General features: G+C 71.6%; 50 protein-coding genes (1 of these 50 running past the window's edge). 31 read left to right on the top strand and 19 right to left on the bottom strand.

Features of this window, described 5'->3' with window-relative positions; translation table 11 throughout:
* On the top strand, positions 1–2,971 hold the 3' portion of the coding sequence (locus tag ACFQS1_RS31645) for an adenylate/guanylate cyclase domain-containing protein (RefSeq protein WP_378975497.1). 698 nt of this gene lie to the left of the window's left edge; 2,971 of the gene's 3,669 nt are visible here — the last part of the coding sequence; the start codon falls outside the window, past its left edge; its stop codon occupies positions 2,969–2,971.
* A 31-nt stretch (positions 2,972–3,002) separates the two neighbouring features.
* The gene (locus tag ACFQS1_RS31640) at positions 3,003–3,953 is read left to right on the top strand and encodes a serine/threonine-protein kinase (RefSeq protein WP_378975495.1); all 951 of its coding nucleotides are present in this window, start codon (positions 3,003–3,005) and stop codon (positions 3,951–3,953) included.
* Here ACFQS1_RS31640 and ACFQS1_RS31635 read toward each other — a convergent pair.
* The 3 genes from ACFQS1_RS31635 to ACFQS1_RS31625 all read right to left on the bottom strand — a co-directional run bounded on the left by ACFQS1_RS31635 (position 3,930) and on the right by ACFQS1_RS31625 (position 8,270).
* Positions 3,930–5,933: an ATP-binding protein gene (locus tag ACFQS1_RS31635; RefSeq protein WP_378975493.1), complete on the bottom strand. Its 2,004-nt coding sequence runs from the start codon at positions 5,931–5,933 to the stop codon at positions 3,930–3,932. The two genes, ACFQS1_RS31640 and ACFQS1_RS31635, sit on opposite strands and share 24 nt — an antisense overlap.
* Positions 5,930–7,186 (bottom strand): carboxyl transferase domain-containing protein, encoded by a 1,257-nt coding sequence (locus tag ACFQS1_RS31630; RefSeq protein WP_378975491.1) that lies wholly within the window; start codon positions 7,184–7,186, stop codon positions 5,930–5,932. The genes ACFQS1_RS31635 and ACFQS1_RS31630 overlap by 4 nt, the downstream gene beginning before the upstream one ends.
* Positions 7,187–7,592: 406 nt before the next feature.
* Positions 7,593–8,270 carry a Crp/Fnr family transcriptional regulator gene (locus ACFQS1_RS31625; RefSeq protein ID WP_203078383.1) on the bottom strand — a complete coding sequence of 226 codons (678 nt, stop codon included), beginning with the start codon at positions 8,268–8,270 and terminating at the stop codon, positions 7,593–7,595.
* A 205-nt stretch (positions 8,271–8,475) separates the two neighbouring features.
* On the opposite strand from ACFQS1_RS31625, the gene ACFQS1_RS31620 reads away from it, so the two are divergent.
* The 5 genes from ACFQS1_RS31620 (at position 8,476) to ACFQS1_RS31600 (ending at position 13,045) form a co-directional block, all read left to right on the top strand.
* Positions 8,476–9,672 carry a CapA family protein gene (locus tag ACFQS1_RS31620; RefSeq protein WP_378975489.1) on the top strand — a complete coding sequence of 399 codons (1,197 nt, stop codon included), beginning with the start codon at positions 8,476–8,478 and terminating at the stop codon, positions 9,670–9,672.
* A gap of 44 nt (positions 9,673–9,716) precedes the next feature.
* On the top strand, positions 9,717–10,511 hold the full coding sequence (nth, locus tag ACFQS1_RS31615; RefSeq protein WP_378975563.1) for an endonuclease III: 795 nt from the start codon (positions 9,717–9,719) through the stop codon (positions 10,509–10,511).
* Between the two features lie 77 nt (positions 10,512–10,588).
* Positions 10,589–11,125, top strand: coding sequence for a TlpA family protein disulfide reductase (locus ACFQS1_RS31610; RefSeq protein WP_378975487.1), 537 nt, complete (start codon positions 10,589–10,591; stop codon positions 11,123–11,125).
* The gene (locus ACFQS1_RS31605; protein WP_378975485.1) at positions 11,122–11,832 is read left to right on the top strand and encodes an NUDIX hydrolase; all 711 of its coding nucleotides are present in this window, start codon (positions 11,122–11,124) and stop codon (positions 11,830–11,832) included. The genes ACFQS1_RS31610 and ACFQS1_RS31605 overlap by 4 nt, the downstream gene beginning before the upstream one ends.
* 34 nt (positions 11,833–11,866) lie before the next feature.
* A complete protein-coding gene (locus ACFQS1_RS31600; RefSeq protein ID WP_378975483.1) occupies positions 11,867–13,045 on the top strand; it encodes a MarP family serine protease in 1,179 nt (392 codons plus the stop codon).
* A 522-nt stretch (positions 13,046–13,567) separates the two neighbouring features.
* On the opposite strand, the gene mycP is transcribed toward ACFQS1_RS31600, so the two are convergent.
* Together mycP and eccCa are read right to left on the bottom strand one after the other, a co-directional pair.
* Positions 13,568–14,908, bottom strand: coding sequence for a type VII secretion-associated serine protease mycosin (mycP, locus tag ACFQS1_RS31595; RefSeq protein ID WP_378975481.1), 1,341 nt, complete (start codon positions 14,906–14,908; stop codon positions 13,568–13,570).
* 350 nt (positions 14,909–15,258) lie between these two features.
* A complete protein-coding gene (gene eccCa, locus ACFQS1_RS31590; protein ID WP_378975479.1) occupies positions 15,259–19,230 on the bottom strand; it encodes a type VII secretion protein EccCa in 3,972 nt (1,323 codons plus the stop codon).
* A gap of 143 nt (positions 19,231–19,373) precedes the next feature.
* Here eccCa and eccD point away from each other — a divergent pair, with 143 nt between their 5' ends.
* Positions 19,374–20,807, top strand: coding sequence for a type VII secretion integral membrane protein EccD (gene eccD, locus ACFQS1_RS31585; protein ID WP_378975477.1), 1,434 nt, complete (start codon positions 19,374–19,376; stop codon positions 20,805–20,807).
* A 36-nt stretch (positions 20,808–20,843) separates the two neighbouring features.
* On the opposite strand, the gene ACFQS1_RS31580 is transcribed toward eccD, so the two are convergent.
* Positions 20,844–21,341 (bottom strand): inorganic diphosphatase, encoded by a 498-nt coding sequence (locus ACFQS1_RS31580; protein ID WP_378975475.1) that lies wholly within the window; start codon positions 21,339–21,341, stop codon positions 20,844–20,846.
* A gap of 527 nt (positions 21,342–21,868) precedes the next feature.
* Here ACFQS1_RS31580 and dacB point away from each other — a divergent pair.
* The 7 genes from dacB to ACFQS1_RS31545 all read left to right on the top strand — a co-directional run bounded on the left by dacB (position 21,869) and on the right by ACFQS1_RS31545 (position 29,433).
* Positions 21,869–23,263 carry a D-alanyl-D-alanine carboxypeptidase/D-alanyl-D-alanine endopeptidase gene (gene dacB / locus ACFQS1_RS31575; protein ID WP_378975473.1) on the top strand — a complete coding sequence of 465 codons (1,395 nt, stop codon included), beginning with the start codon at positions 21,869–21,871 and terminating at the stop codon, positions 23,261–23,263.
* Positions 23,264–23,324: 61 nt separating this feature from the next.
* On the top strand, positions 23,325–24,386 hold the full coding sequence (locus ACFQS1_RS31570; RefSeq protein WP_378975471.1) for a zinc-dependent metalloprotease: 1,062 nt from the start codon (positions 23,325–23,327) through the stop codon (positions 24,384–24,386).
* Positions 24,387–25,340 (top strand): tRNA lysidine(34) synthetase TilS, encoded by a 954-nt coding sequence (gene tilS / locus ACFQS1_RS31565; protein WP_378975469.1) that lies wholly within the window; start codon positions 24,387–24,389, stop codon positions 25,338–25,340. It abuts the gene before it with no gap.
* A 139-nt stretch (positions 25,341–25,479) separates the two neighbouring features.
* Positions 25,480–26,055: a hypoxanthine phosphoribosyltransferase gene (gene hpt / locus ACFQS1_RS31560; RefSeq protein ID WP_378975467.1), complete on the top strand. Its 576-nt coding sequence runs from the start codon at positions 25,480–25,482 to the stop codon at positions 26,053–26,055.
* Positions 26,056–26,313: 258 nt separating this feature from the next.
* A complete protein-coding gene (ftsH, locus tag ACFQS1_RS31555; RefSeq protein WP_378975465.1) occupies positions 26,314–28,329 on the top strand; it encodes an ATP-dependent zinc metalloprotease FtsH in 2,016 nt (671 codons plus the stop codon).
* Entirely contained in the window at positions 28,326–28,973 is a 648-nt protein-coding gene (gene folE / locus ACFQS1_RS31550) for a GTP cyclohydrolase I FolE (RefSeq protein WP_378975561.1), read from the top strand. Before ftsH ends, folE begins: the two co-directional genes overlap by 4 nt.
* A 61-nt stretch (positions 28,974–29,034) precedes the next feature.
* The gene (locus ACFQS1_RS31545; protein ID WP_378975463.1) at positions 29,035–29,433 is read left to right on the top strand and encodes a RidA family protein; all 399 of its coding nucleotides are present in this window, start codon (positions 29,035–29,037) and stop codon (positions 29,431–29,433) included.
* A 40-nt stretch (positions 29,434–29,473) separates the two neighbouring features.
* Here the strand turns inward: ACFQS1_RS31545 and ACFQS1_RS31540 are convergent, their stop codons facing one another.
* The 3 genes from ACFQS1_RS31540 to ACFQS1_RS31530 form a co-directional block, all read right to left on the bottom strand.
* Positions 29,474–29,734: a hypothetical protein gene (locus ACFQS1_RS31540; protein WP_378975461.1), complete on the bottom strand. Its 261-nt coding sequence runs from the start codon at positions 29,732–29,734 to the stop codon at positions 29,474–29,476.
* Positions 29,735–29,823: 89 nt separating this feature from the next.
* Complete coding sequence (locus tag ACFQS1_RS31535; RefSeq protein ID WP_378975459.1) at positions 29,824–30,507, bottom strand: hypothetical protein; 684 nt, start codon at positions 30,505–30,507, stop codon at positions 29,824–29,826.
* Positions 30,504–33,101, bottom strand: coding sequence for an FtsK/SpoIIIE domain-containing protein (locus tag ACFQS1_RS31530; RefSeq protein WP_378975457.1), 2,598 nt, complete (start codon positions 33,099–33,101; stop codon positions 30,504–30,506). The genes ACFQS1_RS31535 and ACFQS1_RS31530 overlap by 4 nt, the downstream gene beginning before the upstream one ends.
* A 148-nt stretch (positions 33,102–33,249) precedes the next feature.
* On the opposite strand from ACFQS1_RS31530, the gene ACFQS1_RS31525 reads away from it, so the two are divergent.
* Entirely contained in the window at positions 33,250–33,771 is a 522-nt protein-coding gene (locus ACFQS1_RS31525) for a hypothetical protein (protein WP_378975455.1), read from the top strand.
* 1 nt (position 33,772) lies between these two features.
* On the opposite strand, the gene ACFQS1_RS31520 is transcribed toward ACFQS1_RS31525, so the two are convergent.
* From ACFQS1_RS31520 to ACFQS1_RS31500, 5 genes are read right to left on the bottom strand one after another with little or no spacing between them, the layout of a single operon-like run.
* A complete protein-coding gene (locus ACFQS1_RS31520) occupies positions 33,773–34,375 on the bottom strand; it encodes a hypothetical protein (protein WP_378975453.1) in 603 nt (200 codons plus the stop codon).
* Positions 34,372–35,487 (bottom strand): M23 family metallopeptidase, encoded by a 1,116-nt coding sequence (locus tag ACFQS1_RS31515; RefSeq protein ID WP_378975451.1) that lies wholly within the window; start codon positions 35,485–35,487, stop codon positions 34,372–34,374. Before ACFQS1_RS31515 ends, ACFQS1_RS31520 begins: the two co-directional genes overlap by 4 nt.
* Complete coding sequence (locus tag ACFQS1_RS31510) at positions 35,484–35,981, bottom strand: hypothetical protein (RefSeq protein WP_378975449.1); 498 nt, start codon at positions 35,979–35,981, stop codon at positions 35,484–35,486. Before ACFQS1_RS31510 ends, ACFQS1_RS31515 begins: the two co-directional genes overlap by 4 nt.
* Positions 35,982–36,033: 52 nt before the next feature.
* On the bottom strand, positions 36,034–38,019 hold the full coding sequence (locus ACFQS1_RS31505) for an MFS transporter (RefSeq protein WP_378975447.1): 1,986 nt from the start codon (positions 38,017–38,019) through the stop codon (positions 36,034–36,036).
* Positions 38,020–38,021: 2 nt separating this feature from the next.
* Positions 38,022–40,979 carry an ATP-binding protein gene (locus ACFQS1_RS31500; protein ID WP_417629338.1) on the bottom strand — a complete coding sequence of 986 codons (2,958 nt, stop codon included), beginning with the start codon at positions 40,977–40,979 and terminating at the stop codon, positions 38,022–38,024.
* 68 nt (positions 40,980–41,047) lie between these two features.
* On the opposite strand from ACFQS1_RS31500, the gene ACFQS1_RS40635 reads away from it, so the two are divergent.
* Positions 41,048–41,371, top strand: a complete 324-nt coding sequence (locus ACFQS1_RS40635) for a hypothetical protein (protein ID WP_417629337.1) — start codon at positions 41,048–41,050, stop codon at positions 41,369–41,371.
* Between the two features lie 305 nt (positions 41,372–41,676).
* Here the strand turns inward: ACFQS1_RS40635 and ACFQS1_RS31495 are convergent, their stop codons facing one another.
* Positions 41,677–42,039, bottom strand: coding sequence for a hypothetical protein (locus ACFQS1_RS31495; protein WP_378975443.1), 363 nt, complete (start codon positions 42,037–42,039; stop codon positions 41,677–41,679).
* A gap of 1 nt (position 42,040) precedes the next feature.
* Positions 42,041–42,334, bottom strand: coding sequence for a hypothetical protein (locus tag ACFQS1_RS31490; protein ID WP_378975441.1), 294 nt, complete (start codon positions 42,332–42,334; stop codon positions 42,041–42,043).
* A gap of 362 nt (positions 42,335–42,696) precedes the next feature.
* On the opposite strand from ACFQS1_RS31490, the gene folP reads away from it, so the two are divergent.
* The 7 genes from folP to ACFQS1_RS31455 all read left to right on the top strand — a co-directional run bounded on the left by folP (position 42,697) and on the right by ACFQS1_RS31455 (position 47,199).
* The gene (folP, locus tag ACFQS1_RS31485; RefSeq protein ID WP_378975559.1) at positions 42,697–43,512 is read left to right on the top strand and encodes a dihydropteroate synthase; all 816 of its coding nucleotides are present in this window, start codon (positions 42,697–42,699) and stop codon (positions 43,510–43,512) included.
* A gap of 29 nt (positions 43,513–43,541) precedes the next feature.
* A complete protein-coding gene (gene folB, locus ACFQS1_RS31480) occupies positions 43,542–43,904 on the top strand; it encodes a dihydroneopterin aldolase (protein ID WP_378975439.1) in 363 nt (120 codons plus the stop codon).
* On the top strand, positions 43,901–44,428 hold the full coding sequence (folK, locus tag ACFQS1_RS31475; RefSeq protein WP_378975437.1) for a 2-amino-4-hydroxy-6-hydroxymethyldihydropteridine diphosphokinase: 528 nt from the start codon (positions 43,901–43,903) through the stop codon (positions 44,426–44,428). The genes folB and folK overlap by 4 nt, the downstream gene beginning before the upstream one ends.
* A 35-nt stretch (positions 44,429–44,463) precedes the next feature.
* Positions 44,464–44,943: a DUF3180 domain-containing protein gene (locus ACFQS1_RS31470; protein WP_378975557.1), complete on the top strand. Its 480-nt coding sequence runs from the start codon at positions 44,464–44,466 to the stop codon at positions 44,941–44,943.
* A gap of 145 nt (positions 44,944–45,088) precedes the next feature.
* Positions 45,089–46,321, top strand: a complete 1,233-nt coding sequence (locus ACFQS1_RS31465) for an ABC transporter permease (RefSeq protein ID WP_378975435.1) — start codon at positions 45,089–45,091, stop codon at positions 46,319–46,321.
* Positions 46,322–46,356: 35 nt separating this feature from the next.
* Positions 46,357–46,662, top strand: a complete 306-nt coding sequence (locus ACFQS1_RS31460; RefSeq protein WP_378975433.1) for a hypothetical protein — start codon at positions 46,357–46,359, stop codon at positions 46,660–46,662.
* 45 nt (positions 46,663–46,707) lie between these two features.
* Positions 46,708–47,199, top strand: coding sequence for a hypothetical protein (locus tag ACFQS1_RS31455; protein ID WP_378975431.1), 492 nt, complete (start codon positions 46,708–46,710; stop codon positions 47,197–47,199).
* 9 nt (positions 47,200–47,208) lie between these two features.
* Here ACFQS1_RS31455 and ACFQS1_RS31450 read toward each other — a convergent pair whose 3' ends face one another.
* Positions 47,209–48,216, bottom strand: a complete 1,008-nt coding sequence (locus ACFQS1_RS31450; protein WP_378975429.1) for an ABC transporter ATP-binding protein — start codon at positions 48,214–48,216, stop codon at positions 47,209–47,211.
* Positions 48,217–48,218: 2 nt separating this feature from the next.
* On the opposite strand from ACFQS1_RS31450, the gene ACFQS1_RS31445 reads away from it, so the two are divergent.
* The 4 genes from ACFQS1_RS31445 to ACFQS1_RS31430 all read left to right on the top strand — a co-directional run bounded on the left by ACFQS1_RS31445 (position 48,219) and on the right by ACFQS1_RS31430 (position 52,361).
* Positions 48,219–48,938, top strand: a complete 720-nt coding sequence (locus tag ACFQS1_RS31445; protein WP_378975427.1) for an ABC transporter permease — start codon at positions 48,219–48,221, stop codon at positions 48,936–48,938.
* On the top strand, positions 48,935–49,648 hold the full coding sequence (locus ACFQS1_RS31440; protein WP_378975425.1) for an ABC transporter permease: 714 nt from the start codon (positions 48,935–48,937) through the stop codon (positions 49,646–49,648). The genes ACFQS1_RS31445 and ACFQS1_RS31440 overlap by 4 nt, the downstream gene beginning before the upstream one ends.
* A gap of 140 nt (positions 49,649–49,788) precedes the next feature.
* Positions 49,789–50,781: a glycine betaine ABC transporter substrate-binding protein gene (locus tag ACFQS1_RS31435; RefSeq protein ID WP_378975423.1), complete on the top strand. Its 993-nt coding sequence runs from the start codon at positions 49,789–49,791 to the stop codon at positions 50,779–50,781.
* Positions 50,782–50,888: 107 nt separating this feature from the next.
* Positions 50,889–52,361 carry a hypothetical protein gene (locus ACFQS1_RS31430; protein ID WP_378975421.1) on the top strand — a complete coding sequence of 491 codons (1,473 nt, stop codon included), beginning with the start codon at positions 50,889–50,891 and terminating at the stop codon, positions 52,359–52,361.
* 1 nt (position 52,362) lies between these two features.
* Here the strand turns inward: ACFQS1_RS31430 and ACFQS1_RS31425 are convergent, their stop codons facing one another.
* Positions 52,363–53,496, bottom strand: a complete 1,134-nt coding sequence (locus ACFQS1_RS31425) for an NADH-quinone oxidoreductase subunit D (RefSeq protein WP_378975419.1) — start codon at positions 53,494–53,496, stop codon at positions 52,363–52,365.
* Between the two features lie 52 nt (positions 53,497–53,548).
* Positions 53,549–54,505: an SAM-dependent methyltransferase gene (locus ACFQS1_RS31420; RefSeq protein ID WP_378975555.1), complete on the bottom strand. Its 957-nt coding sequence runs from the start codon at positions 54,503–54,505 to the stop codon at positions 53,549–53,551.
* 129 nt (positions 54,506–54,634) lie between these two features.
* On the opposite strand from ACFQS1_RS31420, the gene ACFQS1_RS31415 reads away from it, so the two are divergent.
* From ACFQS1_RS31415 to panD, 3 genes are read left to right on the top strand one after another with little or no spacing between them, the layout of a single operon-like run.
* On the top strand, positions 54,635–55,552 hold the full coding sequence (locus tag ACFQS1_RS31415; protein ID WP_378975417.1) for a Rossmann-like and DUF2520 domain-containing protein: 918 nt from the start codon (positions 54,635–54,637) through the stop codon (positions 55,550–55,552).
* Entirely contained in the window at positions 55,549–56,394 is an 846-nt protein-coding gene (gene panC, locus ACFQS1_RS31410; protein WP_378975415.1) for a pantoate--beta-alanine ligase, read from the top strand. The genes ACFQS1_RS31415 and panC overlap by 4 nt, the downstream gene beginning before the upstream one ends.
* Positions 56,394–56,819, top strand: coding sequence for an aspartate 1-decarboxylase (gene panD, locus ACFQS1_RS31405; RefSeq protein WP_378975413.1), 426 nt, complete (start codon positions 56,394–56,396; stop codon positions 56,817–56,819). Before panC ends, panD begins: the two co-directional genes overlap by 1 nt.
* Positions 56,820–57,257: the final 438 nt, after the last annotated feature.

The following is a 57,257-nucleotide window of genomic DNA, read 5'->3' as shown; positions in this document are numbered from 1 at the left end:
CGAGACCGAGCTGGGCCGGGTCGCCGGCCGGCTCGCCGAGGCGATCGACTCGGACACGCCGCGGGTCATGGTGATGACCGCCGAGGCCGGCATCGGCAAGTCGCGCTTCGCCGGCGAGGTCAAACGGCTCGCGGCCGGCTACGACGTGGGCGCGGGCGGCCGGTATTCGGCCGCCGCCGGGGCCCGGGTGCTGCGCGTGCGCTGCCGCGCGTTCGGCGAGCGCCGCCGCTTCGCGCCCTTGGCCGACCTGGTCCGCAAGTCGGTCGGCCTGCCGAAGGACGTGGTGGCCACGGTCGGCCGCACGGTGGTCGAGGAACGGCTGCGCAAGCTGGCCCACCGGCTGAGCCGGGAAAGCGAGGCCGCCGCCCGGATCGACATCGACCGGCTGCTGGCCCTGCTCGGGTACGGCGAGGCGCCGGCCAACCCGGTCGGCCCGGCCACCGGCGCCGACTGGCAGCCGGCCACCACCCGCCAGGACGCCGACGCGGTGTCGGCGGCCGTGGCTGAGCTGCTCTCGGCGCTCGCCGCCGAGGCGCCGCTGGTGGTCATCGTGGACGACCTGCACGACGCCACCGCGTCGACGGTGGACGCGCTGGGCAGCACCCTGTCGCAGCTCGAGGGCCCGGTCGTGGTGCTGCTGCTGGGCCGGCCCGAGCTGGTGCGCACGGCCGGCGCGCTGACCCGGCTCGCCGACGCCGAGGTCTACACGCTTCCCCCGCTGCGCGGCGCCGACGCGTCCCGGCTGCTGACGTCGTACCTCAACGGCGGCAAGCTGCCCCAGCCCGACACCGACCGCCTGCTCGCCACCGCCCAGGGCAACCCGTTCTACCTGGCCGAGATGGTGACGCTGCTGATGGAGCGCGGCGCGCTGACCCCGGCGGTCGGCGCGAACGCGGTCGGCCGATGGCAGCTCGCCGACGGCTCGCTCGGCAGCTCGCTGGGCAACCAGACCACCGGCAGCCAGCTGCTCTCCCGCGACCTCGCCGCGGTGCTCGCCGCGCGCATCGACGCGCTGCCGCCCGAGCCGCGCGCGGTGCTGCGGGACGCGGCCGTGGTCGGCGACACCGTGCCGACCGGGGTGATCGAGGCGCTGCGGGAGAGGCGGGCCGGCACCGACGCGCGGCCCGGCGCGGTGGCCGCGGTCGAGCTCGAGCGCTCGATCGACGAGCTGCTCCAGCGCCGCATGCTGCACCGGGTGCGCGGCGGGTACGCGTTCACCACCCCGCTGATGCGCGAGGGGGCGTACGCCGGCATCGGCAAGGCCGACCTCGCCGACCGGCATGCCTACCTGGCCACCTGGGCCGCGCCCGAGACGATCGACCGGCTCGGCTACGACGGCGCCTCGCGGCTGAGCCTCACCGAGAACGAGCGGGACGCCTTCGTCGCCACCCACGCCGAGTGCTCGGTCGAGCTGGCCGACCAGGTGCGGCTGCGGCCGGAGGCCGCGGTGCGCGACGTGGCCCCGCTCGGCGTCGCGGCGCTCGGCCGGCTGGCCCGCCGCGCGCTGGCGAACATCGAGCCGGCCGCCTCCATCGAGTACGCCGAGCGCGCCTCGGCGCTGGTCAAGGAGCCGCTGCCGCTGCCCGACCAGCTGGTGCACGCCCGCGCGCTGCTGCGCCTGGGCCGGGCCGAGGAGGCGCTGGCCCACGGCGAGAAGATCGCCAAGAGTGCCGGCGACGAGCCGGTCTCGCGGGCCGAGGCGCTGCTGGTGGTGGGCCGGGCGCACGAGGCACTGGGCGACGTCGGCCGGGCCGTGGCGGCCTGGCAGGAGGCGCTCGACGTCGCGACCGAGGCCGAGCTGCTGCCCGAGCGGGCCAACGCGATGCGCCGCCTCGGCATGGCCGACTTCCTGGCCGGCCGGCTGAGCCAGGCGAGCAGCCGGTTCGCCGCGGCCTATCAGGTGACCTTGGCCGCGGGCGACCGGCACGGTCAGGCCTGGGCCCTGCAAAACCTGGCCTGGGTGACCACCACCCGGGGCGACTTCGCCGGCACCGACGCCGTGCTCGGCCGGGCCGCGCGCCTGTTCGCCGAGCTCGGTGACCCGGTCGGCCGCTCCTGGCTGCGGGGCACCACGGCGTTCGCGCGGCTGCTGGCCGGCCGGTTGCAGGAGTCGCGCCGGCTGGCCCGGATCTTCCTGCCGTTCGGCGACCGGGTCGGCGAGGCGTGGGCGGTCGGCACGCTGCGGGCGGTCGAGGCGTACGCGGCCAGCGAGCTGGGCGAGCTGGGCGAGGCCGACGGCGAGGCGCGCCGGGCGTACCGGGACTTCAACGCGGTCGGCGACGACTGGGGACGGGGCCTGGCGCTGGTCGTCCGGGCCGCGATCGCCCGCGGCCTCGGCGAGCTGGATCACTCCTTCGACCTGCTCGGCGATGCCCTCGGGTACGCGGGCCGCACCGGCCACCCGCTGCTGCTGGGCATGGCCGGCACGATGCGCGGCTTCGTCGCCCTGCAGCGTGGCGACCTGGAGCTGGCCGAGGCCGACGCGCGCCGGGTGATGGCGGCGGTCGAGCCGCACAACCCGCTGGCGCCGGCCCAGGTCGGGCCGCGGGTGCTGCTGGCCGAGGCGCGGATCCGGGTGGGCGACGCGGCGACGGCGATCGGCCTGCTCGCCCCGATCGCCAGCGACACCGGCTCGCCGTCGCTGCTGTTCTCGCGGCGGCACGCGCTGGCGTCGTACTCGTCGGCGCTGCTCGCCGACGGCCGGGTGACCGAGGCGCTGACCTGGATCGAGCGGGCCCGCGAGGCGAAGTCGGAGGACGTGCGCAGCGGGGTGCTGGCCGAGATGACGTACGCCCGGGTGCTGGCCGCGGCCGACCGGTGCGAGCAGGCGCGGCAGGCCGCCGAGCAGGCCGTTCTGCTGTCCTACGCGACCGAGCAGGCGAGCGAGCGCGCGGCGGCCGAGGAGCTGCGGGCCACCCTCGCCGCGGGCCCGCTGGAAACTGTCGCGTACGCGTCCGACGTGCCGGGATGACCTCGCGGGGTGCTGGCGTAAGTTCTGTGGCATGACGGAGACGCCGCCGGGACCCCTGCCCGTGCCGTACGTGCCGGGGATGTCCGGCTTGTCCGTCATGGCGCGCGGCGGCTACGCGACGGTCTACCGCGCCATGCAGGACTCGGTGGGTCGCGAGGTCGCCATCAAGGTGGAGAATCGCCGCCTGGAGAGCAACCGTGACCAGGCCCGATTCCTGCGCGAGGCGCGGGCGGCGGGCCGGATGTCCTCGCATCCGCACGTGGTCGACCTGTTCGACGTGGGCGTGACGGTCGACCAGCACCCGTACCTGATCATGGAGCTCTGCGACGGCTCCTACCTGGACCGCATGCGGGTCACGCCGCTGAGCGCCGCCGAGGCGCGCGACCTCGGCATCAAGATCGCCGATGCGCTGGTGCATTCGCACGCCAACGGCGTGCTGCACCGCGACGTGAAACCGGCCAACATCCTGTACTCGCAGTTCAACTCGGCCGTGCTCGCCGATTTCGGCCTGGCCGTGCTGGGCGAGATGCGCGACTCGTCGGTCACCCTCGAGGTGCTCACCCCGGCGTACGCGCCGCCCGAGATGTTCCGGCACGACAACCCGTCCGGCGCCGTCGACGTCTACGCGCTGTGCGCGACCCTGTACGCGGTGATGCGCGGCCGCCCGCCGCGCTGGGACGGCGATCGCAACCCCAGCCTGATCACCCTGATGGACCTGTTCCATCAGCCCATCCCCGACCTGCCCGGGGTGCCCGGCGAGCTGACCCGGCTGCTGCGCTACGGCATGGCCAACGACCCGGCCTCCCGGCCCACCGCCGGGCAGCTGCGCGATCTGCTGACCAAGATGGATCTCGAGGGCCCGGGCCACTCCCGGGTGCCGCCGCCGCGCCTGATGAACGGCGACGAGACCCCGACCGTCCGCCACGCGAAGGCACCCAGGAAGAAGTGGCTGTTCGGCCTACTCGGGATCCAGGACCGCTAACAGCTCCCCGGTGTCCACCTCGGCGCCCGGGTGCACCGGCAGCGAGGCCACCACGCCCGCGCTCGGCGCGTGCACCGGGTGCTCGAGCTTCATCGCCTCCAGCGTGAGCAGCAGCTCGCCGGCGCGTACCCGCTGGCCGGGCACGACCAGCACGCGCCGGACCGCGCCGGGCAGCGGGGCGATCAGCGAGCCCTCGGCGGCCTCCGGCGCGGGCAGCGGGAATCGGGACAGCTCGCGTAGCGCCACCGAACCCTCCGGGCTGTCCACGTAGGAGACCTCGCCGACCCGGTGCACGTTGAAGGTCAGCCGGATGCCGTTGACGTCCAGCACCACCCGCTCGTCGCCGGCCGCCACCACCACCGTCTCCGGATGGTCGTCGACCACGGGCGCCTGGCCCAGCCCGGCCAGGTCGAGCTCCTCCGGGTCGACCGCGCGCACCCACCAGCCGGCCAGCTCGCCGTGCCGGTTCATCCGGTAGCCCACCTCGACCGGGCCGGCCGGGCCGTCGTACACCGCGGTCTGCGACCCCGACGGGACATTGCGCCAGCCCGAGGGCAGCGAGCCGAGCACCGTCGCGGTCGCGCGCCGTGCGGCCGCGCCGGCCAGGGCCGCGGCCAGACAACTGATGCGTACGGCGTCGACCGCCGACAACAGCGGGGCGAAGACCTCGGGGCGCCGATCGAGGAAGCCGGTGTCCACGTCCCCGGTGCGGAACGAGTGATGCCGCAGGACCCGGACCAGCAGATCGCGGTTGGTGGCCACCCCGTGCAGCTGGGTGCGGGTCAGCGCGGAGGCCAGCATGCGCGCCGCCTCCTGCCGGGTCGGCGCCCAGGCGATCAGCTTCGCCAGCGTCGGGTCGGGGTGCACGCCGATCACCGAGCCGTCCTCCACCCCGGCGTCCAGGCGCAGGCCGGGCTGCGGCAACGGGCGGAAGGCGCCGGCCACGTCGGGCACGGCGAAGCGGTGCAGGGTGCCGGAGGCGGGCAGCCACGCGTACGCCGGATCCTCGGCGCAGACGCGCACCTCGATGGCGTGTCCCCGGATCGGCGGCGGGCCCGGCATCGGCAGCACGCCGCCCTCGGCCACCAGCAGCTGCAGCCGCACCAGGTCGTAACCGGAGACGCACTCGGTGACCGCGTGCTCGGCCTGCAGCGTCGGGGTCAGCTCGAGGAACCAGAAGTCGCCCTCGGCGTCGAGCAGGAACTCCACGGCGCCGGCGCCCACGTACCCGATGGCCCGGACCGCGATGATCGCGGCCCGGCACAGTTCCTCGCGCAGCGCCGGGTCGACCGCCGGCGACGGCGTCTCCTCGATGATCTGCTGGTAACGGCGCTGCACCGAGCATTCGCGCTCGCCGAACGGCACGACCGAGCCGTGCTCGTCGGCCAGGATCGGGATCTCGATGTGCCGGACCTCGTCGAGGTACGGCTCGCAGAACACGTCGCAGCCGGCCTCGCGCCGGGTCGAGGCGATCGCCTCGGCGAGCGTGGCCGCGTCGCGCACCACCCGCATGCCGGCGCCGCCCGAGCCGGTGTCCGGCTTGATCAGCACCGGGTAGCCGGAGACCTTGCCCGGTTCGGTGAACGTCGGCAGCACCGGCACCCGGGCCTCGGCCACCAGCTCCTTGGTCTCCCGCTTGCTGCGCAGCACGCCCAGGGTCTTGGCGGGCGCGCCCACCCAGATCATCCCGGCGTCGGCGACCGCGGCCGCGAAGTCGGCGTCCTCGGCGAGCAGACCGTTGCCCGGGTGGATGGCGTTGGCGCCGGTGCGCTGGGCGGCCGTGATGATCAGATCACCACGCAGATAGACCGCCGCTGTCCCGCCGTCCAGGTGTACGGCGTAGTCGGCCTCGGCCACGTGCGGCGCGTCGGAATCGGCGTCGGAATAGACGGCGACCGTCTCGATGCCGACCAGGCGGCAGGTGGCGAACACCCGGCGGGCGGTCTCCCCACGGTCTGCCACCAAGAGACGTCGGATCACTGGTCTACCTTTCCGGGTCGGAACACGCCGACGTGCCCGGCGCCCTCGACGACCGCGCTGTGCGCGGCGGAAAGGCAGAGGCCGAGGACGGTACGGGTGTCGCGGGGGTCGATGACACCGTCGTCGTCACCGCCGGACGGCTCGTCGGCCGGCCAGCTGAACACGAAGCGGGGGTCGCCGGCGCGGCCGGTGTCCAGCGCCAGGTGCGGCACCGAGGACAGGGTCAGCGCCTCGATCTCGGCCGAGCCGAACCGCGTGGCCAGGAACAGCAGCGCGGTGTCGGTGGCGTTGGCGAGCTGGATGAAGTGGATGGCCTTCTGCGCCTCGGCCGGGCCGTGCGGCGCCCCGGTGCCGGCCAGCACGCCGACCGGGTAGCCGTGCAGCTCGCCCCAGCCGGCCACCAGCGCCGGGCCGTGCGCCGGCTTGAACTCGTCGAAGTCGCTGCCGTCCAGGACCCGGGCGAGGATCTCGCGCGGATCGTCGTCCTTGGTCAGCGAGAGCAGATCCTCGGCGTCGTACTTGGGCGGCTCGGGCGGGAACGTGCGCGGCCCCGGGCCGCGCTTGCGCCAGTTGAGCCGGCGCAGGCTTTGGCGGGCCAGGCGCAGTCCGTCACGTTCGTCCTCGGCCAGTTGGTCGGCCGGGCCGGTGCCGCCGGCGTGGCCGCGCACCAGGATGGTGTAGTCGGAGAGCTGCGGCAGGTAGGCGTCGTCGCCGCTGACCGGGCCGAACACGACGCAGACCGTGGGGATCCGTTCGGCGGCCAGCCGGCTCAGGTCGCGCGCCAGGCCGCCGGACCGGCGCCGGCCGCCCTTGGCCTCGCCGGGCGACTCCACCAGGTTGACCAGCGGCAGGCGGTTGGCCGCGGCGATCCGCGCGGCGCGACGGATCTTCTCGAGCGGGTACGGGTCGACCGCGTTGCGCTGGACGGTCGGGTCGACCGCGATGATCACGCACTCGACGCCCTCGACCACGCCCACGCCGGTGACCACGCCCGCGCCGATCGGGAACTCGGTGCCCCACGCCGCCTCCGCCGACAGCTCGAGGAACGGGCTGTCCTGGTCGAGGAGCATCTCGACGCGTTCCCGCGGCAGCAGCTTGCCCCGGGCGTGGTGCCGGGTCACCGCCTTCTCGCCGCCGCCGGCCCGCGCCTCGTCCAGCGCCGCCTCGAGCCGGGCGAGCCGCGCTATGGCGACCCCGCGGCACTCCAGGTAGGCGGGGGTCCGCGGGTCGATGGCCGTGTCGAGCACGGTCACGTCGGGACCCCGATGCGGTGTACGCCCCCCACCATGTTCAAAGCCGCGCCCTCTCGTGTTCGCCGGTGCCTCTCGACCACCTCCGTAACGAGCGGCCAAGCGGGTGCGACACGGATCCGGATGCGACCGTTATGTCGCCTTTTCAGGCGTATTTAGGGCGTTTGTGGGGGCGACGAGCGCTCGCCGCTTTGGGGGAACGGCCTGCGGGCGGCCGATTCTGTGGAACGGTGTTGGCGTGGCCGCTTTGTGGACAGCGTGGGCGGGGCGGGACGTGCGCTCGTGCGGACGGCGTGCGCGCAGCCAAACCTGCGGCCTGCTCGCGGTCGCGGCTGGGGTTGCCGCGACGAACCAGGCTCCGGGGATCGTGCCGGCCCCCGGGCCCTGGGTCGCGGAGAACGGGCTTTCGCTAGACGCGCGCGCGCCGGGCCAGGCGTTCCGGGTCGAGGATGATGACGCTCTTGCCGTCCAGGCGCAGCCAGGCTCGCGAGGCGAAATCGGCCAGCGCCTTGTTGACCGTCTCGCGCGAGGCGCCGACCAGCTGGGCCAGCTCTTCCTGGGTGAGGTCGTGCGTGACGCGCAACACACCGCCGTCGCGGGTGCCGAACCGGCCGGCCATCTGCAGCAGGTTTTTCGCCACCCGGCCGGGCACGTCGGTGAAGATCAGGTCGGCGAGCGCGTCGTTCGTGCGGCGCAGGCGGCGAGCCAGCACGCGAAGCAGCTGCTCGGCGATCTCGGGCCGATTGTTCAGCCACGGGCGGAGCGACGTCTTCTTGAGCCTGGCCATGCGGGCGTCGGTCACCGCGGTCGCGGTCGCCGTGCGGGGACCCGGGTCGAACAGGGACAGCTCGCCCACCATGTCGGACGGGCCCATGATCGAGACCAGGTTCTGCCGGCCGTCGGCCGCGCGCCGTCCCAGCTTGATCTTGCCGGACAGCACGATATACAGGCTGTCACCGGCCTCGCCCTCGTTGAACAGGACGTCGCCCTTGCGGACCTCGACCGTGTCCATCTCCTTGGCGAGCGCCTCGGCGGCCTCCGGGTCGACCCCCTGGAAGATCCCGCTCCGCGCCAGCACCTCATCCATGCCGCACCTCCGAACACGCGCAACGCCTGCGCTCGATCAGTCTAGGCGCACGCGGGCGGGAATCGGGCAGGCACCCCTTGATCCAGATACTGCAGGGTAACCACCCCGACCGTGACGGGCCGTGTTTGTTGTCGCTCACGCAGGCGCGACAACGAGCCATTCGACGGAACGTCCGCGGTGCATCCCGAAGGTATCGTCGCGGTCGATGAATTCCCACCCCTCCTCCCGCAGCCCGGGCCTTTTTGGGCGCCCTGTCCTTACTATCACGATTGTCCTGGCGGTTCTCGCCGGTGTCGGCGCCGGCGGCGTCGCCTTCGCCAATCGTGGAGCGGGTCCGGCGCCGCAATGGCAGGAGCCCGCGGCAGCCCGTTCGACGGCCTCGTCGCCGGCCGCCGCGCCGGTGGAGTCCGCCGCGACCGAGGCGTCGTCGCCCGAGACGATCACCGTCTCGGCGACCGGCGACATCATGATGAGCAACGCGCCGAACAAGATGCCGCCCAACGACGGCGACGGCTTCTTCGACTCGGTGAAGGAAGGCCTCCGGTCGGATCTCGTGATGGGCAACCTCGAACAGCCGCTCACCACCGACACCGGCACCTCCAAGTGCGGCTCGCCCCCCGGGCCGAACTGCTTCGCCTTCCGGTCGCCGCCCGGCTATGCCAAGCACCTCAAGGACGCCGGGTTCCAGCTGGTGAACCTGGCGAACAACCACACCAAGGACTTCGGGTCGCAGGGCGCGGTGAACACCCGCGCCGCGCTCGACGACGCCGGCATCAAATACACCGGCAACAAGGACGAGATCACCGTGGTGGAGGTCAAGGGGATCAAGGTCGCGGTGGTGGGCTTTTCCGGGTACGCCGGAGCGAACAACCTCAACGACCTGGAGCACTCGAAGGACGTCATCCGGGCGGCCAAGGAGCAGGCCGACCTGGTCATCGTGCAGGTGCACATGGGCGCCGAGGGCGCGACCATGCAGCACGTCAAGCCCGGCAACGAGATCTTCTACGGCGAGAACCGGGGCGACCCGATCAAGTTCAGCCACACGGTCATCGACGCGGGCGCCGACCTGGTCGTCGGGCACAGCCCGCACGTGCTGCGGGGCATGGAGTTCTACCAGGGCAAGCTGATCGCGTACAGCCTCGGCAACTTCGCCGGCGGCGGCAAGACGTTGTCCAGCCAGGGCGTGCTCAAGTACGGCGGGATCCTGCGCGTCACGCTGGGCAAGGACGGCTCGTACGCGGGCGGGAAGTTCCTGTCGACATACATGAGCTCTGTCGGCCTCCCGACCCGGGACGCCTCGAAGGAGACGGGCCGGAAGCTGGTCGCCCAGCTCAGCGAGGAGGACTTCGGGGACACCGCGGCGGTGCTCGGCAAGGACGGATCGATCAAGCCACCGGCGTGACGATTCCTGTCGTACCCGCGACGTACTCTTTAGCGGTGACTCTGGTGGTGCGGTCGGTCAAGAGATTCGCGAGCGAGACGCCGATCGGGCGCAAGCGGCGCGCCCGCAAGATGGCCAAGGTCCTCGCCGAGACCCATCCTGACGCGCATTGCGAGCTCGACTTCACCACCCCGCTGGAGCTGGCGGTCGCCACCATCCTGTCGGCCCAGACCACCGACGTCCGGGTCAACCAGGTGACGCCCACCCTCTTCAAGCGATACGTGACGGCCGCCGACTACGCCGGGGCCGACCGCGGACAGCTCGAGGAGCTGCTGCGCCCGACCGGCTTCTTCCGGGCCAAGACCGACTCGCTGATGAAGCTGGGTCAGGTCCTGGTGGAGAAGTACGACGGCGTCCTGCCCGCCAAGCTCGACGAGCTGGTCAAGCTCCCCGGCATCGGGCGCAAGACGGCCAACGTGATCCTCGGCAACGCGTTCGGCGTGCCCGGCATCACGGTCGACACCCACTTCCGCCGGCTGACCAACCGCTTCGGCTGGGTCGACGAGGACGACCCGGTAAAGATCGAGTTCCAGGTCGCCGAGCTGATCGAGAAACGCGACTGGACCATGCTGTCGCATCGGGTGATCTTCCACGGCCGGCGGGTCTGCCACGCCCGCAAGCCGGCCTGCGGCGCCTGCACGCTGGCCACCATGTGCCCGTCCTACGGCACCGGCCCGACCGAGGCGGCCGCCGCGGCCAAACTGCTCAAGGGGCCACGCGCCCGCGAGCTCGCCATCGCCGCCGGTGTCGACCCCGATCTGGTCCCGGCCGCGGCCGTCACCGCACCGGATGCGCCGTGAGGCCCTTGCGCCGCTCCGCCGCGGTTCGGGCGTCGCGTCGCTTTGCCGCGGTTCGGCCGTCGTGCCGCTTCGCCGCCATGGCGCTGCCGCTCGTCGCGCTTGTCGCGGCGGGGTGCACCGCCGCGACCCGATCGGAGGACACCCCGTCGCCGTTCGCCGATTGCAGTGGCGTCGCCACCCGGCCCGCGCCGCCGGCGCCCACCCTGCCCGACGTCGAGCTGTCCTGCTTCACCGGCAACGACCAGATCGCGCTGCGGTCGCTCCCCGGCCCACTGGTTATCAATCTCTGGGCGTCGTGGTGCGACCCGTGCCGCCGTGAGCTGCCGGTCATGCAACAGCTCGCCGACCAGGCGGCCGGCAAGCTCACCGTGCTCGGCGTCGACACCGGCGACACCCGGGACGCCGGCGCCTCGTTCGCCGCGGCCAAGAGCGTCCGCTTTCCCACCCTGTTCGATCCCGACAAGAAGCTGGCCAACGCGGTCGCCGGGATCAACCTGCCGATCACGATCTTCATGGACGCGTCCGGCAAGACCTACGTGAACCGGCTTCCGCTCGACGCGGCGAAGCTCACCGACCTGGTCGAGGAGCACACCGGCGTGACGGTGGAACTGTGAGTCAGGGGCGGGTGCTGTCGCGCCCCGACGATCTGCCGTCCTGGTTCGACCCGCTGCTCAGCCGGGTCGCCACCTGCCGTACCGAAGACTTCACGCCGTTGCGCCCGCCGGCCGGCGGCGGCCGGCCCAGCGCGGTGCTGGTGCTGCTCGGCGAACAGACCCCCGGCCGGCCCGACCTGCTGATCCTCCAGCGGGCCGCCACCATGCGAAACCACGCCGGCCAGCCGGCCTTCCCCGGCGGCGGCACCGATCCCGAGGACGCCGACGCCGTCGCCACCGCGCTGCGCGAGGCGCGGGAGGAGGTCGGGCTCGAACCGGCCAGTGCCCAGGTGCTGGCCCTGCTGCCCGACCTGTTCATCCCGGTCAGCTCGTTCGTGGTGACCCCGGTGCTGGCCTGGTGGCGCCGCCCGCACCCGGTGAGCCCGCACCAGCCGGCCGAGGTCGCGCACGTGGCCCGTTTGCCGATCGATGAACTGGTCGACCCGGAAAACCGTATCCGGGTGCGACACCGCAGCGGTTGGGTCGGGCCCGCCTTCCAGGTCCGCGGATTGCTGGTCTGGGGCTTCACGGCGGGGGTGATCTCGGCATTGCTCGACATGGGTGGCTGGTCGCGGCCCTGGCAGCCGGGTCGCATAGTGGAGCTGCCGGAAGCGTCCGCTCCGGTCCCGGCGGCACGCGGCGGTGCGCCGGACGAGGTTCTGCCATGATCTCGCGCTGGCCCGCCGCCTCTACGCTGAGTGAGTGTTCGTGGTCGATGGCATCCTGATCCTGCTCATGCTGGTCTTCGCGATCAGCGGCTACCGCCAGGGCTTCGTCATCGGGGCGCTGTCGTTCGGCGGCTTCTTCAGCGGCGTGCTCATCGGCCTGCAGATCGGCCCGCTGATCGCCGACAAGTTCACTGACCCGACCGCCCGGCTCGTGGTGTCGCTCGCCGCGATCTTCGCGCTCGCCGTGCTCGGGCAGACCCTGGCCGGCTGGCTCGGCACCCACCTGCGCCGGCAGATCTCCAGCAAGCCGGTCCAGCGCCTCGACGACGCCGGCGGCGCGCTGATCTCCCTGGTCGCGGTGCTGCTGGTCGCGTGGCTGATCGCGGTGCCGCTCGGCTCCACCCCGTTCCAGGGGCTCAACCGCGAGGTCCGCAACAGCGCCATCCTCGGCAGCATCGACAGCCTGATGCCCGAGCAGGCGCAGGCGCTCTCGTCGGCGCTGCGCGAGACCCTCGACACCAACGGCTTCCCCGACGTCTTCGGCGGCCTCGCGCCGACCCGCACCAAGGAGGTCGCGGCGCCCGACCCGGCGCTCAAGGGCTCCCAGATCGTGCAGAAGTCCAAAAAGTCGGTGATCAAGGTGCTGGGCACCGCCCCGAGCTGCTCGCGGCGCATCGAGGGCTCCGGCTTCGTCTACTCGACCGAGCGGGTGATGACGAACGCGCACGTGGTCGCGGGCACCCGGGAGGTCGCCGTCGAGGTCGGCGGCGCGCGCCTGCAGGGCAAGGTCGTCGTGTACGACCCGGAGCGCGACCTGGCGGTGGTCTACGTCCCCGGCTTGAAGGCGCCGGTGATGCCGTTCGTGTCGAAGCAGGCCGCCAGCGGTGCCAGCGCCATCGTGCTGGGCTATCCGCAGGACGGACCGTACGACGCCCAGTCGGCCCGGGTCAGCGACGTCAGCCGCATCACCGGCCCCGACATCTACGACTCCGGCGACGTGACCCGCGAGATCTACACGATCCGATCCCTGGTGCGCAGCGGCAACTCCGGCGGCCCGCTGATCACCCCCACCGGCCAGGTCCTGGGGGTCATCTTCGCCGCGGCGGCCGACGACAAGAACACCGGCTTCGCCCTCACGGCCGGCGAGGCGGCCCCGGTCGCCCAGCAGGGCTTGAGCCGCACCCGCGGCGTCTCCACCGACGACTGTGCGTAACGACGAGGCCCGTCACCACCACGCTGGGTGAGTGCGGCTGGGGGACAGCAGCGCAAGGTGACGGGCGCGTGAGCGAAGACAGCGGTCCATGACATGCGCTCGGGGGTGAGACTGCCCTCCGACGGGGTGCGCGGTCCGGGACGAGTGCGCGGCTGCGAGGTGGCACACCGACGGGTCTGGCGCTGGGTGGCGCGGCGGCCGGCTCGGCGGCGGTGCGGCGTGACGGGCGGCCGGCCGGGCGACGGTGCGGCGTGATGGGCGGCGGTGCGGCGTGACGGGCGGCCGGCCGGGCGACGGTGCGGCGTGATGGGCGGCGGTGCGGCGTGACGGGCGGCCGGCCGGGCGACGGTGCGGCGTGGTGGGCTGGCGGCGGTGCGACGCATTGGTTGGGCCTGGCTGCGGTGCAATGCGATGCGGGGGCTGGTGGCTGCGGTGCGCGGGCTGGGCTGGTGGCTGCAGTGTGTGGCGGTGCGCGGGCTGGTGGCTGCAGTGTGTGGCGGTGCGCGCTGCGTTGCGGCGGCGTCAGGTGGTGTAGGCGAAACGGCGCACGGTCAGCAGGGCGGCTACCGCTGAGATCAGCAGGAGGCCGCCGGCGAGCCACCAGGTGTGGTCGGCCGGCGTCGCGGTGACCGTGGCGGGGGAGGCGGCCTGGCCGGCGGCCACCCGCGGCGGCACGGTGGACGCGTCGTCGGGGGCGGACTGGGCCTGGCCGGGAACCGGGGCCGAGCCGAAGCGGGCGATGCCGGGGGACGGGGACGTGTCCAGGGGGTTGTCGAAGACCGCGGGGACCGAGGCGGTCAGGGCGCCGGTGGGGTCGACCTCGCCGAAGCCGAAGGTCGGGTCGCGGCCGGCGGGGCCCTCGTCGCGGGCGGTGCGGATGATGCGGTTGATGACCTCGCCGGCGGGCATCGTGGGCCAGCGGGAGCGGATCAGCGCGGCGGTACCGGAGACCATCGGGGCGGCGAAGCTGGTGCCCTGCACCTTCCAGTAGTTGCCGCCGGCCTGGGCGCCGACGAGTTGGGTGGCGGGGGCGGTCACCACGGTCTCCTTGCCGGTGATCGAGCCGGACCAGAGCGAGTCGCCGGCCTTGTCCATCCCGGCCACCGCGATCACGCCGGGCTCGCGAGCCGGATACCAGACCTCGGTGTCCGACGAGGCGCTGGTGTTGCCGGTGCAGGCGACCACCACCACGTCCTTGGCGAACGCGTAGTCGAGCGCGGCCGCGAGCGTGGCGCTGCTGCCGTTGCCGCCGAGCGACAGGTTGATCACGCGGGCGCCGTGGTCGACCGCCCAGCGCACGCCCTGGGCCACGATGATGGCGTCGTCGTAGCGGTTCTCCTCGTCGAGCACGCGTACCGGAAGAATCTTGGCCTTGGGGGCGATGCCGACGACGCCGGCCTGGTCGTCGCCGCGGCCCGCGATGATGGCCGAGACCGTGGTGCCGTGGCCGACGAGGTCGGTGTCGCCGTCGCCCTTGGGGTCGACCAGGTCGAGGCCGGGGAGCACCTGGCCGGTCAGGTCGGGATGGGTCGAGTCGACGCCGGAGTCGATGACCGCGACCGTGACGCCGGCGCCGTTCGAATACGTCCACGCGCCGGCGATATTCAGCGTCTTCAGATACCACTGGTCGTTGCGCACTGAGTCGCCGACGAGCGGAATGGGCGGCTCGGCAACCGGCTCCGCGACCGGAAGGGGCGCGCCCAGCGGGAGCGGCGCAGCCGGAAGGGGCGCGCCCAACGGGAGGGGCGCGTTCAGCGGCAGGGGCGCGTTCAGCGGCAGGGGCGCGGCGACCGCGGGCGCGGCGGGCACGGCGAGAGTGAAGAGCCCGGCGAGCACGGCCGAGGCAAGCCGTCCGCTCAGCAACGGGCACCGCCGGAGGCCGCACGAGAGTTGCCGGCGGCGTCGTGATTGGAGGGCGTGCCCGCGTGGGAGGAGGGCGTGGCCGCGTGGGATGAACGCGGGGCCGCGTGGGTGGAGGGCCAGCCGGCACGGAGGGTCGGCGGGGTCGCGTGGGGGGAGGGCGAAGCCGCGCCGGGGCCGGAAGGCATGCGGCATCGGGCCCTGGTGGGCCAGAAGCCGGCGCTCGCAGCACTCACGGGTCGCATCGCCTATCCGATCCTGGATGGTCGATGCAGATTACTCCGAAACGGGGCCTTATTGGTGGGGTCGGTCGATGGATATCGCACCGGCGGTGCGGCGGGAATCGGTCGTTTTTACGCATACGGCGGCAAGTGCGCCAGCTGGATGAGGCGAATGCCCTCACGACGGGTGAGCAGGCGGCCACGGCCGGGGGGCATCAGGGTGGGCTTGACCGCGCCGATCAGGGCACCCTCGTCCGATGGGCCGGACATCACCATGCCGGGGGCGGACAGCTCGCGGAGGCGCTGGATCACCGGCTCGTAGAGGGCTCGGCTGGCGCCGCCGGCCCGCCGGGTGAGCACCAGGTGCAGGCCGACGTCGCGGGCCTGGGGGAGGTACTCGAGCAGCGGGGTGAGCGGGTTGGTCGGGCCGGCCACCACCAGGTCGTAGTCGTCGACCAGGACGAACAGCTCGGGGCCGGTCCACCAGGAGCGGTCGCGCAGCTGCTGGGCGGTGACGTCGGGGCCGGGCAGGCGGCGTTCCATGTAGCCGGCGACCGACTGCATCAGCTCCAGCGTCTTTTGTGCCTGGATGCCGTAGCCGATGCGGTGCTCGGACTCGGGCAGGTCCATCAGGCTGCGGCGGTAGTCGACCAGGATGATCCGGGCCTCCTCGGGGGAGAACCGCCGGATCACCGAGGTGGCGAGCGCCCGCAGGAAGGAGCTCTTGCCGCACTCGGCGTCGCCGAAGAGCAGGAAGTGCGGGTCGGAGGCGAAGTCGATCTCGACGGGCTGGAGGTCGGCCTCGGAGATGCCGATCGGCAGCCGCAGGCCGGAGCTGCGGTCGAGGTCCAGCTCGGCGTACGGCACCGAGGACGGCAGCATGCGCACGCGCGGCGCGAGCGGCCCGTGCCAGTTGGTGGCGACCGCCTTGACCAGCGCGTTGGTGTCGGCCATCGTGCTGAGCTCGGGCCGCACGGTGAGCAGGTGGAGGAACTTGTTTTTATCCGTGGGGTGCTCGACGATGCCGCGGCCGGGCTTCTCCGGCACCGTCATCGCGGCCCGCCGGTTGATCATCGAGTCGCTCGGGTCGCCGAGGCGCAGCTCCAGCCGGGAGCCGAACAGGTCGCGGATCGCCGGGCGGAAGTCCATCCAGCGCGACGACGAGGCCACCACGTGGATGCCGTACGACAGGCCGCGGGTGGCGATGTCGGTGACGACCGGCTCGAGCTCTTCGTATTCCTTGCGCAATGTGGACCAGCCGTCGACGACGAGGAACACGTCGCCGAACGGGTCGGCGTCGGCCGCGCCGCCGGCCGGGTTGGCCCGGCGGCGCCGGTAGGAGGCCATCGAGTCGATGCCCATCGCGGCGAACCGGGACTCGCGCTCGGCGAGCAGCGTCGACATCTCGCCGACCGTGCGCCGCACCCCGACCGTGTCGAGCCGGCTCGAGACGCCGCCGACGTGCGGCAGGTCCCGGACCGAGTTGAGTGAGCCGCCGCCGAAGTCGAGGCAGTAGACCTGCACCTCGGTGGGGGTGTGGGTGAGCGCGAGGCCGCAGATCATCGAGCGCAGCGCGGTGGACTTGCCGGAGAGCGTCGAGCCGACGATCGCGACATGGCCGGCCGCGCCGGCGAGCTGCAGCCACATCACGTCGCGCAGCTGTTCGCGCGGCTTGTCGACCATCGCGATCGGCACCTGCAGGGCGCCGTGCAGCTCGGGGTTGGCGAAGGCCAGGCCGCGGGCCGGGTCGGCGACCACCGGGCCGAGCAGCTCGTCGAGGGCCGGCGACTGGTTGAGCGGCGGCAGCCACACCTGGTGCGCGGGCGGGCCCTGGCCGTTGAGCCGGTCCACCATCACGTCGAGCACGCTTTCGCCGGCGGGGATCTCTTCCGGTTTGGGCTGCACCGGCTTGGCCGGCTTGGGCGCCGGCACATACCGGGTCGAATATTCCAGAACTTGGGGCACGGCGTTCGCCCCGCCGGCCGCGGCGCGGGCGCCGGCCTTGCGCATCGGGCCCGACACGTACGCCGCCTTGAAGCGCAGCAGCGGCTCGGTGCCGAACTTGAGATACCCGTGCCCGGGCGAGCGGGGCAGCTCGTACGCGTCGGGCACGCCGAGCACCGCGCGCGACTCCAGCGCCGAGAACGTCCGGAGACCCACCCGGTACGACAAGTGGGTGTCCAGGCCGCGCAGCCGGCCCTCCTCGAGCCGCTGGCTGGCCAGCAGCAGGTGCACGCCGAGCGACCGGCCCAGCCGTCCGATCTGGACGAACAGGTCGATGAAGTCGGGCTTGGCGCTGAGCAGCTCGGAGAACTCGTCACAGATCACCAGCAGCGACGGCAGCGGGGGCAACGCCGCGCCGCCGGCCCGCGCCTTTTCGTAGTCGCGCAGGCTCGCGTAGTTGCCCGCCTTGCGCAGCAGCTCCTGCCGCCGGACCATCTCGCCGTCGATGGCGTCGACCATGCGGTCGACCAGAACCAGCTCGTCGGCCAGGTTGGTGATCACGGCGGCGGTGTGCGGCAGCCGGTCGAGCGAGGCGAAGGTGGCGCCGCCCTTGAAGTCGATCAGCACGAAGTTCAGCGTCTCGGACGAGTGGGTCGCCGCGAGCGCCATCACCAGCGTGCGCAGCAACTCGGACTTGCCGGAGCCGGTCGCGCCGATCAACAGGCCGTGCGGGCCCATGCCGTCCTGCGCCGACTCCTTGAGGTCGAGCTCGATCGCGCTGCCGTCGGCCCCGACGCCGATCGGCACCCGCAGCTTGTCGCGGTTGGGGCGCGGCGACCAGCTCTGCTGCACGCTGAACGTCTCGGGATCGCCCAGCCCGAGCAGGTCGGGCAGGCCCATCTCGGTGGCCAGCGGGGTGTCCGACGACTTGGACATCGCGGCCAGCCGCAGCGGGGAGAGCCGGCGCGCCACCGCCTCGGCCTGCTCGACGGTCAGCTGGTCGGGCGTGCCGACCTCGGCCTCGTGGTCCATCGAGTAGGTGTTCAGCACCCGGCGGCCGCCGACGTGGGCGGTCTCGAGCACCAGCAGCGACCGGTCGAGCAGGCGCGGCGGCAGCTCGTCGAGGTCGAGCACGGTCACGCCGTCGATGCCGTCGTCGAGCTGGGTGGCGCCCTTGAGGTCGATGCCGTCCAGCACGATCACCACGTGCGGCGAGCTCGCGGTCGCGCCCATCGGGTTGAACCGCGGCCGGTTGCCGATCACGTCCTCGAGCAGGCGCTCGAGGTCGGGGCCGGTGCTCGCGACCAGCCGCACGTGGCCGAGCGCGTCGGTGCGCGACGGGTGCAGGTTGTGCGGCAGCCATTTCACCCACTCCCACTCGGCCCGGCGGTCCGGCCCGGCGCAGATCGCGACGATCATGTCGTCGGGCGCGTGGAACGTGGCGAGCTGGCAGATCACGGCCCGCGACAGCGCACGGGCGTCCGGCTCGCCGGTGGGCCCGGCGCCGCGCAGGAAGACCCGCGCGAAGCCGCGCAGCGACGCCGCGACCGGGAGGTCGGGGACCACCGAGTACGCGTCGAGGAAGCGCCGCAGCGCGCCGGCGGTCATCGGCTCGAGCTCGTCGAGCGGCCGGGTCTCCGGCGGGATCAGCGGGGTGGCCAGGGTCTGCGGGCCGACCGCGAGCCGGACGACGCCGAAGTCGGGGTCGGCCGGGCGGCGCTCCCACACCCGATGGCTGCCGGCGGTGGACCAGAGCTGGCCCGGGTCGGGATGGCGGTAGAGCATGCCGACGCGCTGCTTGGTCGCGGTCTCGCGGACCCGGCGGCGCAGCCCGGACAGGTGCCGCAGGTATTCCCGGCGGGCGGCCATCATCTCGGCCTTCTTGGGCGAGCCGCTCGCGCCCATGCTGGTGGTCAGCATGGCGATCGAGGAGACTCCGAAGAGGCCGCCGATCACGTACGAATACGCTCCGCCGCGGCCCTGACCCATCATCATCGCCATCGCCACCGAGCCGCCCAGCATCGGCAGCGCCATCATCGCCTGCTGCCAGCGGCCGCCGGACGCCTGCGGGATCTCGGGCGGCGGCTCGACAGCGATCTCACCGGTCGGTATCTCCGGCGCCGGGCGGCGGGCCGACCGCTTGATCACCACCGTGCTCATGCCTGGAATATCCCCTTCGTCCACAAGGGTGTGTGGTCACCCCCCGCTGCGCGCGCCGGTCCGCCGGACATCGCGACGCGCCCATGGTAGGTAAAGTGCGGTTCGTTCCGCAGCCTCCCTGCCATCGATGGGAAAGAAAGACAGTGAGCGTCGGCCTGGCCCGAGTCACCATCAGCGCGCCGAATCGCCGCGTCGACGTCGCGCTCCCCGAGCACGTTCCGCTGGCCGAGCTGCTGCCCGAGGTGCTGCGGCACGCCGGCGAGGGTCTCGCCGACGACGGCGAGAGACACGGTGGGTGGGTGCTGCGGCGCACCGACGGCGTCGCGCTGGTCACGTCCCAAGGTCTTTTCCCGCAGGGCGTACGCGACGGGGAAGTGCTCCATCTCGTGCCCGCGCACAACGACTGGCCCGAGCTCGAGTACGACGACGTGGTCGAGGCGATCGCCGAGGGCGCCCGCCGCCGGGGCAGCGCCTGGACGCCGGCCTCGACCCGGACGGCGACCCTGGCCGCGGCCGGGGTGCTGCTCGGTATCGGCTTGATCGCGATCCTGCTGGCCGGGCCGGCCTGGAACGGCGCGGCCGCCGCGGGCCTGGGCGTCGCGGTCGTGCTCGCGGTCGCCGGCGTCACCGCGTCCCGCGCCTACGCGGACGGCCGGGCCGGCGCCGCGCTGGGCGGCTACGCGATGCCGTATGCGTTCGCCGGCGGTGCGGTGCTGGTCGCCTCCAACGACCGGGTCGGCGTGCTGCCGTTCCTGCCCTGGCTGGGCGACTCCGAGCTGCTCGCCGGGTCGGTGGCGCTGCTGATCGTGGCCGCCCTGGGCGGCGTCGGCGTGTCCGCCTCGCTGCGGCTGTTCACGGCCGGCGTGGTCACCGGGCTGCTCGGCGCGGTGGCGGCGCTGGTCAGCATCTTCACCGCCGCGGCCGGGGCCGCGGCGGTGCTGCTCTCGGTGCTGGTGTGCGGGATCGGGGCGATGCCGCTGCTGGCGATCCGGTTCGGCAAGATGCCGACGCCGCCGGTCACCCTGCCCACCGGCGCCGACGCGGCCGCGGGCTTCACCGGCGCGAGCGCCGGCGGCGCGCTCGACGTGGCCCGGGAGCGGCCCGACCGCGAGACGGTGTTCGCGGCGGTCACCCGCACCGAGGAACTGCTCGCGGGCATGCTGCTCGGCCACGCGGTGCTGGCGGCCGGCGCGTTCCTGGTGCTGTCGACGTCGGGGTCGCTGTCGTCGCGGATCCTGATCGCCGTCTCGGCCGCCGCGCTGCTGCTGCGGTCCCGGCTCTTCGTGACGCTGCGCCAGCGCGTGCCGCTGGTGGTCGGCGGGCTGGCCGGGGCGTTCGCGCTCGGTGTCGACCTGATGGGGTCGGCCGACGCGATGCTGCTGCTGGCGCTGACCGTCGGCGCGCTGCTGCTCGCGATCGTGACGGTGGTCGCGGGCGCGACGTATTCGGCACGTCCGCCGTCGCCGTACCTGGGACGCGCGGCGGACATCGTCGACACCCTGGTGGTGGTCTCGGTGATTCCGGTGGCGTGCGCCGTGGTGGGGCTCTACGCCGCGGTCGGCAGCATCAGCCTGTAGCGGTGCGCGCGACCGTGGCCCGAGGGCCACGGTGCGTCAGTGGTGGTCTTCGTCCTCGACCTCGGCGCGCTTGAACGACGCGCGGATCTCTTCCTCGGCCTCGACCCGGCCGACCCAGGTCGCGCCCTCGACCGACTTGCCCGGCTCGAGGTCCTTGTAGACCGTGAAGAAGTGCTGGATCTCCATGCGGTCGAACTCGCCCAGGTGGTGGATGTCGCGCAGGTGCTCCTGGCGCGGGTCCTCGTAGGGGACGCAGAGGACCTTGTCGTCGCGGCCCTTCTCGTCGCTCATCCGGAACATGCCGATCGCGCGGGCGCGGATCAGGCAGCCCGGGAACGTCGGCTCCTGCACCAGGACCAGGGCGTCGAGCGGGTCGCCGTCCTGACCGAGGGTGCCCTCGATGAAGCCGTAGTCCGCGGGGTACTGCGTCGCGGTGAAGAGGGTCCGGTCGAGACGGATACGGCCCGTCTTGTGGTCGACCTCGTACTTGTTCCGCTGGCCCTTGGGGATCTCAACCAGAACGTCGAAATCCATCGTTATGCTCCCTTGACTCGCCCACCGAAAATGCCGGTCACGACGGGCGGGGAGCGGAGGCGAAATATCAATGCCCACCGGATCCGCGCGCAACGATGTGCCGGATGTCGCTAGTCTCCCCTAAGTCTGGCGCGGCGGCCGAGGAGGGGCGCGTGGGGAGGCAAGATTCACACAACGGGCCCGGTAACGATGGCGCGCCCGGCCCCCATGCCTCCGGTTACGGTAACGCATTCGCCGGGCGTGCGGCCGTGCCTTCCCGATCCTCCGTTCCGCCCGGTATGGATCCGCCCGGTATGGATCGGATGGATTCGCGGCCGGAGCCGATCGGCGCCGCGAATCGGGCGGAAGATCATCGAATGCAGCCCCAGGAACCGGATCACATCTACGGCCGGCCGGTGCCGCCGTCGGGTTTGCCGCAGGGTGAGTCGGCAGCTCAGCCCGGCGGTGGCGGCAATGGCGCGACCAACGACGGCGCCGGGCCGGAAACGGCGGGTTCCGGTTCGCGGCCGCGTACGTCCAAAAAGCTCGTGATTGTGCTTTCCTCGATTTTGATTTTGATTCTGCTCGCGGGAGCCGCCTTCGTCGGGCTGGTGAAGCCGTTCGAGGCCGAGACCGGCAGCGCGCCGGCGACGGCGCCGGTGACGCCGGATCCGACGCCGACGCCGGTGCTGGTGGCGGCGTCGGGCGGAGGCAAGGCGCCGGACATCGCGAAGGTGAAGGTGGCGCTCGACCCGCTGGTGAGCTCGGCGGCGCTGGGTGACTCGGTCAATGTGTCGGTGGTCGATGTCGCGTCGGGGCAGCCGCTGTACGACCGGAATGCCGACGTGCCGAACACGCCCGCGTCGACGACGAAGCTGCTCACCGCGGCGACCGTGCTGGCGGCTCGCGGGCCGGCCTATCGGCTGCGCACCGTCGCGGTGGCCGGAAGCGCGCCGGGCGAGGTCGTGCTGGTGGGCGGCGGCGATCCGACGCTGTCGGTGGACGCCAAGGCGCTGTTCCCGGGCGCGGCCCGGCTCGACCAGCTCGCGGCCCAGGTGACGAAGGCGCTGGGCGGTGCCAAGCCGACCCGGGTGCTGGTGGACACGTCGCTGTTCAGCGGGCCGGAGACGGGGACCGGCTGGTCGTCCGACGACGTCTCGCCGCTCGGGCAGGTGGCCCGGATCCAGCCGCTGATGACCAACGGCGGGCGGGTCAAGCCGATCCACCACGAGCACGGCGGCGATCCCCGGTTCGCGGATCCGGCGATCGGGGCGGGCCGCGCGTTCGCGAAGCTGCTGGGCGCGCCGGTCGCGACGGTCAAGCGCGGGACGGCGCCGGCGGTGGCGCCGTCCGCGGCCACCGGCATTGCCCCGGGCACGCGGCTCGGCGAGGTGCAGTCGCCGCCGCTGGTGCAGGTCACCGACTGGATGCTCGAGCAGAGCGACAACACCGTCGCCGACGTGCTGGCCCGGCAGGTGGCGCTGGCGGCCGGCAAGCCGGCCACCTTCGACGGCGCGACCGACGCGATCATCGCGAAGCTGCGGGAGCTGGGGCTGCCGGGCGACGAGGCCGATCTGTACGACGGCAGCGGGCTCTCCCGGCACAACGGGATCAGCCCGGCGCTGCTCACCCAGCTGCTCGCGCTGGCGGCGAGCGGGAAGCAGCCGGCCATCACCGGGATCTTCTCGGGGCTGCCGGTCGCGGGCTGGTCGGGCACGCTCGAGAAGCGCTTCGCGACCCCGGCGCCGAACCGATCCGCGTACGGCGTGGTGCGGGCCAAGACCGGCACGCTGAGCGGCGTCAACGCGATGGCCGGCCAGCTGATCACCAAGGACGGGCGGCTGCTGGTCTTCGCGATCATGGCGAGCGGGTCGGGCAACCCGGTGGCGGCCAGATCGGCCCTGGATCGGGTGCCGGCCCGCCTGGCCGCGTGCGGCTGCTGAGGGCTGACGAGTCAGGGTTTGCCCCGAGTGCGGGCTGGAATTCCGCGGGTACGGTGGGTGCATGGCGCAGTTCGTTGACTGGGATCTGGCCGCCGCGACCGCCGGCGCCCTGTCCAAATCGGGGCCCGCGGTTTCCTACGACGACGCGATGGCGGTGGTGTCCGAGCTGCGCGCGCTGACCGACGAGGCGGCCGGACACGTCGCCGCGTACACCGGTCTCCAGTCCCAGGTCGAGGCGCCGCCGGTGCGGGTGGTCGACCGCAAGGACTGGGCCGCCGTCAACATCCAGGGCCTCAAGCAGGTGATCATCCCGCTGGTCACCCGGCTCAGCGGCGACAAGCAGCCGGGCGGCTTCGCCGACGCGATCGGCTCCCGGATCACCGGCGTGCAGGCCGGCACGATCCTGGCCTACCTCTCCGGCCGCGTCCTGGGGCAGTACGAAGTGTTCTCCGGCAACCCCGGCCAACTGCTGCTGAACGCGCCCAACATCGTCGAGGTGGAGCGCAAGCTCGGCGCCGACCCGCGCGACTTCCGGCTCTGGGTCTGCCTGCACGAGGTCACCCACCGCACCCAGTTCACCGCGGTGCCGTGGATGCGGGGCTACTTCCTCGGCGAGGTGCAGGCGTTCGTCGACGCGTCGCAGAGCGGGGAGCACATCCTCGAGCGGCTGCGCCGGGGCGTGGCCACCCTCTCCGACGCGCTGCGCGACCCGGAGAGCCGGTCCTCGGTGATCGACATCGTGCAGACCCCGGCGCAGAAGGCCGTGCTCGACCGCCTGACCGCGCTGATGACGCTGCTCGAGGGGCACGCCGAGTTCGTGATGGACGGGGTCGGCCCCGAGGTGATCCCGAGCGTCGAGTCGATCCGGGCCAAGTTCAACCGGCGGCGCGAGAGCGGCAACCCGCTGGAAAAGGCGATCCGCCGGCTGCTCGGCATCGAGGTCAAGATGCGGCAGTACGCGGAGGGTCGCAAGTTCGTGCACGGGGTGGTGGAGCGGGTCGGCATGGCCGGCTTCAACAAGGTCTTCGACTCGCCGCTGACCCTGCCCCGGCTCGACGAGCTGGGCGACCCGGACGCCTGGGTGACCCGGGTGCACGGGCCGCAGCCCGCGATCGGGGGGTAGATGGCGCGGATCCCGGCCGGGGTCGCGGCGGTGCGGACGGCCGTGCGCCGCGCGCTGCCGCCGTCCGGGCTTCTGCTCGTGGCGTGCTCGGGCGGGGCGGATTCGCTGGCCCTTGCTTCCGCGGCCCGATTTGTCGCGCCCGGCCGGGTCGGGCTCGTGACGGTTGATCACGGGCTCCAGGCGGGGTCCGATGCACGGGCTTTGTCGGTCGCGGCCTGGGCCGGTGATGCCGGATTCGACCCGGTCGAGGTCGCGGCGGTGGCGGTCGGCGGGCGGCCGGGAGGGCCCGAGGCGGCGGCGCGTGATGCCCGATACGAGGCGCTCTCCGCCGTCGCCGCGCGGGTCGGGGCCGTGGCGGTGCTGCTCGGGCACACCCGCGACGATCAGGCCGAGACGGTGTTGCTGGCGCTGGCCCGGGGGGCCGGGCCGCGGGGCATCGCGGGGATGCCGGCCCGGCGGGGGATCTTCGTGCGGCCGCTGCTGGAGGTGTCGCGGGCCGAGACCCGCAAGGCGTGCGCGGCGCAGGGGCTGGTGCCGTGGGACGACCCGCACAACGTGGATCCGGCCTTTGCCCGATCGCGGGTGCGCGGCGCCGCGCTGCCGGCGTTGGTGGAGGCGCTCGGGCCCGCGGTGGTGGCGAACCTGGCACGGACGGCGGGGCAGGTCGCCGCGGACAACGCCGCGTTGGACTCGCTCGCTCGGGATGCGCTGCTTTCCGCGTACGGCAGCGACGGTCTGGAAATTTCGGTTTTATCCGGAATGGTGAGCGCGGTGCGGACTCGGGTGCTGCATGCGTGGGCGCGCGAGCTGGGCGCTTCGGGCTCGGCGCTGTCCCATCGGCACGTCGAGGCGCTCGACGCGTTGATCACCGATTGGCATGGTCAGGGGCCGGTGCACCTGCCCGGTGACATCCGGGTGGCCCGGGTGCGGGGGCGACTCGTTCGAGTGGCCTGACCACCTGTGAGAACCGTCACTCGGAGTGCCTGATTCGCCGGGCTTGGTGGGCGGAAAGCGCATCTTTCCAGCGGTTCTCCGGCAACGTACTACCGCCCCGTGCGACGAGCGGCAACCTTCATGCGGCAGTCTTACCGTCATGGCTGACGGCTCCTGGTACGACGCCGACATCGATCACGTGATCATCTCCGAGGAGCAGATCCGCGACAAGATCGCCGAACTGGCGAAGCAGGTCTCCGCCGACCACGACGGCGCCGAGGGCGGCATCCTGCTGGTCTGCGTGCTCAAGGGCGCGGTCATGTTCATGGCCGACTTCGCCCGCGCGCTCGGCAAGCACGGCCCCTCGGCCGAGATGGAGTTCATGGCGGTCTCCTCGTACGGGCAGGGCACGACCTCGTCGGGCGTCGTGCGCATCCTCAAGGACCTGGATCGCGACATCACCGGCCGGCACGTGGTGGTCGTCGAGGACATCGTCGACTCCGGCCTGACCCTCTCCTGGCTGATGAAGTACCTCCAGTCGCGCTCGGCGGCGAGCGTCGAGGTGGTGGCGCTGTTCCGCAAACCGGACGCGGTGAAGGTGCAGGTGCCGGTGAAGTATGTGGGCTTCGACATCCCCAACGAGTTCGTGGTCGGCTACGGCCTCGACTTCGCCGAGCGGTACCGCGAGCTGCCGTATGTGGGGGTGCTCAAGCCGGAGGTGTACGCCCGTAGCTGAACCAATGCCTTCACTTTCTCAGCTTGTTCTCAGAAATCGCCTTTATGGGGGGATTTGGCGGGAAAGCGGGCCGAGCGGGCCGGGGCGCGGTGGTGTCCGGCCAGCGGGCTCACGGGTTCGCGAGCGGCACGTACGGTGTACCGTCGAGTGACCGATGGCGCGGTGTCACTAACGCCGTCGGGGCCGCCCGTGGCGGCGACGTTGAAGTGACCAGGACGCCGATCAGGAGGGTCCGGGCGCTCGCCGCCCGACAACAGCATGGAGCGTACGCGTTTCTTCCGCCGCCCGGTGGTCTGGATCATTCTGGTGATCATCGGCGTAATCGCGCTGAGCTCGTTCTTCACCAGTGGTCCGAGCTACCAGCGCGTCGATACTTCGGTGGCGCTGGAGCGCCTGAACCAGCCGGGCATCAAGAAGGTCGTCCAGAAGGACAAGGAGCAGACGCTCCAGATCGACCTCGCGCAGCCCGAGAAGTTCGAGGGCAAGACCACCGACAAGATCGAGACTCAGTACCCGTACGAGGTCACCAGCGATATCTGGCAGGACGTCCAGGACGCCAAGACCGCCGGCCGCATCACCGGGACCGTCAACACCACGGTCTCCGGCGACAACATCCTCTTCAGTCTGCTGATCAACCTGCTGCCGATCGCCATTCTGGTGGTCCTGCTGCTGCTGTTCATGTCGCAGATGCAGGGTGGCGGCTCCCGGGTGCTCAACTTCGGCAAGTCCAAGGCCAAGATGATCACCAAGGACACGCCGAAGACGACGTTCGCCGACGTGGCCGGCGCCGACGAGGCGGTCCAGGAGCTCCACGAGATCAAGGACTTCCTGCAGAACCCGGCGAAATACCAGGCGCTCGGCGCGAAGATCCCGAAGGGCGTGCTGCTGTTCGGCCCGCCCGGCACGGGTAAGACGCTGCTGGCCCGCGCGGTCGCCGGCGAGGCGGGCGTGCCGTTCTACTCGATCTCCGGCTCCGACTTCGTCGAGATGTTCGTGGGTGTCGGCGCGAGCCGGGTTCGCGACCTGTTCGAGCAGGCCAAGTCCAACGCCCCGGCGATCGTCTTCGTCGACGAGATCGACGCCGTCGGCCGGCACCGCGGCGCCGGCATGGGCGGCGGCCACGACGAGCGCGAGCAGACGCTCAACCAACTGCTCGTCGAGATGGACGGCTTCGACACCAAGGGCGGCGTGATCCTGATCGCGGCCACTAACCGGCCCGACATCCTCGACCCGGCGCTGCTGCGCCCGGGCCGCTTCGACCGGCAGATCCCGGTGGACAACCCGGACATGGAGGGTCGCAAGATGATCCTCCGGGTGCACGCCAAGGGCAAGCCGTTCACGCCCGACGTCGACCTCGACTCGGTGGCCCGCCGCACGCCCGGCTTCTCCGGCGCCGACCTGGCCAACGTGATCAACGAGGCCGCCCTGCTGACCGCGCGCAACGAGAAGCGGGCGATCTCCAACGAGTTCCTCGAGGAGTCGATCGACCGGGTCATCGCGGGCCCCGAGCGCCGCACCCGGGCGATGAGCGACAACGAAAAGAAGATCACGGCGTACCACGAGGGCGGGCACGCGCTGGTGGCGTACGCGTTGCCGCACTCCGCCCCGGTGCACAAGGTGACGATCCTGCCGCGCGGCCGCTCGCTGGGCCACACGCTGGTGCTGCCGACCGAGGACAAGTACACCCAGACCCGGGCCGAGATGATCGACACCCTGGCGTACGCGCTGGGTGGCCGGGCCGCCGAGGAGCTCGTCTTCCACGAGCCCACCACCGGCGCCGGCAACGACATCGAGAAGGCGTCCGGCCTGGCCCGCGCCATGGTCACCCAGTACGGCATGAGCTCGAAGCTGGGCGCCGTGAAGTACGGGACCGCGGGGGACGAGCCGTTCCTCGGCCGCAGCATGGGCCACGAGCGGGACTACTCCGACTCGGTCGCCGCCGACATCGACTCCGAGGTGCGGGCGCTGATCGAGCTCGCGCACGACGAGGCGTGGGAGATCCTGGTCGAGTACCGCGACGTGCTCGACACCATGGTCCTCGAGCTGATGGAGAAGGAAACCATCACCCGCGAGGACATGGACCGGATCTGCGCCCGGGTGGTCAAGCGGCCGCCGATGTCGCCGTTCAACGGCTTCGGCAAGCGGCTGCCCTCCGAGGCGCCCCCGGTGCTCACGCCGGCCGAGCGGGACAAGCTCAAGGCGCAGGCCGAGGCGGACGGGCAGTTCGCGGTGGGTGGCTCCAACCCGAACGGTCTGGCGGAAGGCAGCAACTGATCACTGACGACGATCCCCTCGACTATCTCGCCGCGCGTCTGGTCGACGGCAAGCTCACCGGCGCTCCGGTGGAGCAGGCCGTCGACCTGGCCCGGATCGAGAAGGCGGTGCGCGAGATCCTCATCGCCATCGGCGAGGATCCCGACCGCGACGGGCTGGAGCGCACGCCGGCCCGGGTCGCGCGGGCGTACGCCGAGCTGTTCGCCGGCCTGCGCGTCGACCCGGCCAAGGTGCTCACCACCACGTTCGAGGCCGACCACGAGGAGTTCGTGCTCGTCCGCGACATCGAGGTGATGAGCATGTGCGAGCATCACCTGCTGCCGTTCAAGGGCGTCGCGCACGTCGGATACATCCCGGGCACGCACGGCCGGATCACCGGCCTGTCCAAGCTGGCCCGGCTGGTCGAGGTCTACGCCCGGCGGCCCCAGGTGCAGGAGCGGCTCACCTCGCAGATCGCCGACCTGCTGCTGGAAAGGCTGGAGGCGCGCGGGGTGATCGTGGTGCTCGAGTGCGAGCACCTGTGCATGGAGATGCGCGGGATCCGGAAGGTGGGCGCCCGCACGGTGACCAGCGCGGTGCGCGGGGCGTTCCAGACCGACGGCAAGGTGCGGGCCGAGGCGATGGCGCTGATCAACGCCCGGTAGCCGGTTGATGCTCGCAGATGTCCCTGGGGAAATGGGTGGCGGGCGCCGGGATACTGGCGACGTGATCGAAAAGTTCAACCCACCGACGGTCCACGAGCCGGCCGGCTACAGTCACGTCACCATCACGTCGGCGGGGCGGCTCGCCCACCTGGCCGGGCAGTGCCCGCTCGACCTGTCCGGCGTCGTGGTCGGCGAGCCGGGGGACTTCGACGCGCAGACCGACCAGGTGATCGCCAACTGCCTGGCGGTGCTCGCGGCGGCCGGCGCGTCACCCGCCGATGTCGTGCGCTCGATCATCTACGTGGTCAGCCCGGACAGCGCCGTCCTCGCGGGGGTGTGGCGGCGGCTGAACGCCTCGCCGCTGGCGCCAGCGTTCACGACGGCCAGCACGCTGCTCGGGGTGGCGTCGCTCGGCTACGAGGGCCAGCTGATCGAGGTCGACCTGACGGCGGCGCTCTAGATCCGGTCCTTCAGATCCCGGTCCTTCAGATCCCGGCCCTTCAGATCACGGTGCGGAAGGTGTCGGCGGCGTCCATCGCGGCCCGGGTCAGCTGGGCGGCCTCGTCCAGGCGCATGCGGGCCTGCTCGAGGTGGGCGATCGCCGAGGCCACCGATGGATGGAACGAGCCGACCGCGGTCATCCGGAGCAGCGCGAGCGAGTCTTCCAGCTGGTTGGTGACCTGCTGGAGGCCGGTCACCGCCCGGCCGGCGCCGTCGACCGACGCGGCCACGTGGGCCTTGACCTCTTCGACGCTCGCCATCGTGCTCCTCTCGGCTCGTTCACGCGTTCTTCCCTCGTGGTTCGTGCGCTTCCTTTGTGGTTCGTGCGCTTCCTTTGTGGTTCGCGCGCTCACCTGAAGAATGCCAGCAGGCCGACGCCCATGCAGGTCAGCAGGACCGGGGTGAGGCAGGTGACCGCGCCCAGGATCGGCGTGCGATCCACCTTGACGCCGCCGCCGTACACGAAGCCGATCGTCGCCCAGCCGAGGCCGAACGCCAGCACCGGCATGCTCAGGCCGCAGAGCAGCGCATACGTCGGCACCGAGCCCTGCGGGGCGACCAGGTAGAGGACGATCTGCACGATCAGCACCGCGGCGGCGAACGGGCCGTACACCAGCAGGTTGCGCGCCCAGGGCCGCAGCGGGCCCGCCTTCGCGGTGTTGAGGAGGGTGGCGTCCGCGGCGTCGGCGGTGCGCCGGGCCTGCTGCAGCGCGGCCAGCACGGCGGTGGGCCCGCCGGCCATGGCCAGCGCGGCCGACTCCAGTTCCGCTGGGCGGGGGGTCAGTTCCATTTCGGGTACGCCGAAGTCGCGCACCAGCCGCGCGTGCTGGGGAGCCAGCCGGGCGCGTACGTCGGAAAGCTCTTTGTTTGCGGCCGTGACCGTCGCTTGTTGCTCGCTTGCCGCCGCGTTCGCGGCGCGGCGGACGGCGTCCAGGCGCTGAGCCGCGGCAAGATAGTCCGCCCAGGGACCGGGAGCCGGCGGCGTGCCCTGCGCCGGGATCGCGCCCGTGGTCTGCTCCTGCTGATCCGTCATAGCTCGTCGCTCTCGGGCTGCTGGAACGGCACGATCGTCACCGTGCGGTCGGCGTGCCGGTCGTGCAGCAGCGCCCGGTTGGGCCGCGGCTGCCAGTCGACCGGGCGGCCCAGCATCAGCGCCACGTCGGACTGCGGGCAGTTCAGGAAGAGCAGGCCCGCCACGTCCTCGCGGCCCGTGCTGCCGCCGGTCTCGTCGGTGAACCGGCGGGTGCCCCGCCACCAGGACAGCAGGTGCACGCCCCGGCCCGGGCCCTCGCGGAGCAGGCGTCGCAGCCCAGGCAGGCTGCCGGGGCTCGCCGCGTCCATGCCGAACACCACCAGGTAACCCGGGCGCTCCACCTCCATCGCCGTGGCCAGCCCGGCGGCGTCCACCACGGCGACCTCTTGCCGCAGGCCGATCTCCGCGGCCAGCGCCTCGGCGAGCCGATCACCCTCGGCGACCAGCGAAGAGACGACGAAGCGGGTTGAGCGCGGCGGGTGGAAGGCGGCCACGCTGCGGGCGGCCGCGTCGAGCACCTCGGAGCCGGACGCGGACGACCCGAAGATCGCCAGATGCCGGCCCGGGGAGGCGTCGAGCGGAAACGCGGCCGTCGACAGGTTGACGTCGATCACCCGGCCGACCAGCGCGGCCGGGCGGGCGGCGCGGCCGGCCAGGGCGGACCGGTAGGTCGGGTCGTCGGCCAGATGCTGGTGGGCGTAGCCGGCGAAGATGCGCGGCGGGATCGCCTCGGGGTCGCGGGCGGCCCACAACTTGTGTCGCAGGGTGCTGAGCACCTCGCGGTCGGCGTGCGGGTCGGGGAAACTGACCACCCGTTCGTGCCCGCGAGTCGCACCGCGCGGGCCACCGAGGCCACCCGCGGTGTTCACCACGGCGGTGCCGAGGGGCAGGCCGGCCGCCGAGTCGTTCGTCGGCTCCAGCACATCGCCGCCGCCCGGCAGGGCTATCCGCACGGGGAACTGGCCGAAGATCGAGTCACGCTTGGCGTAGAGCGCCTCGACGCCGAGCACGGTCTGGCTGGCCAGGACCAGGTGGATGCCGTACGAGCGGCCCTTGCGCGCCAGCGACTCGAGCAGGCCCACCGCCTCGGTGGCGATCGGGTCGTTGCCGGCCAGCAGCACCTGGAACTCGTCGATGACACAGAGGATCCGCGGCAGCGCTTTTCTCGGGGCGCCGGCCGCTTCTTCGGCCACGACCTGCCGCAGGTCGGCGAAGCGGGTGACGCCGGCGTTCTTGTACGCCACCGAGCGCCGGGTCATCTCGGCGTCCAGCTCGCGGAGGACGGCCAGGCCGTACTCCCGGTCGGACTCGACGCCGACGGCGCGGGCGTGCGGCAGCCAGGTGCGGTCGCGCCGGGTCGGCACGAACTCGGCGAACGACACGCCCTCCTTGAAGTCGAGCAGGTAGAGGGCCATCTCGTCCGGGCTGTACCGGGCGCCCAAGCCGTACAGGACGTTGATCAGATACGCCGTCTTGCCGGCGCCGGACCGGCCGCCCACCAGCCAGTGCGGGGTCAGGTCGTTGAAGCGCAGCACCAGCGGGGTGTCGCCGTCGTGGCCGACCACCGTGCCGAGGCCGTCGGCCGCGTCGCCGCCCCACATCTCCTCGCCCGGCTCGGGCAGCAGGTCGGCCAGGCTCACCTGGGATGCCGCGGACGAGTGGGCGGCCAGCTCGCGGCAGACGTGGTCGAGCAGGTGCGGCGGCGGGTCGTCGTCGAAGTAGACCGGGGCGTTCAGCCAGCGGGCGTCCGGCATCGAGCCATAGGTCGCGCCGGGCGGGTCGCCCACCACCACGTACGGGTCGCGGACCGACACCGTGGTGGTGCGCGGCAGCGGCGCCTGGGACGTCTCGGCGGTCAGGGGCGGCGGCGGCCAGCCGGCCACGATCAGGTGCAGGCCGGAATCGGGGCCCTGCTGGGCGAGCGCGGCGATGCGGCGCAGCTCCTCACCCTCGGTCAGGTGCGGCAGACCGGCGATGACCACCAGCATCATGCGATCTCGCCGGCTGCGGCGCGGTGCGGCGCCACGGCCTGGGCGCAGCCATTTGTCGGCCTCGGCGAGCACGTCGAGCAGCCCCTGCCGATCGGTGACGGGCGGCGACATCAGCCCGGCGTCATACAGGTCGGAGAACGGGGCGAAGACGGCACCGCCGCCGACCCCGTCGACGGCCCGCACGAGCAGCGATCCGGCCGGCGCCGCGGCCAGCAGGCGCACCAGCAGACAACGCAGCAGACCGAAGACGCGGGAGTCGGTGGCGTTGGCGTCGACCGTGAGATGCCCGGTGCCGAGCAGCGGCACGATCACCGGAAAGCGGGCGTCGTCGAGCGGCTGGGCCACACCGAGACGGACGAACTGCGGCGGATAGACCCCGCCCAGCGGCGTGTTGGCGGACTGGGCGTCCAACGGGGAGCCGAGCCAGCCCGGCGCGAGCACCGCCGCGGCGGCTCGCAGCTGCTCGGCAAGCGAGTGCTGCTCCATCGGGTCGGCGGCCGGCCGAGCCTCGGACCCGAGAGCCCCACCGGCGGCGTCAACCGCCGCGACCGCCTGCCGATGCAGGGCAGCAGCCTGCTGGACCCGCAAAGCTGAATCCGCCACTGCCCTCACCTCCTGTGTGCGGATAAAACTTATCCCAGACCGGTCCTCGCATCGTGCTCCCGGGGGCCAGCGGGTTCCGCGCCGTCGCATCCACGGCCGTGGGTGGTGTGGCACGATCTGGGCGCCGGGAGGCATTACTGTCGTATGTGTGCAGCCGCAGGAGCCCATGCCCGGAGCAGCGCCCGCGCCCCGACCGGCCGCGCCGTCGGGTCGCAAGACTCCCAACCGCCGGATGCGCCTGATCCTCGCCATGATGGCCGGGCTGGTCGGCCTTCTTTGCCTGGGTGGAGTCGGCGTCGCGGTATCGCTGTACGACGAAGCTACCAAAATCGATCGGGCCTCTCCGGACCAGGTTACATCGAGTTTTCTACGCGCTTACCTCCTAGATCGCGACGATCAAGAGGCGTCTCTGTACACGTGCAAATCCGGCGCCGAGTTGGGTCAGATCGCCGTTTTGCGTAACGACATGGTGGGCCGAGAAAAGAAGTTCGGAACCACTGTCACGGCTTCCTGGGAGTCACTGACCATTACCGGCTCAACCGTTTCGGTGGACCTGGTGATAGCGGGATTGCTGAACGGTCAGCAGATAAGCAGCCATTCGGAATCCTGGTCGTTCGGCCTGGTGGACGAAGACGGCTGGCGTGTTTGTAGCGCATCCAAGTTGTCGTGAATCACTCGGCCCAGAGTAGGTGGACGGGGACCTCGAGGGTCTTTGGGGCTTTTCCGCTCCAAGCCCAGCGATACCAATCGAGTTCGCCGGCCACGCGTGCGCAGATGTCACCGACGTCGTTGGTGTGCAGCTCGGTCACGGCCCGGAGGTCTCGGCGCTCGTCGCCGTCCTCCAGGAGCTCGACCACCCTGCGGCCGGTGATGGTGCCCGCGTCGAGCGCGGCTGTCGGCACCTTTCGTGGCGGTTCGTCCAGCGACACGAGTCGGGACGTGATGCCCTGGTCGGTCGAGAAACCAGCCATGCCGAACTCCTCGACCCAGACCCGTTCGATGGGCACCAGCGGCGCGAAGACCTCGGTCTGCTCGGCCTCGGCCCGATACCACTCGGACTCGACCATGACCGGAACGTAGGTACGGCTGCCCTGTACCACTTTCTCGTCGGCCCGCAGGTCGGCACGCCAGCCATGGCCCGGCAGCCCGATGATCACTCGCCGGCCGCGCAGTTGCCCGCTCATGTTCGCCGGCGTGGGAACGATCGAGCGCGGTGGGTCCAGCGCCCAGTCGGGATGTCCCGCGAACGGATCAGGCACGGCTCCTCCGGTCATCCCTCACCTCCCAGCGGGGCACCCTGCTGCCGCATGAACGGCACAGGGTCGATCGCCCCGGCGCTCGACCGATCATTGTTCAGGTGTACCTCGAAATGAAGGTGCGGCCCGGATGAATTGCCGCTGGTGCCGACCCGGCCGATGATGTCGCCGGCCGTGACCTCCTGGCCCTCCTTAACGAACGGCCGCTGCACCATGTGGCAGTACCTGGTCATGACGTCGCCGGCGCTCTGGATCTCCACCATCCAGCCGCAACCGCCTTTGCCGGGATAGCCGTCCACGTTACAGGTCTGCCGCCCGCGATGGTCCTCGTCGCACTTCACCTTCGAGACGATGCCGCTCGCCGCGGCCGCGATCGGCGTGTAGCGGCCCACGATCAGGTCGACGCCCTGGTGGGTTGGCCGACCGGCGGTGCGGAAGCCGGAGCCCACGGCCGCCTTGACCGGGTTGGTCCAGCCGGAAGCCGCGATCTGCCCGCCGGACGCGCAGACCATACTTATCGAGTTGCCGACCGCGCTGGCCGCGCCGTCCGCGAGCTCGTTCACGATCTGCGTGGCGATGGGCTCATGCTTCGCGTACGCGTCGGGGTAGGCGCTGATCTGCACCCGCTGAGCCGCCTCGGTCAGCGGCATGTTCTCCCAGCCCTCGACCGTTTTGAGTTTGTTGTAGAACTTGGTGCTGGCGTAGACCGGATCCATGATCTGCTCCGGCGTGCCCCACCCGGCGCTCGGCCGCTGCTGAAACAACCCGAGCGAGTCATGGTCGTTCCTGGACCCGAGGTTGCCGAGGTTGGTGAGTCGCGACTCCTGCATCGCGGTGGCGACCGCAATGACCCAGGCCCGCGGCGGCATCTTCAGGTCCGATCCGACATTGATTATGACGGCGGCGTTCCGGATCTGCGCGGCGCCGTACTGCCGTACCCGGGGCAGCTTCGAGTCGGGATCCACCGGCCCGCCCTTGCCGCAGCCGAGCGCCGCGTTGAGCTTGTTGTTGTCGCCGTCGGTCAACCCGCCGAGCAGTACCGCGGTGATGCTTCCGCCGCAGCACAGCAGGGTGAGCGTCGCGACGAGCGCGACCAGGACGACGATCCGGCGAGGACGCGGGACACTCATGACCCGTCCCAGTCGATGCCGTCGACGAGCCAGTGTCCGTCGGGCGCGACCAGGCGCAGGTTGAGCTTGCCGGAGTCCATCGTGACGACGGCGTTGACGACCGTCGCGCTCACCGGCACGAGCGACGGCCGGCCGGTCACCCGCTCGGCGGGGACGCCAGCGGGGTCGACGCCGTCGAGCTCGTCGGCGAGATTCTTGGTGGCGTTGGGCAGGAGCCGGTCACGCCACGCCTTCGGGGTGACCTTGGTGTGGTTGCACCACGCCGAGGCGAAGGCATAGGCGACTTCCTCCGGCTGGGCCCGGCCCGGGACCGTGGACGGGCTCGGTGGAGGGCCGGAGTCGATGACGCTGTCGTCGTCCTTGGGGTCGATGCTGATCGCCGGCTCAGGGGATGAGGCGACCAGTGGTGGCCGAGCGTCATTGCCGTCCGAGAAAATTCGGCCGATGCCCACAACCGCCGCCACGATCGCCACGATGACGATCGCGACGCCCACCCGGGAACGGAAAATTCGATTCAGGCCGAGTTCGAGAATCCGGGGCATGCGATCACTTGGCCTCGGAACGAACCCGGGGCGTAGCCGGCTCCCGGGTCGTGTTCCCGGTCTCGGGCCGGTAGATGGCGTACGAGGCGGGCTGCTCCGCCACATCCGGCTCGGTCCACGTTGTGGTCCGGCGGGCCCGGGCCGGCGCGACGGGATCGCGGCGCGGTTGGTCCCCGACGGGCGCCGGCGGGTTGTCGTGCACCGACTCGCTGCCGTCGGGACGTGTCTGCGCGGGGACGATTTCGCGTCCTCCCGTCCTGGCCGGCTCGAGCTCGCCGCGGTTCGCGGCCGAGTGCGCCGGATCCTCGAGGCGTGCCTCCGGCCGAAGGTTGCTCTGGTCGACGTAGACGGTCCGGCCGTTCTTGCCCATCGTCGGCTCCCGGGTGCCGCCCCCCTCGACGACGTCGAGCTTGGCCGCTTCCCGCATGTCGCGGAAGAACCTTCGATGCCATTGCCCGGCCGATGCAATCGCCCGAGTGCCGTCCTTGCCGCCAAGCTGCGTGATCCTCCGATACGGACGCAGCAGCAGCCATCCCACTACCCCGCAAAGCCACACGAGTACGACCTGCAGCCAGCCCGGCAGGCTCGCCGTGTTCATGATCAGATCAACAGCGAAGAGATAGATCGCGGCCCCGGTGCCAAAGATCGCGATGTTGAAGATCGCAGCCACCACGGCGTTGCCGAGGCGCCGAATTCCCGCGCTCGCAGGTCGAAGAAGTCCGATCGTTCCCAGAATCGGAGCTGCAATTACCGCCCACCGGAAGACCAGGAATCCGAGGAGGACGAGCACGGAGGCGGTCAAGTCGAACATCGCGAACATGATCGACGCGAGAACTGAAATGAAGCCGGCGCCGATACGATCCATTCCATTGACGCCTTGAAGATATTCGTACGCCTCCGGATCTTCTTGCTTGATCTGTTCGGCTACCTTCTCCCACTGCTTATTCTTTGCCGCGATCGTCGCGTCGCGATCCGCAGGATTGGTCCGCAGTCGTTCTGCGTCGGCCCAAGAAAGGGACTTTGCATCGTATAGTGCGCGACCGTATTTCTTGGCGGTTTCACTGTCAGCTGAGCCGAGAAGTCCACGTAGGAAATTCCGGTAGAGCATGGTCTCTGTCGCTGTGTCGCTTGCCCGCACGGCGGGCGGGCGATTGTCCTCACATGCTCCGGGTGTCGGGTCGTCGCACAGCCCGGAGGGTGCGTTTTGGGCACGCGGGCCAACGGCATCGTGCACCACGCCAAGGCTCGTGATCAGAGTCTGGTCTGCGAGGTTGGCGGAGCGAACTGGCCAGGCTGCGATCGCAGTGACCGCGACCATGACGAGAATCGCCCAACCCGCTGTGGTGGTAGCCGCTCCCATGTCTGCCTGACGTGACCGCCACAACAAGTAGAGGCCGACGACAGCGAGGGTGAGAACACCAAACACACTGAAGACTTTTTCATAGACTGCCTGAGTGGCCTGCTGCACGAGCGGATCGGCCCAACCCCACAGGGTCTGCGGATCCCAGGCGCGTTCACGGAGAGCATTCGAGGCACCGATGATGGCGGTCGCCACCATGAACTCGCCGTTCGCAATGGTGGTCTCGAATTTATAGTCTGGATCTATTAGCGTCGATGCACAGCCGCTATCCAGATCATATGTCGTATAGCTATACCCGGCGTAGCCATATCGGCTGTACAGGCCCTGGGGACCCGGCTTCGTCGAGGATTCTGGACGCTCTGCGAACCAGCCCGCCAAACCCGAATCCGGAGTGCTGGGCGTCGGTGGCATGAGGCATTGCGCTCGGGCTGCGCTCACATCGGCGAGTCTGTTTACGCAGGCCTTGAAGTCCTGCTGCCACTCCTCGGTGCTGCAAGCTCCGCCCGGCGCCCTCAGCACCCCGCCGCCCACCGCGGCCCCCGCCGGAGCTGGCGTCGCCACCGCCCAAACGATTGACGCCACCACCGTGACGAACATCGTCATGGCCAGCGCCAACGCCCGCCGCACCATCGTCAGGCCTCCATGTCCGGGGCAGACATCGGGATTGCCGACGACGGCGCCTTGGCCGCCGTGGGCGTGGTGTCCAGGTGCTCCAGCAGGCCCTCGACGTACGACACGTCCACCCGTACCTTTTGGACGCGCCCGTCCACGTCGCGCATCACGAACTCGCGGAAGCCGAGCCGGTTCGACGACGACGTGTCGACCTGGGAGAGGGACGCCAGCGTTGCCTCGTACCCATCGTGGACCGGCACCCGCAGCAGGCGCAGCGCCTCCGACGCGATCTCCTGGTCCTCCGCGATGCGGCCCACGAAGACCGTGGAGACCAGGTTTTGCACGTCCAGCCCGAGGATGTCGCGCGGGTTCTGCGACGCCACCAGCGCCGCCAGGTTCCACTTCCGGGAGTCACGGGCGAGCCGCACCAGGAACGACCGGCCGGAGCGCCAGCCCTCCATGAAGTGCGCCTCGTCCAGGCCGACCATCTTGCGGGACGACATCGAGCCGCCGTAGCAGCGGCGTACCGCCAAGCGGTGAGCCGTGTGCAGCATCGGCAGCGCCAGCGCCTCCTCGGCCGACCAGTACTCGCGCTCGATCTTGAGGTCGGGCAGGCGGAGGCCGGCCATCGTGATGACCGTCAGCGCCGCGTCGGCGCCCAGCAGGTGCTGTGGCGGCGAGCCGAAGAACAGCAGCGCCAGCGGCATCTCCGCGGTGTCCAGCAGCAGGTTCGCCAGCTCCTGGCCCTCGTGGTCGAGGCCCTGCAGGGTGCGGACCACGTCGTCGAGGGTGGACGACTCCTCGGCGGGCACCTGCCGGACCGCGTGCCGGAGCAGGGTCGCCGTGGAGGCTTCCTTAGCAACCTGCGGCGGCACCAGCATCGAGCAGATGTCCTGCACCAGCATGCGGCGCTCGGCGCGGGCGTTGGAGACCGCGATCTCGAATTCGCGGTCGCCGCCGGGCCCGGTCGGGAACTCGGACCGGACCGGGGTCGGGATCAGCGCATACGGCGCCAAGGTCCCCTGTTCCGAGCCGGTCAAGTTCAAGACCCGGGAGTACGGCCGCAGCTCGGGCATCTGGCACAGCCGGGCGAGCGGGCCGGACGGGTCGAGCAGAGTCACCTGGACGCCGCGGCGGGCGTTCAGGTAGCCCAGCGCGCCCATCAGCGTCGACTTGCCACCGCCGGGCTCGGCCACGAACACGCCCAGGCCCGAGCGCTCCCGCACCTCCATCGGGAAGTGCAGGTCGAGGAAGACCGGGCGCCGGCACGTCCCCGCCGTACGCCCGATGAGGTCGCCACGACGGTCGCCGACGGTCGATGCCGCCTGCGGCAACGCCGCGGCGAGCAATTTGACCGGCATGCGCCGGACGTACCCGGTGTTGGCGATCGGCTCGCCGGGGATGAACTCGCGGGCCAGCTGATCCTGGTTCTTCGGGTGCTGCAGTGAGATCCGCAGTTCCCGCGAGTACAGCTGGATGAGCCGGCGGGCCCGTTCGAGGCACTCCTCGCGGGTGGCGCCGCCGACCGCTATCCGGTGCCAGCCGTGCGCGCGGGCCGACTCGACCGGCAGGCCGGTGGTCATCTCGTCGCCGATCACCAGCGCCCGCTTGGCGAGACGCTCCAGCTCGGGCGGCGCGTCGATGCCGTGCTCGGCGTAGTCGAGCTGCTGCGAGCGGATCATGCGGAGCCGGTGCTCGAGGTTCTTGAACGAGCTGTTGGACCCGAGGATGTCGATCCGCGAGGACAGCTCCATCGGCCATGGCAGCCGCTCGTGGAAGTGCAGCCACGGCTCGTGCTTCTCGGGGATCTCGAGCGGCTCCATCCGGCCGACCGAGAGCACGGCGACGTGCCGTTCCTCGCCGGTCATCCGGTTGACCAGCTTCACCGTCGAGCCGTACGGCGTCCGGTACCGCTCGACCTGCTCGGTGAGCGCGAGCAGGTCGCCGGTCTCCCATTGCCCGTTGGTGATCGGCGAGAGCAGCGCGGGCGGCGCCATGCACAGCGCCACCGAGCGGTACATCAGCCATTCCAGCTCGGCCGGCATGACCCGGCGGCCGCGCATGCCGAACGCGTTGAGCACCTCGTCGAACTGCTCGACGGTGCGGCCGAGCTTGCGCCGCTCGCCGTCCGAGGTGCCTTTGCCGAACATGCGCAGGATCCGCTCGCTGAACGTGTCGCCCAGCGACCGCCGGGCGAACGTCACGCCGAGATAGGTCTGCCCCTCGGCGTGGTTGACCGAGAGCAGGTGGCGCTGCGCCGCGACGAGGTGATCGGACCAGGAGGTCGCGCCGCGCACGTCGGGCAGCGGCTTGGCGGTGAACGAGTCGACCGTGCGGGCCCACTCGTCGGCCGGGAAGGGCCGGTTGGTGCGCCGCAGGTGCAGGCGGAACCCGGCGAGGCCGGCGTACTGCTCGGAGATCGCCGACAGCAGCGCCTCACGCTCGGCGTCGGGCCGGAACGCCCACCGCACCTCGGGCAGCGAGTACCAGGCCGTGACCGTGCTCTGCGTGAACGTCAGGTGCCCGGCGATCTCGCTGATCGCCAGCTCCATGGCCGGGTCGCGGTCGTTGAACTTGAGCTTGTGCGGGCGTAGCTGCGCGGCCTTCACGTCCTTCTTCGAAGGACGCGCGGGAAGGTTCTCCTTCTTTTTCCGGGCCGGGGACTTTTCCTTGCGCTTCGCGGGCGGCTTCGCCGGCGAGGGTACGGGCAGGGCGGTGTCCGGTTCGGTCGGCGCGGGCGGCGCGTACGGCTGCACGGCCCCGACCGGAGCGGGCCGCGACTCGACCGTCTGCCACAGCGGCGCCGGGGTTTCCGGCGGCGCGACGGCGACCGGCGGGTTCGCCGGCCAGTCGTCGAGGTCGGGCCACTGATCGTCGGCCCGGCCGCCGTTGTCCTGGAAGAAGTCGGCCTCCGGCCCGGCCGGCGCCCGGCGGAACGACGAGACCGGCTCGGGCGCGCCCCAGCCGCCGGCATCCACCCCAGCCGGCGGCGCGGAAGCCGGCGGAACAGAGGCCGGTGGAGCAGAGGCCGGTGGAACGGAGGCCGGTGGAACAGAAGCGGGCGGAGCCGGAGACGCGGCACCGGCCGGAGGCGGCGCGGACACCGGCGCGGCGGCCTGCGACGGGGGGCCAGAAAATGGCGGCGCAGAAGACGGCGGCGCAGAAGACGGCGGCGCAGAAGACGGCGGCGCAGACGATGGCCGGGCAGACGATGGCGGCGCAGAAGACGGCGGGGCAGAAGATGGCGGCGCAGACGATGGCCGCAGCGATTTGGGACCGGCCGTCGCCGGAGAGTCGAAATCGAACCCGAAGTCGAACTCGGCGTCGGGCTCCGGCGAAGGCGGAGGCGCGGCCGGCGGAGGCGGGCTGACCGGCGCCGCCGAGACCGGCGGCCCGCCGAACAGGTCGAGGAACGGCGAGTCGATGTCGAGCGTGGTGTCGACCGTCCCGTTGCGCGGCCGGACCGGCTGCGGCGCCTGGAAGACACCGACCGCGCCGTGCCCCGGCGCGGCGACAAGCTCTTCAGGATTGGTTTCCGCCGAATCCGCCGCAGAGTAGTGGTCCGAACGCATACCGTTACTCTGCCTGCCCTGCGCGGCTGCGTCCGCGCGGGGATGCCCGTGCGGTAGTGATCCGGTCATGCGCCAACCCCGAGGGAGCGTGCGGCAAAACTGGTCATACCAACTCCTCCCGAACCCGGATGCGAGTGGCGACAAGTCTCGGATCGCGTTGTTCCACGGCCGGCTCGCGCGTCCGGCGCCAGTCGGTGAGCGCGGTGCGGATGACGACCCGCGCCGGCCGGTCGGGGTCGACGTGCCGGAACACGTAGGACGTCGTGACCATGGCGAGGGCTATCTCCCACGCCGGGAACACGTCGAAGTCGAACGTGAGCAGGTAGTGCCCGAGCATGAACAGGGGGACCAGCGCGACGAACATGCCGTACTGCGCGTACGGCAAGTGGATGGGCAGCGTGTATCCGGGCGGACCCAGATAGACCAAGCGCGCCCGGTAGATGTCGTCGTCGGTACGAAGCCGCATCTCAGCTGAAGATCAGATCGATGAGGTAGTCGCCGACGAAGAACAACGTCGCCGCGCCCGCGATGAACGCGAGACCGACGATGGCGATGGCCGAGCTGGTCAGCACCTTCGAGATCTCACCGCGGCTGGCGCGCCCGATGAAGATCACGCCGAGCACCGCGAGAAGGATCGGCGCGATGTTGCTGGCGAAGAAAGTGACGATGCCTTGGGTGTTGATGCCCTTGGGCTCGGGTGCGGCCAGCGTTCCCTGCTGGACGGCTGCCACGACTTGCGTGGCGAGCTCGGTGGCGATCATTGGTAAACCTCCCCGTGTCCGGTTAGGGGGGTCCGGACACGTCGCAGTTGTGAAGCCGCACGGCGACGCCCATATCGTGCTACTTCCAGCTCACCGCGTCGAGTGAGCTGTTCGGGCACTGCCATGCTCGTCTGCTCTCTTCGGTTCCTTCATGATGCCCAGATCCGAAGAGTACGGCGCGTTTTTCTTGGCTTCAAGCGGCCCATTCGTTACGCAAGGTAAACGCATGCGTGAAAATGAGTCACCAGACATCGTACATACGTGCCACAACCCGTCCGTCCTACCCTCGTTCCGTGACGAGTCAGGCAACGGATGCGCAGCTCACAGGCGGGGCAACTATCCGCCGAGATCACCCGGTCGTGATGGGGATCGTCAACGTCACCCCGGACTCCTTCTCGGACGGCGGCCGGTACACCGACGTGGACGCCGCCGTCGAACATGGCATGGCCTTGCGCCGCGCCGGCGCGGACATCGTGGACATCGGCGGGGAATCGACCCGGCCCGGCGCCGAGCGGGTGGACGCCGCGACCGAGACCACCCGGGTCGTCCCGGTGATCACCGCCCTGGCCGCCGCGGGCGTGCCGATCAGCATCGACACCACCCGGGCCACTGTCGCGGCAGCCGCCCTCGAGGCCGGCGCCACCGTGATCAACGACGTCTCCGGGGGCCTGGCCGACCCGGCGATGGCCGGGGTGGCCCGCGACGCCGGCTGCCCGTGGGTCCTCATGCACTGGCGCGGCCACTCCCGCGACATGAACAAACTCGCCGTGTACCACGATGTGGTCGCCGAGGTCCGTGCCGAGCTGCTCGAGCGGGTGGACGACGCGGTCGGCGCCGGCGTCGACCCGCGACAGATCATTCTCGACCCGGGCCTGGGCTTCGCCAAGAACGCCGAGCACAACTGGCAGCTCACCCGGCGTCTCGACGTCTTCGTCGACCTCGGCTTCCCGGTGCTCTTCGCGGCCAGCCGCAAGACGTACCTCGGCCGGCTGCTGGCCGACGCCGAGGGCCGCCCGCGGCCGGTGGACGAGCGCGAGGCCGCGACGCTGGCGACCTCGGTCCTGGCGGTGGCGGCCGGCGCCTGGGGCGTACGCGTCCACGACGTCCGCAGCACCGCCGACGCCCTGGCCGTCTGGCGAGCCTCCGGCTCGCCGCGGTTGAAAACCCGCGAGAATTGACGGCTCGCCGCAATGGAAGAGGTGAACTTTTGTCCGGGAAGATCACGCTGAGCGGCCTGCGGGCGCACGGCTTTCACGGCGTCTTCGATTTCGAGCGCCGGGAGGGCCAGGACTTCGTGGTCGACGTCGTGCTGGAACTCGACCTGAGCAAGGCCGCCGCCACCGACGACGTGACCGACACCGTGCATTACGGCGAGCTCGCCGAGCGCCTGATCGCGGTGCTCACCGGCGAGCCGGTCAACCTGATCGAGACGCTGGCCGACCGGCTGCTGACGGTCTGCCTGGCCGACGACCGGGTGGCGACCGCCGAGGTCACCGTCCACAAGCCGGGAGCGCCGATCCCGCACGAGTTCGCCGACGTGTCCGTCACCCTGCGCCGGGGCCGGTCGTGACCCGGGCGGTGCTGTCGCTCGGCAGCAACCTGGGCGACCGCTACGGACACCTCCAGCAGGCGGTCCGCCTGCTGGGCGAGAGCGTGGCCGTGGTCTCCGGCATCTACGAGACCCCGCCCTGGGGCGACACCGACCAGCCCGCGTACCTGAACGCCGTGGTGCTGGCGACCGACGCGACGGCCGCGCCGCACGACTGGCTGGAGCGGGCCCATGCCTGCGAAGCGGCGGCCGGCCGGGTGCGCGACCCGGAGCGCCGCTTCGGCCCGCGCACGCTGGACGTGGACGTGATCGCGGTCTGGAACGCCGACGACCAGCCGGTGATCAGCGACGATCCGGAGCTGACGCTCCCGCACCCCCGGGCCCATCAGCGGGCGTTCGTGTTGCGGCCGTGGATCGACATTCAGCCGTACGGGCAACTGCCCGGCCACGGCTGGCTGACCGACCTGCTCAACGACCCCGCCCTCGCCGCCGACCTCGCCGGGATGAGCCCGCGCCCGGATCTGCCGTTAGAGTCGAGGTCGTGAGCAGCAACCCGCAGGCGCCCAAGTCGGATCCGTCGATGCGGCCGACGAGCATCTCGGTGCTGATCGTCGCCGGCCTCGCCGCGGCCGCGCTGGGCTGGCTGCTGCTCAGCTTCTCCTACTCCGCGCTGCCCGATCTGCCCTGGTCCCCGGTGATCGTGCTGGTCGTGCTGGCCATCGCCGAGGGCCTGCTGGCGCAGAACACGAGCGCCCGCATCCACCGCAAACCGGGCACGCTGCCGGTCGACCCGCTCGCGGTGGCCCGCTACGTCGCGCTGGCCAAGGCGTCGTCACTCGTCGGGGCGATCTCGGCCGGGTTCTCGGCCGGCCTGGTGGCCTGGCTCGCGATGGAGCCGACCCAGGCCGCGCACGACGACCTGCCGACCGCCGCGGGTGGCCTGCTCTCCGCGCTCGCGTTGATCGGCGCCGCGCTCTGGCTCGAACGCGCGTGCCGTATCCCGGAAAAGCCGGACGCCAAGGACGAGGACGACTCCGATCGCCCCAGCGGCCGGCGGTGACTCCGCGGCGGCCGATCCTTGCCGATGGCAAGAATCGATGACCCGCCCGACACCCGCCGTCGTCGATCCGGCACTATTTCGGCCTTGAACTGAGACCGACCACTATCCGTATGCTTCGGGGCGCGAGCATCGAGGAGGCGCGAGGATGGCGTACGACGAGACGACCTTCCGTCGGACTGACGAACAGCCGACCGATCCGGCCGCCTACCGAGCGAATACCCTGGCCGCGGCCGAGCAGCGCCGCCGGGAGGAGCTGGCCGCCGAGGCCGCGGCCGCGGACACGTCGCCCGACCTGCTGCGCCGCGACGACGACGGGCGCGACCGGCTCGGCATCCATCTCGGCTGGGAGGTCGTGCTGCTGCTGGCGGCCGCCACCTTCGCGTTCCTGCTCTGGCGGCTCGACCCGGCCAGCCTCAAGCGGCCCGCGCTCGACAACCTGCTGGTGACCGGCGCCGCGATCGGCCTGCTCACCCTCGGCGGTGGGCTGACCCTGCGGGCCGGCGTGCCCAACCTCGCGCTCGGCCCGATCGCCCTGGCCGCCGCCCTGCACTACGCCGAGCAGGGCGACCAGGGGCTGCTCAAGGCCGCGGTCCCGGCGCTGATCATCGCGGCGGCCGGCGCGATCGCGATCGGCCTGCTCATCCTCGTGCTGCACGTGCCCGGCTGGGCGGCCACGCTCGCGGCCGCGCTCGGCGTGATCGTCTACGACCAGCTGCGCGCCGCCCCGGTCGTCGTGCAGGGCGGCTACGACCCCACCGACCAGGCGTTCTTCCTCTTCGGCGGGTTCGCGCTGCTGGCCGTGATCGGCGGCGCGCTCGGCACCGTCACGCCGGTGCGCCGCTGGCTGGGCGGCCTGCGCCCGCACGGCGACCCGGCCCACCGTCGCGGCCTGGTGGTAGCCGCCCCGGTGATCCTCTCGCTGGTCCTCTCGTCGGCGTTCGCGGTCGGCGCCGGCATCCTGCTGGCCGCGCAGTCGGCGTCCCCCATCGTCCCCGGCACCGGCCTGGAGTGGACCGGCATCGCCGTCGGCCTGGCCATGCTCGCCGGCACCAGCGCGTACGGCCGGCGCGGCGGCGTCTTCGGCACGCTGTTCGCGGTCGCGGCGCTCACCCTCTTCCTCGACTGGTCCAGCCGCAAGGAGCTGGACATCGCGCTGTTCGCGACCGCGGCCTGCGTCTTCGGCGGCGGCCTGATCGTGACCCGGCTGGTCGAGACGTACGGCCGGCCGCTCTCGCCGGGCAGCGGCGAGGACTGGAACGCCGCCCCCACGAACGGCGTCACCAACTGGACGCCCGACCTGGAGGCCTGGAACTCGGCGTCGACCACCCCGGCGCGTACGGACCGCTGGGACGAGGGGCCGTGGGGATCCGGTCGGTAGGAACGGCGCACCCGGGCGGCCCTATGCTTGCCGTCATGACCACTCCGAGCTTCGCTGAGCTGGATGCCCTGCCCACCGAGGAGCTGCGCGAGCGCGCCTTCGCCGTGGCGCGCAAGCACCGCGACATCAAGTTCTTCTGGAGCGTCAGCAAGCACCTGCCCGACTCGGACGACGTCGGCGAGCTCGACGGCGCGCCCAACTCGATCGGCCCGATCATCGACGAGTACGTCGCGCTCTGGCGGGAGTTCCGGGGCCGCGGCGGTTACCAGGAGCACGGGTACGGCGAGTCGGAGCCCCTTCTCCGGGCCGCGTTCATCGATTATCTGCAAACCCACGACTGAGCGACCGCCGTTTGAAAAGCCATTCGCGTTGGGAAATATCCGCGCATGGCTCTCGGCAACCGGTACAAGTCTGCACCCGGTGCGGGCACGCTGGCCGCACTCATACTGGTCCTCGTCTTCGGTAGCCCGTGGTACGCGGACTGGGTATCCGACAACACCAATCCCAACACGGCCGGCGGATGGTGGCTGCGGCTGCTCGCCTGGCCGCGCTGGTCGTTCAACTCCAACGACTCGCTGCGCGAGATCATCGTGGGCGACCTCCGCGCGATCCTGCTGATCGTGCTCACCGCGCTGTTCCTGTTCCTGCTGCCCGGCTCGCAGCTGGCCCGGGCCCGCGGCACGATCAGCCAGTTCTTCGCGGGCTGGGCGTCCTACATCTTCGCCGGCGGCTTCGCGGCGCTGTTCACCACGCTCTTCCTGCACAACCCGTCGCTGATCGGCGCGTTCCAGGCGGCCGGCAGCGGCGCCACCTACGGGCTGTTCGTCGGCTGGCTCGTCGGCCTGGCCACGCTGGGCGGCTACCGCGGCACAAGATGACCCGTGCGCTCAGACCTTCGCTTCCGCTTCGGGCACTTCAAAGATTGACGTACGGGTGATGACGCCCACCGCCTGCTCGCCATCGACGACCACCACCTCGGCGGCGTCGACGGCGAGCATGGCGGCCAGCGCGTCGTAGAGCGTGCCGCCGGCGCCCACGGTCGGCCGGTCGCCCGTCGTGGTCCCCGCGCCGGCCGGGGTCATCGCCGGCTTGAGCGGGGTGACGGCCAGCCGCCGGATGCCCCGGTCGGAGCCCACGAAGTCGCTCACCGCCGTCGAGTCCGGCCGGCTCAGCAGCTCGGCCGGCGGCGCGTACTGCAGAAGCCGCCCGCCCTCGGCCAGCACCGCGATCCGGTCGCCGAGCCGCACCGCCTCGTCGATGTCGTGGGTGACCAGCACGATCGTCTTGCGCACCGCGGCCTGCAGCCGCAGGAACTCCTCCTGGAGCCGGCCGCGGGCGATCGGGTCGACCGCCGAGAACGGCTCATCCATGAGCAGCACCAGCGGATCGGCGGCGAGCGCCCGGGCCACCCCGACCCGCTGCCGCTGGCCGCCGGAGAGCTCGTGCGGATATCGCTTGGCGTACCGGGCCGGGTCGAGGCCGACCAGCTCGAGCAGTTCGTCGGCGCGGGAGTTGATCTTGGCCTTGGGCCAGCCGAGCAGGCGGGGGACCGTGCCGATGTTGGTGCGGATGTTCTGGTGCGGGAAGAGGCCCACGTTCTGGATCACGTAGCCGATGTGCCGGCGCAGCTCGACCGGGTTCCGCTGGAGGATGTCCTCGCCGTCGATCAGGATCCGGCCGTGGGTCGGCTCGATTAGCCGGTTGATCATGCGGAGGATCGTGGACTTGCCGCAGCCCGACGGCCCGATCAGCACGGTGAGCTCCCCGGCGCGGACCTCGAGGCTGAAGTCGCCGACCGCGACCGTCCCGTCCGGGTACGTCTTGCCGATGTCCTCCAGCGTGATCGAGGCCGCGCTCCGGGCGGGCCCGGCTCCGTTGATCGCGGTAGCGTCCACGTATGTCCTTCCTGTCGCGGGCGCCGGCGTTCCCGCCGCTGGCCGCTCCCGCCGGTGACGGGCCCGGCAATCCGTGGTTCTCCTGGCAGTACGTCCAGGACAACGCGGACACCATCGTGTCCAAGCTCGGCTTCCACATCGGGATCACCCTCGAGACCGTGGTGATCGCGCTGCTGGTCGCCGTGCCGCTCGCCGTCCTCGCCTACTGGATCAGACCGTTGACCGGCCCGATTCTCGCACTCTCCGGCGTGCTGTACACGATTCCGTCCCTCGCGCTGCTCGCGCTGCTGGCCCCGCTGCTCGGCGCGACCAGCCGGGTGACGGTGCTGATCGCCCTGGTGCTGTACGCCCTGCTGCTGGTGGTTCGCAACGCGCTGACCGGTCTCACCCAGGTCCCGGCCGAGGTCAGGGACGCGGCGTCCGGCATGGGGTACGGCCGGGTCGGGCGCCTCTGGCACGTCGAGCTGCCGCTCGCGCTGCCCGGCATCGTGACCGGCCTGCGGCTGGCGACGGTCTCCACGGTGGCGTTGGTCACGATCGGCGCGATCATCGGGCAGGGCGGGCTGGGCGACCTGATCATGGGCGGCTTCTGGAACAACTTCTACAAGGCCGAGATCCTGACCGGCACCGTGCTCTGCGTGGCGCTGGCCCTGGTTTTCGACCTCGCGCTGATCGGGCTGGGCCGACTGCTGACGCCGTGGAGCCGGAGGCGCCTCGCATGAGCTATTTCCGCGACGGCATCGTCTGGCTCAACGACCCGCTGAACTGGACCAACCCCGGCGGTCTGCTCGACCGCCTGCAGGAGCACCTGGTGATCACGTTCTGGGCGGTGCTGCTCGGCTGCGTGATCGGGCTCCCGCTGGGCATCTGGCTCGGCCACCGCGGCCGGGGCGGCGGCGTCGTGGTCACCGTGGCCAACCTCACCCGGGCGCTGCCGACGCTGGCCCTGCTCACCATCCTGCCGCTCACCCCGATCGGCTTCGGCAAGCTCCCGGTGGTCCTCGCGCTCGCCGTCTTCGCGGTGCCGCCGCTGCTGGCGAACGCGTACACCGGGCTGCGCTCGGTCGACGCCGAGACCAAGGACGCGGCGCTCGGGATGGGCCTCTCCGGCGGGCAGTTGCTGCGCCGGGTCGAGCTGCCGCTCGCGGTTCCATACCTCGCGTCCGGCCTGCGCACGGCGGTCGTGCAGGTGGTGGCCACCGCCACGCTCGCGACATTTGTGAACGGCGGCGGGCTCGGGCAGATCATCACGGCCGGATTCGGGCTCGGCATCAGCGTCGGCGGCGCCCAGATCGTGGCCGGCGGCATCGCTGTGGTGCTCCTCGCACTTCTCGCCGAGGCGCTGTTCGCCGGGCTGGAACGCCTGGTCACGCCCCGTCCGCTGCGTTCCGAGCGGCGTCGCCGGGTCGCCCGGGCGGCTACGACCGGGTAACGGACGAGCATCTTTCCCCGAAGTTGTCATACCCAGCGGGTAGACCTAGGTGCTGCACACATACGGGCATTCGCACATCGGCTGCCCGTCGGACACGCGGCACGGCCACACGGCCGCGCCGGGACACAGAAGGCGGCAGTATGCGTCGACACCTGCTCCTGATGGCCACGAGCGCCACAGCGGCCATCGTCACTCTCGCCGGCTGTGGCAGCGCCGGCTCCTCCGGCACGGAGGCACCCCCATCGTCGGCCACCGGCCAGGGGTGCGCCCCGGTCGCGGGCAACGAGCTGGTCGTCCTCACCGACGACAAGCACCTGCAAAACACCGACAACGTGATTCCCGCGATCAACAAGAAGGCGTCGTCGCCGCAGCTGATCGCCGCGCTCGACAAGGTCTCGGCGGCGCTCGACACCACCAAGCTGATCGCGCTCAACAAGGCGGTCGACATCGACCGCAAGTCCTCGAAGGACGCGGCCGCCGAGTTCATCGCCACCAACAACATCGCCGCGGGCCTCGAGAAGGGCTCCGGCAACATCACCGTCGGCGCGGCGAACTTCAGCGAGAGCGCCACCCTCGGCGAGATCTACGGCCAGGTCCTGACCGCGGCCGGCTTCAAGGTCAAGGTTCAGCAGATCGGCAACCGCGAGCTGTACGAGCCGGCGCTGGAAAAGGGTCAGATCTCCGTCGTCCCCGAGTACGCGGCCACCCTCGCGACCTTCCTGCAGGGCAAGGTCGACAAGAGCGGCAAGGATCCGTCCTCGTCCGACCTGGCCACCACGGTGACCAACCTGACCGCCCTCGGCGAAAAGGTCGGCCTGGTCTTCGGCAAGGCGTCCGAGGCGCAGGACCAGAACGCGTTCGCGACCACGACCGCCTTCGCCGACCAGTACGGCGTCAAGACCCTGTCCGACCTGGCCGCCAAGTGCTCCGGCGCGGCGAGCGTGCTGGGCGGCCCGGCCGAGTGCCCGCAGCGGCCCAAGTGCCAGCAGGGCCTCGTCGACGTCTACAACTTCCAGGCCGGCAAGTTCTCCAGCCTGGACGCGGGCGGCCCGCTGACCAAGACGGCCCTCAAGCAGGGCACGATCAGCGTCGGCCTGGTCTTCAGCTCGGACGGCGCCCTGGCGGCCGGGTGACCTATTTCACCGAAAACTAGTCGTTTGTTGGACAAGCGCCGGGTTTCCCGCGAAGCCCGGCGCTTGGCCGTTCCGATCCTGGCGCACTCTGGGTAACATCGGCGCCCATGCCGGAGAGGGATCCCGAGACTGGACACAGCTCGCGACTGCTCCGCGGCCTGATCTGGGCGGGCGTGCTGCTCGCCCCGGTGGCCGCGGCGATCGTGCTGCTCGGCGACAGCTCGGGGTCGGTGCGCTTCGCCGTGCTGCTGGTCGCCGTGGCCGTCGTGCTGATCGGCGCCTCGGTGCTCATCCGCAGCGACCCGGTGCTCCAGCGCATGCACGTCGAGGACCGCGTCGCCGAGGAGGTCGAGGCCCTGCGCCGAGACCTGCGAGCCGAGTTCGCCCACGCCGCCGCTCCCGGCCTGGCGCCCGCCCCCGGCCCGTTGCCCGCCCCTGGCTCCGGCGGCCGCGGCTTCGCTTCCGACTCCGGCGGCCGCGGCTTCGCTCCCGACTCCGGCGGCCACGGTTTCGCGCCCGGCCCCGGCCCGGGCGGCGTTGGCATGGCTCCGGCCTTCGACGATCCCGACAGCTCCGGCTTCTTCGCCGACGTCCCGACGGTGCCGCCCGAGGATGACCCGTTCGCGTCGGCACCCCGCCGAGACCCCGGCTTCGCCAGCGGGGGCCGGGCCAGCGTCCCCGCCCCGGCCGCAACGGCCAGCGCGGCCGTCCGGCCCGTGCCGGCATCGGCTTCGGCCGGCATCCCGCAGCCCCGCGGCTCGGCCTCGGTCCCGGCGTCGGCGCCCCCACGCGCCTCCGCCTCGGTTCCCGCCTCCGCGCCCCCACGCGCCTCCGCCTCGGTTCCCGCCTCCGCGCCGCCACGCACCTCGGCGTCGGTCCGGCCCGGCAGCGCGTCGCCCGGCGGCACCTACGGCTCGGCCCGGGTCCCCAGCACCGGCTACGAAGAGCCCGACGATTACCCCGGCGACGACTACGGCTATCCGCCCGCCAACGGCTATCCCCCCGCCAACGGCTATCCCCCGGCCAACGGCTATCCCCCGGCCAACGGCTATCCGCCCGCCAACGGCCGGCCCTCAAGCAACGGAGGGGCCTCGAGCAACGGAGGGGCCTCGAGCAACGGCCGGGCCTCCATCAACGGCGGCGGACGCGCAACCGCGAACGCTCACGGTCCAGCCTCCGCCCCCACCAGCTACAGCCCATCCGGCGACGACGACCCGCGAGCCTACGACGCGACCAGCTACGCCGCCACCGGATACGACCCAACCGGATACGACCCAACCGGATACGACCCAACCGGATACGACCCAACCGGATACGACCCAACCGGATACGACCCAACCGGATACGAGCAGACCGGATACGACCCGGTCGGCAACGACGCGACCGGCTATGAGCTGGACGGCGGCTATGACGGCCCGAGCCGGCAGCCGTCCGGCGATCCCAATTACAAGGCTCGCCGCCACCGCCCGTCGGCCAACGACACCAACGTCGGCACCCTCGCCGACTTCGCGTCCTACCCCGGCTGGGACAACCAGCCACAGCCCGACGAGCGCTACGTGCAGGGCTACGGCCGGCGCTGACTCACTTGTCGATGTCGCCGACCACGAAGAACATCGACCCGAGGATGGCGATCAGGTCGGGCACCAGGCAGCCCGGGATCAGCGTCGCCAACGCCTGCACGTTGGCGTAGGAGGCCGTCCGCAGCTTGAGCCGCCACGGCGTCTTCTCGCCCCGCGACACCAGGTAGTAGCCGTTCACCCCGAGCGGGTTCTCGGTCCACGCGTACGTGTGCCCCTCCGGCGCCTTCACCACCTTGGGCAGCCGCACGTTGACCGGCCCCGAGATCTTGTCGACCCGGTCGAGGCACTCCTCGGCGAGGTCCAGCGACACGTACGCCTGATCCAGCAGCACCTCGAACCGTGAGTGACAGTCGCCGTTCTTCTTCGTCACCACCGGCACGGTCAGCTGGTCGTACGCCAAATACGGCTCGTCGCGCCGCAGGTCGAAATCCAGTCCGCTGGCCCGCGCCACCGGCCCCGACGCCCCGTACGCTGCCGCCTGTGCCGCCGTGAGCACACCCACCCCGACCGTCCGGGCCAGGAAGATGTCGTTGTGCCGGATGATCCGGTCCAGATCCGGCAGGCGCGACCGGACCTGCCCGATCGCCTGCCGCGCGCGCCGGGTCCACCCGGCCGGGACCTCCTCCTTGATGCCGCCGACCCGGTTGAACATGTAGTGCATCCGGCCGCCGGTGGCCTCCTCCATCACCGCCTGCAGGGTCTCCCGCTCGCGGAACGCGTAGAACATCGGGGTGATCGCGCCGATCTCCAGCGGGTAGGAGCCGAGGAACATCAGGTGGTTGAGCACCCGGTTGAGCTCGGCCAGCGCGGTGCGCAGCCAGATCGCCCGCTCGGGCACCTCGATGCCCATCAGACGCTCGACCGCCAGCGCGACGCCCAGCTCGTTGGCGAACGCGGACAGCCAGTCGTGCCGGTTGGCCAGCATGATGATCTGCCGGTAGTCGCGCACCTCGAACAGCTTCTCGGCGCCACGATGCATGTACCCGACGATCGGCTCGCAGGCCACCACCCGCTCGCCGTCGAGGGTGAGCTTGAGTCGCAACACCCCGTGCGTCGACGGATGCTGCGGCCCGATGTTGAGCACCATGTCGGCCGTGTCGAGCCCGGCCCCGGTTCCCACGGTCATCTCACGCATCTTGGCGGCCTTCAGTCCGATTTCGGGTGGCGGGCGGGGTGGTCGGATGCGGTCACAGAAGCATGCTCCCACGTCCGTCCACATCCACCGTGTGCAGCAGCCACCAGTGTCCGCCGAGTCCCGCCGGCTCCACCAGCTCGGCCGCCTCGCCCGCTGCCGAGAGGGCGCGGAGATAGGCCGCCGGGTCGCGGCTCGCAAGATCAAGCGGTGGTCGGGCGCCGTCGATCCCCAGCGCTTTCAGCGCCGCACGCTGGCGGATCATCTCGTACGGCGTCCCGGCCGCCGCCGCAATCGAGTCCATGGCCACGTGCGCGGTGAGGTCGCAGCTCCCATCCGGCACCGGCGGCACCTGCCGCCCGCCCCGGAATCCGGTGAGCGTCCCCCACGCCGGCCGGTCGTCCCGCAGATGTCCGTAGTCGACGGCCAGCGCACACCCCCGCCGCACCCGGCTCACCGCGTCGGCCCACGCCGTGTCCCGCGGCCACCCGATCTCCACCCGCCCGGCCGCCGGCCACCACCGCTCCAGCCAGAACAGATCCGCGGCGTCCACCGACCCGCCCAGCGACTCCGCCCCGGTCGCCGGGTCGACCAGGACCTTCCGCAGCCGCCCGTGGTCGTCGACGTCGGCAACATCCAACGGCACGTTGTCCAGCCATTCCGTGGCGACCAGCAGCCCCGCGATCCGGTCCGGCACCTCCGGCGCCCAGGCGATGCCGCCATCGAGTCCCGGCGGCCTCGGGGCGATTTCGACCGCCGTGAACCGCGTCCGCCGCACGAGCTCGTCCGGCAGCATGACCCGCAGCGTGGCCAGCAACTCGCCGCGACCGGCCCCCACGTCGACCAGGTCAAACGCCTTGGGGTGGCCGAGCGCCCCGTCCACCCGCTCGACCAGCCGCGCCACCGCCCGCGCGAACAGCGGCGACGCATGCGCACTTGTCCGGAAATGCTGTGCCGGACCGCTCGCGGCGTTCGTGAAGAACCCCGTCGGCCCGTAAAGCCCCTCGGCCATCGCGTCGCGCCACGTCGTCACGGGGAAAAGATAGGCGGTGCAGTTGACCACACGCTGTTGTCACCGGCGTGTTACCGCAGCGCATACTTCAGCTCGACCGGTACCCCTTCTCGAGGACTGGATCCTGATATGAGCGCAATGTCGCGCGGCCGGCACGGCGCGCGTCCCCTCAGCGTCGGCGTCGTGGGCGCCGGCCGCGTCGGGGCCGTGCTGGGCGCCGCTCTGACCGCCGCGGGCCACCACGTGGTCGCCGCCGCGGCCGTTTCCGCAGCCTCCCGCGATCGCGCCCGGCGGCTCCTGCCGGACGCCGCGATCCTGCCGGCCGACGACGTCGCCCGGGCCGCCGACGATCTCTTGCTGCTGGCCGTCCCCGACGACGCACTCGGCGCTGTGGTGGCCGGTCTGGCCGCCACCGGCGCCCTGCGCCCGGGCCAGATGGTGGCGCACACCTCCGGCGCTCACGGACTCGCCGTTCTGGGCGATGTGAACGGCATGGCCCTGCACCCCGCGATGACCTTCACGGGCGCCGACTCGGATCTCGACCGCCTTCCCGGCATCGCCTGGGGCGTCACCACCCGGGACCGTACGTTCGCCACCCGCCTGGTCGCCGACCTGGGCGGCGTGCCCGAGTGGATCGCCGAGGACGCCCGCCCGCTCTACCACGCGGCGCTCGCCCACGGCGCGAACCACCTGGTCACCCTGGTCAACGAGGCGGCCGACCTGCTGCGCGCGGCCGGCGTCGGGGAGCCTCGCCGGGTGCTCGAGCCGCTGCTGCGGGCTGCCCTCGACAACGCCCTGCGCCTCGGCGACACGGCCCTGACCGGCCCGGTCTCCCGGGGCGACGCCGGCACCGTACGCAAGCACCTCGACCGCATGCCGCCGGCGGCCCGCACGGCCTATCTCGCCCTGGCCCGCCGCACCGCCGACCGCGCGATCGCCTCCGGCCGCCTGCGCCCGCAGGACGCCGCGCCCCTGCTGGACGTCCTGTCCCGGGCCACACAGACCGGCGTCGCTCAGTCTCGGGACGGCGTGGGGAGCGCGCGGTGACCGACCCGATCCCGACCCTTTTGATCCACACCCGGGCCGAGCTGGCGGCCGCGGTCGCCGCCGCCACCGACGAGGTCGCCGTGGTGATGACCATGGGCGCGTTGCACGACGGGCACCGCGCGCTGATCCGGGCGGCCCGTGAGCGCTCGACGTTCGTGCTGGTCACCATCTTCGTGAACCCGCTGCAGTTCGGGCCGAACGAGGACTTCGACAAGTACCCGCGCACCCTGGAGGCCGATCTCGAGGCGTGCCGGGCCGAGGGCGTCAGCGTGGTCTTCGCGCCGGGCCGCGACGAGATGTACCCGGGCGGCGCGCCGTCGATCACCATGAACGCCGGCCCGCTCGGCGAGATCCTCGAAGGCGCGAGCCGGCCCGGCCACTTCTCCGGCATGCTCACCGTCGTCGAGAAGCTGCTGCTGCTCACCCGGGCCGACGTGGCTTTCTTCGGCGAGAAGGACTTCCAGCAGCTGGCGCTGATCCGCCGCATGGCGCACGACCTCGAGCTCGGCGTCGAGATCGTCGCCGTGCCGACCGTACGCGAGCCCGACGGCCTCGCCATGTCCAGCCGCAACCGCTACCTGTCGGCCGACGAGCGGGCATCCGCGCTGGCCCTCTCCCGGGCGCTGCGCGAGGGCGCCACGCACACCGACCCCGACGCGGTCCTCGCCGCCGCCACCAAGATCCTCGACGGCGAGCCCGGCATCCGCGTCGACTACCTGGCGCTGACCGCTCCCGATCTGGGCCCGGCGCCCCCGGAGGGTCCAGCTCGCCTGCTGGTCGCCGCCCGCGTCGGCAGCACCCGCCTGATCGACAACGTCCCGCTCCAGCTGAAGGGCCACTGATGCTCCGCACCATGCTCAAGTCCAAGATCCACCGAGCCACCGTGACCCAGGCGGACCTGCACTACGTCGGCTCGGTGACCGTCGACCTGGACCTGATGGAGGCCGCCGACCTGCTGGCCGGCGAGCAGGTGGCGATCGTCGACGTCACCAACGGCGCTCGCCTGGAGACGTACGTGATCCCCGGCGAGCGCGGCACCGGCGTCCTCGGCATCAACGGCGCCGCCGCCCACCTGATCCACCCCGGCGACCTGGTCATCCTCATCGCGTACGGCCAGATGGACGACGCCGAGGCTCGCGCGTACCGGCCGAGAGTGGTCCACGTGAACGCCGACAACCACATCATCGAGCTCAACGCCGACCCCGCCTCGGCCGCCGCCGGCATGCCCGGCGATTTGCGGAGAGGCGATCTGACCCTGCCCGTCTGACCAGGGCGTCTGTTGCCGCAGCGTGGCCGGCAGATGGACGGTGCGGCCAGCCGCCTGGTTCGGATGGGGTGCCGCCGCCGGCGCCGGTTGTGAGGTGAGTTGGGTTCCCGCTATGTGGCGGGGGCTATCGGATGGCGAGACCGAGTCCCGCAGGTCGGCGAGCCGTCCCGGTCAACGGGCACGCGGTTCGCATCGTGGGAAGCCGTCGGCGCATCCGCCGGGAATAAGGGATATTTCCGGCGGCAGCCCAGGGCGGCTGCAAGGGATGAAGAGTTGCCGTGCGCGCCGAACGGCAACCCTTCAAGATCCGCCGGCAGCGCGGGGCGGTCGCGCGGGGATGGCGCTCGGTGGGGCGGGCGGTGCGCGGTGCGGCGCGGTGGGGGTGCGGCGCGCTGCGGTGCGGCGCGGTGGCGCGATGCGGCGCGGCGGGGTGGCGCG

This window comes from Paractinoplanes rhizophilus (genome assembly GCF_042664765.1).
Taxonomy (GTDB): domain Bacteria; phylum Actinomycetota; class Actinomycetes; order Mycobacteriales; family Micromonosporaceae; genus Actinoplanes; species Actinoplanes rhizophilus.
The sequence above is the reverse complement of the archived record's forward strand: the minus strand, read 5'-3'. Positions and strand labels throughout refer to the sequence as shown.

Excerpts from the sequence above, each read along its gene's own strand:
- ACFQS1_RS31640 (WP_378975495.1), top strand. The coding sequence starts at position 3,003 with ATGACGGAGACGCCGCCGGGACCCCTGCCCGTGCCGTACGTGCCGGGG.
- ACFQS1_RS31625 (WP_203078383.1), bottom strand. The coding sequence starts at position 8,270 with ATGGATGAGGTGCTGGCGCGGAGCGGGATCTTCCAGGGGGTCGACCCG.
- ACFQS1_RS31620 (WP_378975489.1), top strand. The coding sequence starts at position 8,476 with ATGAATTCCCACCCCTCCTCCCGCAGCCCGGGCCTTTTTGGGCGCCCT.
- ACFQS1_RS31610 (WP_378975487.1), top strand. The coding sequence starts at position 10,589 with ATGGCGCTGCCGCTCGTCGCGCTTGTCGCGGCGGGGTGCACCGCCGCG.
- eccCa (WP_378975479.1), bottom strand. The coding sequence starts at position 19,230 with ATGAGCACGGTGGTGATCAAGCGGTCGGCCCGCCGCCCGGCGCCGGAG.
- ACFQS1_RS31580 (WP_378975475.1), bottom strand. The coding sequence starts at position 21,341 with ATGGATTTCGACGTTCTGGTTGAGATCCCCAAGGGCCAGCGGAACAAG.
- ACFQS1_RS31570 (WP_378975471.1), top strand. The coding sequence starts at position 23,325 with ATGGCGCAGTTCGTTGACTGGGATCTGGCCGCCGCGACCGCCGGCGCC.
- tilS (WP_378975469.1), top strand. The coding sequence starts at position 24,387 with ATGGCGCGGATCCCGGCCGGGGTCGCGGCGGTGCGGACGGCCGTGCGC.
- hpt (WP_378975467.1), top strand. The coding sequence starts at position 25,480 with ATGGCTGACGGCTCCTGGTACGACGCCGACATCGATCACGTGATCATC.
- ftsH (WP_378975465.1), top strand. The coding sequence starts at position 26,314 with ATGGAGCGTACGCGTTTCTTCCGCCGCCCGGTGGTCTGGATCATTCTG.
- ACFQS1_RS31540 (WP_378975461.1), bottom strand. The coding sequence starts at position 29,734 with ATGGCGAGCGTCGAAGAGGTCAAGGCCCACGTGGCCGCGTCGGTCGAC.
- ACFQS1_RS31535 (WP_378975459.1), bottom strand. The coding sequence starts at position 30,507 with ATGACGGATCAGCAGGAGCAGACCACGGGCGCGATCCCGGCGCAGGGC.
- ACFQS1_RS31520 (WP_378975453.1), bottom strand. The coding sequence starts at position 34,375 with ATGACCGGAGGAGCCGTGCCTGATCCGTTCGCGGGACATCCCGACTGG.
- ACFQS1_RS31515 (WP_378975451.1), bottom strand. The coding sequence starts at position 35,487 with ATGAGTGTCCCGCGTCCTCGCCGGATCGTCGTCCTGGTCGCGCTCGTC.
- ACFQS1_RS31505 (WP_378975447.1), bottom strand. The coding sequence starts at position 38,019 with ATGGTGCGGCGGGCGTTGGCGCTGGCCATGACGATGTTCGTCACGGTG.
- ACFQS1_RS31495 (WP_378975443.1), bottom strand. The coding sequence starts at position 42,039 with ATGCGGCTTCGTACCGACGACGACATCTACCGGGCGCGCTTGGTCTAT.
- ACFQS1_RS31490 (WP_378975441.1), bottom strand. The coding sequence starts at position 42,334 with ATGATCGCCACCGAGCTCGCCACGCAAGTCGTGGCAGCCGTCCAGCAG.
- folP (WP_378975559.1), top strand. The coding sequence starts at position 42,697 with ATGGGGATCGTCAACGTCACCCCGGACTCCTTCTCGGACGGCGGCCGG.
- ACFQS1_RS31470 (WP_378975557.1), top strand. The coding sequence starts at position 44,464 with ATGCGGCCGACGAGCATCTCGGTGCTGATCGTCGCCGGCCTCGCCGCG.
- ACFQS1_RS31465 (WP_378975435.1), top strand. The coding sequence starts at position 45,089 with ATGGCGTACGACGAGACGACCTTCCGTCGGACTGACGAACAGCCGACC.
- ACFQS1_RS31460 (WP_378975433.1), top strand. The coding sequence starts at position 46,357 with ATGACCACTCCGAGCTTCGCTGAGCTGGATGCCCTGCCCACCGAGGAG.
- ACFQS1_RS31455 (WP_378975431.1), top strand. The coding sequence starts at position 46,708 with ATGGCTCTCGGCAACCGGTACAAGTCTGCACCCGGTGCGGGCACGCTG.
- ACFQS1_RS31445 (WP_378975427.1), top strand. The coding sequence starts at position 48,219 with ATGTCCTTCCTGTCGCGGGCGCCGGCGTTCCCGCCGCTGGCCGCTCCC.
- ACFQS1_RS31440 (WP_378975425.1), top strand. The coding sequence starts at position 48,935 with ATGAGCTATTTCCGCGACGGCATCGTCTGGCTCAACGACCCGCTGAAC.
- ACFQS1_RS31435 (WP_378975423.1), top strand. The coding sequence starts at position 49,789 with ATGCGTCGACACCTGCTCCTGATGGCCACGAGCGCCACAGCGGCCATC.
- ACFQS1_RS31430 (WP_378975421.1), top strand. The coding sequence starts at position 50,889 with ATGCCGGAGAGGGATCCCGAGACTGGACACAGCTCGCGACTGCTCCGC.
- ACFQS1_RS31425 (WP_378975419.1), bottom strand. The coding sequence starts at position 53,496 with ATGCGTGAGATGACCGTGGGAACCGGGGCCGGGCTCGACACGGCCGAC.
- ACFQS1_RS31420 (WP_378975555.1), bottom strand. The coding sequence starts at position 54,505 with ATGGCCGAGGGGCTTTACGGGCCGACGGGGTTCTTCACGAACGCCGCG.
- ACFQS1_RS31415 (WP_378975417.1), top strand. The coding sequence starts at position 54,635 with ATGAGCGCAATGTCGCGCGGCCGGCACGGCGCGCGTCCCCTCAGCGTC.
- panD (WP_378975413.1), top strand. The coding sequence starts at position 56,394 with ATGCTCCGCACCATGCTCAAGTCCAAGATCCACCGAGCCACCGTGACC.